Raw genomic sequence first — 44,302 nt, forward strand, 5'->3', positions numbered from 1 at the left:
CAGGAACCGCAGTGTACGAGTGGTCCATGAGGATTCCGAGCACCGGCCGCGCCCGCCTGGCGGCTGCGCAGTCGTTTTGTTAGCTGCTCTAAGGCGATGCGCTGCGCCGCTCGGGGCGTTTCGTTATGCACGCGTGGCCGCTCGCTCCACCGCTGAGGTCGATGGCGTCGTCGACGGTAGCGTGGCGCGGCGGCATCGGTGGCCGGTGCCGCCGCTGCGGATCTCAGCTCTGCAGGCTGTCGAACACCGGGCGCGTCAGATTTTCAGGGGCATCCTCGGTGCACACCACCTCGTCCTCGATGCGGATGCCGCCATAGGGCTTGAACTGCTCCACGCGCTGCCAGTCGACGCTGGCGGCGTGGCCGTTCTTCTTGACCTCGTCCAGCAGCATGTCGATGAAGTACACGCCCGGTTCGATCGTGACCACCATGCCCGGTTCGAGCACACGGGTCAGGCGCAGGTAGGGGTGCCCGGCCGGGCGCTCGATCCGGCCGCCGCGGTCGCTGGCGGCGAAGCCGGCCACGTCGTGTACCTGCAGGCCGATCAAGTGGCCCAACCCATGCGGGAAGAACGCCGCGCTGACGCCGGTGGCCAGGGCCGCTTCGGGGGAGACGGTGATGATGCCGAATGCGCGCAGGATGCCCATCAGCGCCAGGTGCGCCTCCACGTGCAGTTGCTTGTAATCCACGCCGGCGCGCACCGCCTGGCCCAGGCCGATCTGGGCGGCATCCACCGCCGCGATCAAGGCCTGGAACTCGCTACCGGGATCGGCTGCATAGCTGCGGGTGATGTCGCTGGCATAGCCATGCGCCGAGGCGCCTGCATCGATCAGGAAGCTGCGTGGCGGCGCAGGCGGCTGGCGCTCGAGCTCGGTGTAGTGCAGCACGGCGCCGTGGGTGTTGAGCGCAACGATGTTGCCATACGGCAGCTCGTTGGCATCCTGGCCGACTGCGCTGCAGTACGCCATGTGGATGTCGAACTCGCTCTGGCCAGCGCGGAACGCTGCTTCGGCGGCGCGATGCCCGCGCACGGCGGCCTGCTGCGCCTGGCGCATCAATGCCAGTTCGTACGGCGTCTTGAAGGCGCGGTGGTAGTCCAGATAGTCCAGCACCGCTTGCGGATTGTTGGGGACATACGCGCCCAGAGCGCTGCCGGCTTCGCCCAGGATCGCGCAACGCGCGCTCTGCTGGGGCAATAACGCCAGCGCCTCTTCGGGCGTGCGGATGATCTGGATGTCGCACTGGTCGACCCACCAGCCATTGGGCGCGGCGGGCACCACGTGCCAGTAATCGCGCGGTTGGTGGAAGATCACCTTGGGCCGCTGCCCAGGGGTGTAGATCAGCCAGCTGTGCGGCACCCGTGTCAGCGGCAGCCAGGCCTTGAACTGCGGATTGACCGCATACGGGTAGTCGCGGTCGTCGAACACCTGGTAGTGCAGGCTGCCGCTGGGGACGACCAGATGGTCGAAACCACCGCGCTGCAAGGCCTGGTCGGCGCGCGCGGACAGGCTGCGCAGGTGATCGGCATAGAGCGTGGACAGGGAAGGCTGGGACATGCGGGACTCGTCGGCGGCGCAAGGCAATCGCCGATTTTGCCGCAATCGTCGTGCTGCTGTCCCTTCAGCCGACCAGATGCTCGTCGCCTATCCAGGCGCGCAGGCGCTGCCGATGCGGCTCTGAGAGGGTCAGGAACCGGAATCCGGCCCAGGACTGCCCAGGCGCATGCGCCGGTTCGCACCACAGCAAATGCACGCCGACGTCGATCTCGCTGGCGCGGCCGATACGTTCGGGCAGGGTGAAGCGCAACTGATAGAGCGCATCGGCCTGCAGGGGCGCCGACGCCAACAGCAGCAGGCCGGTTTCCGAGATGTTGCCGAGCCGGCCGATCTGCGTTTCGGCGATCAGGTCGGTGACCGGCACCGGGTCGGTGGGTTGGCGCCGCGGCGCACGACGGGTGTCCTGGATCATGCTTGCTCCTGCGCGTGATGGCCGGCCAGCGAGCGCAAGGTCCGCACGGTGGCGTGCCAGGCGCGATCGATCAGCCGGGTCTTCTCTTCCACCAGCAGCCGGGCCTGGCCGCTGGCCATCAGCCGCGCCAGCGCATCCAGCGACTGTTCGCCAACCTTCTGCCCGCGTTGATTGACGAACAGCGCATGGTCGGTGACCGGGCTATACCAGGACAGCCGCTGGCGGCGGACGTCGCCCTGCTGGTTCACCACGAACTCGAACCAACTGCCGAACGGCAGGCTGCGCAGTTGCTGGTAGCAGGCCTCTTCGTCGGCACTGCGCGGTGCGATGCTGTGCTTGTGCGGTGCTGATTCGCTCGCATCGCCCTGGTCTCCCAGCCGTGCGCGTGCTTTCAGCCGGGCCGCCAACTCGGTGCGCGAGGTCACCGCATCCTCGCCACCCGGGGTGGACAGGCGCCGGGCGATGGCGGCGGCCTCGTCGCCGTGGTAGCCCACCTGCAACAGCGCCGTCTCCACCTCGCTGGCCAATTCCACATCGGCGGGCTGGTCCTTGGCGCGGCAGGTGGTCTCGGCGATGCGCGCAGTCAGCGCCTGGCGTTCGCTCCATTCCGACGATTGCCCGCCCTGCCGCAGCAGGGTCAGCGTCAACACATCCGACCAGGCCTGGCGCAGCAGCGACTGCACGAACCGCGGTGGCTCGGTCTCGCTGCAGACCTGCTCGATCCGGGTGGCAGCCTGCTGCTTGGCCATCTCCAGGCGCTCGCGGCCGCGCGCTGCGTCCACCTGGCGTCGCTCGGCGACCTCGGCCTTGCGCGCCTGGGTGCGCAGCTGCGCCTGCACTTCTTCGTTGGCGCGTACGAACACCGCATCGTCGCCCTGGTAGTCGCGCACGATCCGCTCGACGTTGCGGCCCAGCGTTTGCAGCAGTTGGGCGTCGACGTCGTCTTCGCCCAGCCAGGTCGCGCCGGACTCGGCCACGGTATTGAGCAGCTCGCGGACCGGGTGCTGGTCGCGGACGAAGAACTGCGGGTCGTTCAACGCCGCGCGCAGCACCGGGACCTGCAGCTTGGCCAGCAGATCCTGCGCTGGCGCCTGCCTGCGCACGTCGCGTTGCATCTGTGCGTACAGCAGACCAAGCAGGTCGAACGTATCGTTGTCCTGTGGCGATAGGCTGGCGTGCGGCCCGTGTTGTTGCTGCAGCGCGGCCAACAGTTGCCGCTGCACCGCGGCGATGCCCGTGGGCGCTGAAGGAGTGGGTGTCGGCACGCTGCTTTGCAGGCTGGCCAGCACGTCCTGCACCGCAGCCTGCGGGACGGGCGGTGTCAGCGCGGCGACCAGTTGCGCTGGCGACCCGGCGATTCCCGGCGTGGTGTCGGGGCCGGCGTTGCGGACGACAGGCGCGTGGCCCTGCAGGCGGGCGGTGCGCGCCGAGGTCAACAGCGCCTCCAGCATGCCGGTGGCCTCGGCCAGGCCCCCTGGGGCGGCCGTGGTATCGGACGGGGGGGCGCCAGTCGCGAGCGCCATCCCGCTGCGATCGTCCATCAGGGCCCGTTGCCAGGCCGTCAGTTGGACAGGCGACGGCGATTGGCCAGCGGAAGGCTTTCCGGTCGCTGAAGAGTGCCCGCCATCGCCAGCCTCGGCGGTTCGCCGACGCGCCTGCGCGTGGGTGGGCTTGGCCAGATAGGGGTGGTAGATCAGCCCGGGCAGGATGCCCTCGTGCGCGAGCAGGCCGTTGACGCGTTCGTACAGATCGGCGAGCCGGTCGGCCACCTGGCGCTCGAACACGCGATACAGGGTGATCTGGCTGTCCAGTCCCAGCTGCAAGGTCTCGCCCAGCGTGCGCACGATCCGGCACAGGCCGTAGGGGCCGAGCGGCAGCAGTTCCAGATCGAATTCCGGTACCGCGCCGACCACTGCCAGCCGCTGCGCCAGCAGATGCAGCAGGTTGCTGTGGCGGGATGTCTCGCGGCGGGCGATCTCGCTCAGCACGATGTCGCGGTCGATGTCGTTGTCTTCCACCAGCGTCAGCGTCTGTGCATGCTGGCGTTGCGGGGCTGGCGTCGGTTCCGCCAGCGGCTTGCCCAGATCGGCCAGCTGCTGCGCCACCTGCTGCAGAAATGCGTCCGGGAAGCCTTCGACGTGGTCGCGCAGGCCGCGCGTTTGCGTGTAGATCTCCGCCTGCAGCTGGCTGCTGGGAGCGTGTTCGGCCTGGTAGAGCAACTCGCGCTCGAGTTCGACGATGGTCATCCGCAGCGAGCCGCCCAGCACCTGTGCGCATTGCGCATGGGCCGCGGCCAGCAGGCGCCGCGCACGGGGCGCGAGCGGTGCGCTGGCGAGCGGAGCGGCCAGCGCGGTCTGCGCGAAGGGGGCGGGCGTGGACATGTAGATCGTCGAGAGCGGGGCAGGCGCGCTATTTAGCACGTTTCTGCACCCATCAGCGACTGTGGGCTGGCGCAAGCGGCATGGGCATTGAGGGAATACAACGCTGCTACCGCGCTGTACCCAGCATGCGCTAGGGCAGGAACAGTGCAACGACGTCGTTGGTGAAGCGCCGGCCAAGTTCGGTGGGGCGCACATGCCCAGCCTCTTCCTGCAACCAGCCCTGTCGATACGCCTGCGCCAGCGGTGCCTGTATCGCGGCAGCCGGCAGCCCGGTCGCGCGCTCGAACGTCTCCAGTCGAAACCCTTCGTGCAGCCGCAGCAGGTTGAGCATGTACTCGAACGGTAGCCGCTCGGCCGCCACCACCTCGTCACCGCCGATCGCCGCCGGGGTGCCGGCGGTGTCCAGGAAGGTCTGCGGATGCTTGTGCTTCCAGCGGCGCAGCACCTGTTGCTCGGCGCCGGAGCTGATCTTGCCATGGGCGCCGGCGCCGATGCCGAGGTAGTCGCCGAAGCGCCAGTAGTTGAGGTTGTGCGCGCACTGGCGGCCGGGCCGGGCATAGGCGCTGACCTCGTACTGCGCATAGCCCGCATCGGCGAGCAGACCCTGGCAGTGCTCCTGCATGTCCCAGGCTGCGTCCTCGTCGGGGATCCCCTGCGGCGGCCGCGCGAAGAACACCGTATTGGGCTCCAGCGTGAGCTGGTAATGCGACAGGTGGGTGGGCTGTAGCGCGAACGCGCGCGCCAGATCGGCTTCGGCCTGTGCCAGGCTCTGCTGCGGCAAGGCATACATCAGATCGATATTGACGTTGTCGTAGCCGGCGTCCTGCGCCAGTTTGATCGCCCGTTCGGCCTCGGCGCTATCGTGGATGCGGCCCAGCCGCTGCAGCGCCGCATCATCGAAGCTCTGCACGCCGAAGCTCAGGCGATTGACCCCGGCGGCATGATAGCGGTCGAAGCGGCCATGTTCGGCGGTCCCCGGGTTGGTTTCCAGGGTGATTTCTAGCTGTGGCGCGAACCGCAGTCGCGCCGCAGCAGCCTGCAGGAAGCGATCGATCGCTTCGGGCGGAAACAGGCTGGGAGTGCCGCCGCCGAAGAACACCGAGTGCACGACCCGTCCCCACACCAGTGGCAAGTCCTGGTCGAGGTCGCGGATCAGCGCATCGACATAGGCCTCGAACGGCAGCGCGCCCTTGGCCGCATGCGAATTGAAATCGCAATACGGGCACTTGCGCACGCACCAAGGCAGGTGCACGTACAGCGCCAGCGGCGGCGGATGCAGCGCCGGCGGCGCGGTGACCGCATGGGTGGCAGTGACGGGTGTAGCGTTCATCGAGGCAAGCAGGCTCAGTACAAGGTGGCCAGCTGCTGTTGCAGTGTCGCTAGCGCCACCGCGCGATGGCTCAGGCGATTCTTCAGCGCAGCATCCATCTCCGCGGCGGTCAGGCCGTAACGCGGATCGAGAAATACCGGGTTGTAGCCGAAGCCGCCATCGCCACGCGGCGCGGTGGTGATCACCCCTTCCCAACTGCCTTCGGCGATCAGCGGTTGCGGATCTTCTGGATGGCGCAGCAGGACGATCACCGCGTAGAAGCGCGCGCTGCGCTGCTCCGCCGGAACCGCGCGCATCGCCTCCAGCAGCTTGGCATTGTTGGCCTGCGCATTGGTCGGGCTGCCGGCGTAGCGTGCGCTGTACAGACCGGGCGCGCCGCCGAGCGCGTCGACGATCAGTCCCGAGTCGTCGGCCAGCGCCGGCAGGCCGGTGACGGCGCTGGCGTGGCGTGCCTTGATCAAGGCGTTCTCGACGAAGGTCAGTCCGGTTTCCGGCACGTCCTCCACCCCGAGCTCGCCCTGCGCGACGATCTGCAAGGGCAGGGCGGCAAGCATGGCGCGCAACTCTTCCAGCTTGCCGGCGTTGCCGCTGGCCAACACCAGCTGTTTCATGGCTTGGGCTCCAACAGATCCCACTGGGTGCCGTACAGGTCGCGGAAGACCGCCACCGTGCCATAGGCCTCCTCGCGGGGAGTTTCGAGAAATTCCACCCCATACGCCAGCATGGCGGCATGATCGCGCCAGAAGTCGTCGGTGTAGAGGAAATGGTCCACGCGCCCGCCGGTCTGGTCGCCGATGCGCGCGCGTTGTGCGGCGTTGGCCGGCTGCGCCAGCAGCAGTGCGGCCTGCTTTGCATCGCCCGGACCGACCACCACCCAGCGCTTGCCCTCGCCCAGTGCGCGGTCTTCCAGCACGCGGAAGCCCAGCGCGCCGGTATACCAGGCAATGGCGGCGTCGTAATCGGCCACCAAGAGCGTGGTCAGGGCAATGCGGCGATTCATCCGGCCAATGCCTGCCGTTGCAATGCGAACAGCTCTTTCATGCCGCCCTCGGCCAGCGCCAACAGCGCATCCAGTTCGTCGCGGCGGAACGCGTGGCCTTCTGCCGTGCCCTGCAGCTCGATGAAGCCGCCGCCGTCGTTCATCACGACGTTCATGTCGGTGTCGCAATCGCTGTCTTCGGCGTAGTCCAGATCCAGTACCGGCACGCCGCGGTACACACCGACCGACACCGCCGCGACCGCGCCGATCAACGGGTGCTTCTTGATCTCGCCGCGCTTCTGCATCCAGTTCACTGCATCGGCCAGTGCGACGTAGGCGCCGGTGATCGCGGCGGTGCGGGTGCCGCCATCGGCCTGCAGTACATCGCAGTCCAGGGTGATGGTGCGCTCGCCGAGTGCATTGCGATCCACACAGGCGCGCAGTGAGCGGCCGATCAGGCGCTGGATTTCCAGCGTCCGTCCGCCCTGCTTGCCGCGTGCGGCTTCGCGATCGGAACGGGTGTGGGTGGAGCGCGGCAGCATGCCGTATTCGGCGGTCACCCAGCCTTCGCCCTTGCCGCGCAAAAAGCCCGGCACGCGGTTCTCCACGCTGGCCGTGCACAGCACGCGGGTGTCGCCGAAGCTGACCAAGACCGAGCCCTCGGCATGACGGGTGAAGGCGCGTTCGATGCGCACCGGGCGCAATTGGTCGGCGGTACGGCCGCTGGGACGGGAAAAGGTCATGCGAGGCAATCCGGAAGTCAGGAGGTGGTCGGGCCAGGTCCGCGTCGGCAGCGCCGGTCGGGACGGCCCGCTAGGGTACCATTCGCGCTTTGACGGCACGGGATTGACGATGATCCGAAGCATGACCGCCTTTGCTGGCGGCGAACGCATCACGCCCTGGGGCACGCTGGCCTGCGAGCTGCGCTCGGTCAACCACCGTTTCCTCGAGATCGGTGTCCGCCTGCCGGAGGAGTTGCGTGCGCTGGAGCCGATCCTGCGCGAACGCGTCGCCGCCAAGAATAGCCGTGGCAAGCTGGACCTGGTGCTGCGCCTGCGTGCGCCGGAGCAGGCGCAGACACTGGCGGTCAACGAATCGCTGCTGCAGGAGCTCGGCGCGCTGGCCACCCGCCTGGATGGCGTGTTCCCGCGCTTGCAGGTCGGCTTCACCGAGCTGCTGCAGGTGCCAGGGGTGCTGCAGGTGCAGGATGTCGACGCACCGGCGTTACAGGCACAGGCGTTGGCGCTGCTGGACGAGGTGGTGGACAGCTTCGTCGCTGCGCGCGAGCGCGAAGGCGGCAAGCTCGCCGCCGCGATCGGCGAGCGGGTGGATGCGATCGAGCGCATCGCCGGCGAGGTGCGGACGCTGATTCCGCTGATCCGTGAAGGACAGCGCACCAAGCTGGCCGCGCGCCTGGCCGATCTGCCGCATCCGGTCGAGCCCGGACGTGCCGAGCAGGAGCTGGTGCTGTGGCTGCAGAAGCTCGACGTCGACGAGGAACTGGACCGCCTGTCCAGCCATATCGCCGAAATCCGCCGCGTGCTGCGTCAACGCGAGCCGGTCGGGCGGCGTCTGGATTTCCTGTTGCAGGAATTCAACCGCGAGGCCAATACACTGGGCTCCAAGTCAGTGGACAGCCGTACCTCGGCCGCCGCAGTGGACCTGAAAGTGCTGATCGACCAGATCCGCGAGCAGGTTCAGAACATCGAATAGCCGGGATGGGCGATGCGCGTCGGGATTGGGCGCGGCGGCCATCGCCGATGTCAGCGGGCTGCGTTCAATCCCGGTAGCATGTCGACCCCGGTGGTACCGGTCCGCAGTCCGTTCGCGAATCCCGACTTCCCAATCCCGACTTCCTGACCTTATGCGCGGCACTCTCTATATCGTTGCGGCTCCCTCCGGTGCCGGCAAAAGCAGCATCGTCAACGCCACCCTGGCGCGCGATCCGAAGATTGCCTTGTCGATCTCGTTCACCTCGCGCGCGCCGCGGCCGGGCGAGCGGCATGCCGAGCACTACCATTTCGTCTCCGCCGACGAGTTCCAGCAGATGATCGATGCGGGCGATTTCTTCGAGTACGCCCTGGTCCATGGCGACTGGAAGGGCACGGCGCGGCAGTCGGTCGAGCCGCAGCTGGCTGCCGGCCACGATGTCTTGCTGGAGATCGATTGGCAGGGCGCACGCCAGGTCCGGCAAAAAGTGCCTGACGCGGTCAGCGTGTTCATCCTGCCGCCGTCGCGACAGGCACTGGACGAGCGCATGCGCAAACGCGGCCAGGACAGCGAGCACGTAATGGCGCAGCGGCTGGCGGCCGCGCGCGAGGAGATGCTGCACTTCGAGGAATTCGACTACGTGATCATCAACGAGACCTTCGATACCGCGGTCTCGGAGATGTGCGCGATCTTCACCGCCAGCCGGCTGCGGCGGCAGGCGCAGCAGCAGCGCCACGCCCAGCTGATCCGCGCCCTGCTGGACTGAACGCGCCGGTCCTGTCGCGCCCGGATCGGCGCACTTTGCGCAAGCCCAGGCTTGGCTGGCTGCGGCCAACTGGCTGATTCCAAAGGAAACTGAACGGTCGCCAGTTGTCTGGCCGACCTGGCGGGCGTACACTTCGCCCCCCTTCCCTCACTCGATGCGCGGCCATTGCAGGTCGCCGGGAGCCCGCATGGCCCGCATTACCGTAGAAGATTGCCTGGAAGTCGTGAACAACCGTTTCGAGCTGGTCATGATGGCCTCCAAGCGCGCTCGCCAGCTCGCCAACGGCGTGCAGCCGCTGATCGACAACGCTGACGCCGGCGACAAGCCCACCGTGATGGCGCTGCGTGAGATCGCCGCGCGCCGGATCGACAATGCCCTGATCGACGAAGTGGAGAAGGCCGAACGCGAGCGCGCCGAGCGCGAAGCGCTGGAATGGGCCGCCGCCGAAGTCGTCGCCGACGAGGACATGTCCAAGAACGACGACTGATCGTCGCTGCATGGCCGACGCGCATCGCGTCGTCGGCAGTCGATCTGCGACCGGCCCGCCCTGTGCGGGCCGGTTGCGTTATGGGGAGCGGGATGCATGCTCGTATGTGTGCGAGTCGCCATGGCACAGGTCGCAGGAATTGTCCCGGCTGCACCGGACGACCGGGCGCATACTCCGTAGACAGCAGTCGTCAGTCGGTGCGCGTCGCCTGCGCCATCTCACTCCGCAGCGAGCGCTCCAGCGCTTGCATGGCGGTGTAGCCGCGACGTTTTGCAGCGTGGAAACCTGCAATGTCTGCCGGCGTCGCTGCGGTGCCGGCGCCCAGTGCGCTCATTGCCGCCATCGCTGCAGGCAGGTCGGGGTACGCACCGCTGGCCACCGCTGCCAGCATCGCGCTGCCCAGCAGGACCGGCTCGGCCGTGGCGGCCACGTCCATCCGGATGCCGCAGGCATCGGCCATCAGTTGCCGTACCAGCCGGCTGTGGCTTGCCCCACCACTCATGATCACGCTGTCGATGCACACGCCTTGCGCGCGCAGCGCATCGAGGATGTCGGCCAGCCCGTAGCCGAGTCCACAGATCCCCGCGATATACAGCGCCTCCAGGCCATCGAGATCATGGTCGATGCCGAGCCCGACGATGACCGCCCGAGCGCTGGGGTCGGCGGCGGGTGAGCGGTTGCCCAGGTAGTCCGGCAACACGTGCAGCCCGTGCGCGCGCAAGGCGGCGTGCGAGGGCGTTCGCGCCTGCGCCAGGATGCGTTGCTCCAGCCACTGCAGGACATCCAGCCCCGCCGCCGTGGCCTGCGCGCTGGCGTCGGCGTAGCCCGGATGCGAGCGCACCAGCGTGTCGATTGCCACGCCGGCGGCGGACTGCCCACCTTCGTTGAGCCACAGCCCCGGCACCAGCGCCGCGTCATACGGCCCCCAGACGCCGGGAGTGAAGCATGCGGCCTGTGTGCTTACCAGCACGCAGGCCGAGGTGCCCAGGATATAGGCCGCGCGAGCGGTGAGCGGCACCGGTTGGCCGTCCTCAGCGGGGCTGGCGAGGGTGCCGACGGCGCCGGCATGTGCATCGATCAAGGCCGCGCCCACCGCGATCCCGGCCTGCAGGCCCAGTTCGTCCGCCACTGTGGGTGTCAGCCCCTGGCCCAGTGCGGTGCCAGGTGCAACGATCCGGCTGCCGATCCGCGCAGCGTGATCACCGAGCAACTCGGCCATGCCGATGCGTTCGAAGAAGGCCGGGCTCCAGCCGCCAGCGTGCTGCACATAGGTCCATTTGCAGGTGACCGTGCACAGCGAGCGGTCGGTGCTGCCGGTGGCGCGCCAGCTCAGCCAGTCGGCCAGGTCGAACAGGTGCGCGGCGCGCGCATAGCTGTCGGGCAGATGCTGTTTGAGCCAGAGCAGCTTGGGGATCTGCATTTCCGGCGAAATCTGCCCGCCGACATAACGCAATACAGGGTCGCCGGTGGCGTTGACGTGGTCGGCCTGGGCGACGGCGCGATGGTCCATCCACACGATGACGTCGCGATCGGCCTGGCCGCAAGGGCTGATGCACACCGGCCCGCCGTCGGCGGCCACCGCCACCAGCGAACAGGTGGCGTCAAAGCCAATCCCGGCCACCCGCGCGGCATCCACGCCGGCGTGCGCCACCGCCGCGCGGATCGCCTGCACGCAGGCCTGCCAGATATCCGCGGACGATTGCTCGACCATATCCCCCGGCAAATACCAGGTCTGGATGGGATGGCGCGCGCTGCCGAGCAAGCCGCCGCGCGCGTCGAACAGCCCGGCGCGTGCACTGCCGGTGCCCACGTCCACACCGATGAACACGGCATCGTTGGTCGAATGCATGGCTTACCAGCAGGTATAGCCGCCGTCGGCCAGCACGATACTGCCGGTCATCAGGCTGGCGGCGGGGGATGCCAGGAACAGTGCGACCGAGGCGATTTCTTCCACTTCGCCCAGTCGCCCCATCGGCGTGCCGCCGATCCAGGCGGCGTACATCGCCGGGTCTTCCTTGACGAAGGCGTTCAAGGGCGTGGCGATATAGGTCGGCGCCACCGCGTTGACGCGCACGCCGCGGTTGCCCCATTCGGCGGCCAGCGATTTGGTCAGGTGGTGCACGGCTGCCTTGGAGGCGTTGTAGTACGCCTGCGCCTGCGGCTTGTTGACGATGAAGCCGGACATCGAACCGACATTGACGATGGCGCCATCGCCGCTGTCCAGCATGTGTTTGCCGAAGGCGCGGCAACACCAGAAGGTGCCATTGAGATTGACGTCGATGACATTGAGCCAGTGCTCGTCGGTGACGGTTTCGGCCGGGGTCTGGCTGCGTGCGATGCCGGCGTTGTTCACCAGGATGTCGACCTTGCCGAATTTGGCATGCAGCTCGTCGGCCACCTGGGTCACGCGCGTCGAATCGGTGACGTCCATCTGTACGATTTCCGCATCCAGGCCCTTGCTGCGCAGGGTAGCCAGACCTTGCTCGGCCACCGCGATGTCGTGATCGGCAATCACCACCTTGGCGCCGGCTTCGGCCAGCGCATCGCAAATGGCCAGGCCGATCGCGCGGCCGCCGCCGGTGACGACCGCCACGCGGCCATCGAGTTTGAACTTGTCCAGATACATCGCGCGTCTCCTGCTGAGTCTTGCACGTGGGGGAGGGAAAGGGTTAACGCTGCAGCGCTCAACGCATGGCTTGCTGGCCGGCATCGAAGCGATGCAGGTGCTGCGGGTCGGGGATCAAGGTGACGCTGTCGCCCACTGCGACGCGCAGGTCGCCGGTGCAGCGCGCATCCACGGTGCCCACACCGGGGATCTGCACATAGACGAAGGTGTCGCTGCCCAGATGTTCGGCCTGGACTACGGTGCCCGGCCAAGCTTCGCCGCCGGCAGTGGCCGTGGCGCTGCCGCGATGCACGGCGATATGTTCCGGACGCACGCCGAGCGTGACCGCGCCATGGCGCGCGGCCACCTCGCCCTGCAGCAGGTTCATGCGCGGGGAACCGATGAAACCCGCTACGAATACATTGGCCGGGCGCTCGTAGAGTTCCAGCGGCGTGCCGACCTGCTCGATGCGCCCGGCCTGCAGCACCACGATCTCGTCGGCCATGGTCATCGCCTCGACCTGATCGTGGGTGACGTAGACCGCGGTGGTCCTGAGTTGTTTCTGCAGGCGGGTGACTTCCAGGCGCATCTGCACGCGCAAGGCGGCGTCCAGGTTGGACAGCGGTTCGTCGAACAGGAAACCCTTGGGCTCGCGCACGATGGCGCGGCCGATCGCTACGCGCTGGCGCTGGCCGCCGGACAACTGGCCGGGCCTGCGGTCCAGATAGTCGGTGAGGTTGAGCACGGTGGCGGCCTGCGCCACCCGCCGCTCGATCTCGGCCTTGGGCACGCGCGCCATCTTCAGCCCGAAGGCAATGTTCTTGCGCACGCTCATGTGCGGATACAGCGCATACGACTGGAATACCATCGACAGTCCGCGCCGAGCCGGCGGCAGCCGGGTGACATCCTCGCCATCGATCAGGATGCGTCCGCCGCTGACGTCTTCCAGTCCGGCGATCAGCCGCAACAAGGTAGTCTTGCCGCAACCGGACGGGCCGACGAAGACCACGAACTTGCCGTCGTCGATCTCCAGGTCGGCACCGTGGATGACCTGCGTGTCGCCGAAGGATTTGTTGACAGCTTGCAGCGTGATGCGTCCCATGAACCACCTGTTGCGTTGAGTGAGTTATTTCACGGCACCGAAGGTCAGACCGCGCACCAGTTGCTTCTGGCAAAACCAGCCCAGCACCAGAATCGGAGCGATCGCCATGGTCGATGCAGCCGACAACTTGGCCCAGAACAGGCCTTCGGGGCTCGAATAGGACGCGATGAAGGCGGTCAACGGCGCGGCCTTGGACGAGGACAGATTCAGCGACCAGAACGCCTCGTTCCAGGCCAGGATCACGTTGAGCAGCAGCGAGGAGGCGATGCCGGGTATCGCCATCGGGGCCAGGATGTAGAGAATCTCCTTGCCGATGGTGGCGCCGTCCATGCGCGCCGCTTCCAGGATGTCCTTGGGGATGTCCTTGAAGTAGTTGAACAACATCCACACCATGATCGGCAGGTTGCCCAGGCACAGCACGATCACCAGACCGAGCTGGGTATCCAGAAGGCCCCAGTCGCGGTACAGCAGGTAGATCGGCACCAGCACCCCCACCGGCGGCAGCATCTTGGTCGACAGCATCCACAGCAGGATGCTGCGGGTGCGCCGCGTCGGGGCGAATGCCATCGACCAGGCCGCGGGGATGGCGATCGCCAGCGCGATCAACGTGGAGCCCAATGCCACCACCACCGAATTCCACGCGTGCGCGAGATAATCGCTGCGTGCCTGTACGGCGGCGTAGTTTTCCAGCGTCCAATGGAAGAGCAGGAAGCTGGGCGGCGTGGAAAATGCGTCGATCTCGCTCTTTAAGCTGGTCAGTAGCATCCACAGGATCGGGAAGAACATCACCCCACCCACCACCCAGGCGGCGATGGTGGTGGCAAGCACTTGCAGCGTGGGGGCACGACGGGCCATCTCAGGTCTCCAGGTTCTTGCCGACGATGCGGACCAGGAAGATCGCCGCCAGATTGGCTAGCACCACCGCGATCAGGCCGCCGGCGGATGCGGCACCGACGTCGTACTGCAACAGCGCCTGCGAATAGATCAGGTAGGCCAGGTTGGTGGTCTGCATGCCCGGGCCGCCGCCGGTGGTGACGTAGATCTCCACGAACACCGTCAGCAGGAAGATCGTTTCGATCAGCACCACGATGGTCAGTGGGCGCGCAAGATGCGGCAGCGTGAGATGGAAAAAGCGGTCGAACACACCAGCACCATCCATCAACGCCGCTTCCTGCTGTTCTTCGTCCAGCGACTGCAGCGCGGTCAACAGGATCAGCACCGAGAACGGCAGCCACTGCCAGGCCACGATCAGGATGATCGACAGCATCGGGTATTGGGTGAACCAGTCGATCGGCGTCAGCCCCAGCGACTGCCATAGCCACGCCAGCAAGCCGGACACCGGGTGCATCAGCAGGTTCTTCCAGATCAGCGCGCTGACCGTGGGCATCACGAAAAAGGGGGCGATCAGCAACAGACGTACGATGCGTCGGCCCACGAACGCCTGGTCGAGCAGCAAGGCGATCGGGACGCCGCAGCCGGCGGTGATCGCCAGCACCGAGCCGACCAGCAGCAAGGTGTTGCCGAGCGAGGACAAAAAGGCAGGGTTGCTCAGGAAGTAGTGGAAGTTGCCTAGCCCGACGAAGGTTTTCTCCGGGTTGAGCAGGTCGTAATGCAATGTGGAAAACCACACTGTCATCGCCAGCGGCACGATCATCCAGGCCAGCAACAGCAGGATCGACGGCGCGATCAGGAAGCGGGCGAGGCGTTGGGTTTGCTGCGTGGCCATTGGAAGGTCCGTTACAGGGACGGCGAGGCGCGCGCGTGACGGTGCGCGACGGACGTTGGAGCGACCTGGCCCGCCGCGCATACGCAGGCGGCAAACAGTCGCTGCGCGACTAGAAGTTCAGGCTGACCTGCAGGCCGAGCAGGGTGGCGTGATCGACATCGCGCCCGCCGGGATGCCGGATGTACTGCACGCTGGGCATGATCTCGATGCCGCGGCTGACGGCAATGTTGTAGTTGAGTTCGATCGGATACTCGTAGCGCTGCACCTCGATCGCGCCCGCGCCGCTCGGCAGGCGTTGGTTGTAGGCGCGCTGGGCGCTGCGCAACCGGTTGCTGAGTGCATTGCGGCCGAATGCCAGGCCGATGCGGTCGTTCGGCCGTGCGGGAAAGACGCCCTTCCAGAATGCGCCGAGCGCCACGACCTGGCCGACCGTGCTGACCTCGTCGTCGGCATCGATGACGCTGGCAAACATGCGCAGGCCGCCACCGTCTCCGTTGCTGGTGAGTTGCTGTTCGACGTTGGCGTAGAACGCGCGATCGGTGTCCTGCAGCGTGGCCGGGCTCGCGCTCAGGCTGGTGGGCAGGCCGATCTGGTTGTAGACCCGGGGTTGATCGTGACTGTTGCGCACCGCACCGATGCGGTAGTCGCCATCCAGACCATTGCCGTAGTCGGGTTTGAATTCCACCTCGGCCACCATCAGCGTGCCGTGGTCGTCACCGGAGGTACGCAGTTTCAGGCCCTGGTCGGTGGAGCGGTTCTGCGGGTTGGCATCGTAGCCGCCGACGCGGAAAAACCAGCGCTTGTCCGGGCTGAAGGAGACCACACCGCCCCAGGCACTGAGCGGATCGCCATACCAGTTGTTGCTGATGTAGTTGGACGAGCCGCCGCTGCAGAAGGTCAGATGCTGGAAGTTGCAGTTCAACGCAAAGAAGTCCGCACTTGGATAGATGCGGCCAGCCTTTAACGACAGGCGGTCGTCGAGCAGGCGCTGGGTCAGCGAGAACTGGGTCAGGCGCGTCACCGGGCCGCGGCCGAAGATCTGCTGCGCCTGCAGCAGGGTGGGAATGCCGGCCTTGGTGTTGATCAGGTCGCCGTTGCGGTTGGTGATCTCCAGCTTGAAGTCGGCGCCGGTCCAGCCCCAAAGCCTGTCCAGGTCGAAGTAGCCGCCAAGAAAGAATTGATCGGCGTAGGCGGTGGTCTTGCGTTCCCCGCCGGAGAGGTTGTGCGCGGTCTGGCTGAAATGGGCCAGCTTGAATTCCACGCCCTGCTCGGCGAGTGCGCTGCGCGCGCCGCCCCAGTCGCCGCCGATATGCTTGCCCGGGTCGAATGCATCGGCGGCCTGCGCGGGGGCGCACAGCAGGCTGGCGGCCAGGGTGGGCAGCGCAGCAAAGGTATGCCTGATCTTCATCGATTGCCTCGCGTGATGAGGCCCGGCGCGCCTGCGCCGAGCATGCAGCGGTCTCCAGGCCGTACGGCGGTGCCGCACGGAAACGTAGGCGTTACTTCTTCGGGTAGCCGGCGCGCAGCATTTCGCGCTCGGTGCTGGCCTGGGCGTTTTTCAGCGCGTCGTCCACGCTGACCGAGCCGGTGAGCGCCGCAGAGAACTGTTGGCCGACCGTGGTGCCGATCGACTGGAATTCCGGGATGGCCGCGTACTGCACGCCGACATAGGGCACCGGCTTGACTGCGGGATGATGGGTATCGGCGCCCTGGATGGCGGCCAGGGTCGGCTTGGCGAACGGCGCGGCCTTTAAATACGCGGGATTGGCATACAGCGACTGACGCGTGCCCGGCGGTACATTGACCCAACCGTCCTTGGCGGCGACCAGCTCGATGTAGTGCTTGCCGGTGGCCCAGGCGATGAAGGTCTGCGCCTTGTCTGCCTTCTTGGAACTGGCCGGAATCGCCAGATTCCAGGCCCATAGCCAGCCGGTGGTCTTGCCCTTGCCGGCATCCGGCGCAGGCGCGAAGCCGACCTTGTCGGCCACCTTGGATTCGCTCGGGTTGCTGATGAACGACGCCGCCACCGTGGCATCCACCCACATGGCGCACTTGCCGGCGTTGAACAGTGCCAGATTCTCGTTGAAACCGTTGGAGGCCGCGCCGGGCGGGCCGGCCTGTTTCATGACATCCACATAGGTCTGAAGTGCGGCTTTCCATTCCGGCTGGTCGAACTGCGGCTTCCACTGCTCATCGAACCAGCGCGCACCGAAGGCATTGCCCATTGCGCTGATCAAGGCCATGTTCTCGCCCCAGCCAGCCTTGCCGCGCAGGCAGATGCCGTACACGCCATTCTGTTTGTCAGTGAGCTTGCGCGCGGCATCGGCCACGAAACTCCACGACGGCTGCGCCGGCATCTGCAGGCCCGCCTTCTGCAGCAGGTCGGTGCGATACATCAGCATCGAGCCTTCGGCGTAGAACGGCGCTGCGTACAGCTTGCCCTTGTCGCTGACCGCATCGCGGATCTGCGGCATCAGGTCTTCCACATCGTAGTCGGCGTCGAAGGTCAGCGGCTTGAGCCAGCCGCGCTCGGCCCAGATCGGCACCTCGTAGGTGCCGATGGTCAGGACGTCGAATTGCCCGCCCTTGGTGGCGATGTCGGTGGTCACGCGCTGGCGCAGCACGTTTTCTTCCAGCGTCACCCACTCCAGTTTGATGTCCGGATGCTGGGCGGTGAAGTCGGCGGTGAGCTTCTGCATGCGGATCATGTCGCCGTTGTTGACGGTGGCTATCACCAGCGTGTCCTGCCTGGCCGCCGCATTGCCATCCTGTCGTCCGCCACCGCCGCAGCCGGCCAGTGCGGTACTCAGTCCCACGCAGATCAGCGTCTTGATCGAAGTGTTCATACCGATGCCTCGGGTCGAGGTTGGTTGAGCAAATGCCCGTGTGGTGTGCATATGCCCACGCTGTGGGCATGCTGTAAAGCACTTTCGATCGTGCAACGCAGCATCGCTGCGCACGCCAGGGCGCCCGCAGCCGGACGAAAAACGTCATGAAAAAACTGTCTTGCGCCGCTGTGCGCGGCCGTGACTCAGCCCGCGAGCAAGGCCTTGGCGGTGTGCTCGTCGGTGATCAGGCCATTGAGGATGCGGCCTTTCAAGGCGGCCTTGATCGGCCCCACCTTGACCGTGCCTGCGGCCACGCCAATGGTCAGGCTGCGCGAAGGCACGCTGTGCGGCATGCTGGTCAGGCGCAGGTTGCTGCCGCCGTCGATGATCTCGCCGTCGGCATTGATGGCCCAGCCGATGACCTCGCCCACGGCGCCAAGGCGGATCAGTTCCAGCAGCTCGGTCCGGCTGATGAAGCCGTCCACATGCAGCGGGGCGGTCTGGTCCAGTTGCCCGACACCGACCAAGCGCAGATCGGCCTTGTCGGCGATGGCTCGCACCTTGCGCACCACTTCGATGCCCAGCAGGCTCTTGCGCTCGGTCTGCGATGACAGGAACACCGGCAGCGGCATCGGGTAATGCTGAGCACCGGTCAGGTCGGCCAGGCGCGCCACCGCATCGAACGGGCTCGCCGAGCCGTCTGGGGAGATATTGCCGACCAGCGACACCAGCTGATGGTTGCGCGTCTGCATCGCCGGGATCCGCTCCACCGCCGCGCGCATCGAGCGGCCGGTGCCGATGCCGATGATGCTCGGGGTGTCGCTGCGCAGGGTGGATTCCAGCAGCGCCGCGGCACGCTCGGCCACGCCGGTGACCAGGCCCGGATCGGCCGGATCGGTGGGCGCCACTTCGCAGTAGCCAATGCCGAAGCGATCCTGCAGCTGCGCGGCCAGATCCATGCAGGCGGCGATCGGGTGTTCCAGACGAAAAGTGATCAGGCGCTGGCTCAGGCACAGCGACACCAGTCGCTGCGCGGTGGCACGCGAGACCTTGAGCTTGCGGGCGATTTCGTCCTGGGTGTTGCCTGCGATGTAGTACAGCCAGCCGGCACGGGCAGCGGCGTCGAGTCGCGTGGTGTCGCTGTCGGAGTTGGCCATCTTTCGCATGTGGACGCTTGGACGTCTCAGCCTAACGCAGTGCCCGGGCGTACGCAGCCGGCGGCATCCAGCGCAGCGGACACGGCCGCCATGCTGTCGAATACGCGCACCGCACCGGCCGTGGTCAGCGCTGCAGCGGCGTCGGCCGTGGCGCCGTGATGGCTGCCACCGGTGAATCCCCAGCCTTGCATGCCGGCCGCGCGGGCCGCCTGCAGACCGCTGGGGCTGTCTTCGATCACCAGGCAGTTTCCGGGCGCAACCTGCATGCCGTCGGCGGCGAACAGGAACAGGTCCGGTGCCGGCTTGCCGTGCGCGACGCGCTCGGCGGTATACACGTGCTGGCCGAAGTAACGCGCCAGCCCGGTGACCTGCAGGCACAGCCGGACCCGTTCCAGATGACTGGACGAGGCCACGCATAGCGGCCGGTCCAGCACCTCCAGCAGTGCCGCCACGCCGGGGACTGGTCGCAGGTCGCTGCGCAGGCGCGCCAGCAGTTCGGTGTTGAGATCGGGCTCGAAGGTGTCGGGCAGCGCGATGCCCAGCGTCTGTGCATGTGCACGTACGCTGGCCAGGCTACGCCCGAGAAAGCGCTGCTTGACCGCAGCGGCGTCCATGTCCAAGTCATGCCGTCGCAGCGTTTGCGCCAGGACCGAGCAGGCCAGCGGCTCGCTGTCGACCAGCACGCCGTCGCAGTCGAAGATGATCAGGCCGGGTGGGGCGTGCATGGATCGGCGTCTCGTCAGGGCAACGGACTCTGGAGTGTAGCAACTGGGCAAATGTTGCTTGGGCTGAGTAATAGTGCAGGGTATGCGGTCCAGGCCTCCACGGGGTCGCCAGACCATCTCTGCCCCCCTTGACATCCTTGCACGTTCACGTGCCGCATTGCCGCAAACCGGTCACTGGCATAGTCTTCTGCCATGAACCCAGGCCCCACCGCCCAGGCGAGCGTCGTGCCGTCCGCGTCCTCCGACCCGGACATCCCCGACTATGTCCTGCAATTCGAACGCGCCGCCAGCTATCTGCCCAAGGAGCAGTTGCCGATCCTGCGTCGCGCCTGGGAAGTGGGAGCCACCGCGCATGCCGGCCAGACCCGCAAGTCCGGCGAGCCCTATATCACCCATCCGGTGGCCGTGGCCGGGGTGCTGGCCGAGCTCGGCCTGGACATGGAATCGCTGATCGCCGCGATCCTGCATGACACCATCGAAGACACGCCGCTGACCCGTGAGGAATTGGCTGCCGAGTTCGGCGAGGCGGTGGCCGAACTGGTCGATGGCGTCACCAAGCTGGACAAGCTCAAATTCCGTGATCGGCAGGAGGCGGCGGCCGAAAGCTTCCGCAAGATGCTGCTGGCGATGTCGCGCGATCTGCGGGTGATCATGATCAAGCTCGCCGATCGGCTGCACAACATGCGCACGCTGGGCGCGCAGAGCACCGAGGCGCGCAGCCGCATCGCCCGCGAGACGCTGGAGATCTACGCGCCGATCGCCCAGCGCCTGGGCATGAGCCTGATCAAGTCCGAACTGCAGAACCTCGGCTTCCGTGCGCTGTATCCGTGGCGCCACGCCATCCTCGAAAAGCACATTCGCAGCCAGCCGGTGGTGCGCCGCGAATCGATGGCGCAGGTGGAGGTGCAGCTGAGCCAGCGCCTGGCCAAGGAAGGGCTGGAGCATCGTCTGGTCAGCCGCATCAAGACGCCCTGGAGCATCTACAACAAGATGCACGAGGAGAACAAATCCTTCGACCAGGTGATGGACGTATTCGGCTTCCGGCTGGTGGTGCGCTCGGTGGCCGATTGCTACCACGCGCTGGGCGCAGTGCATGCGACGTTCAAACCGCTGGACGGACGCTTCCGCGACTTCATCGCGATCCCCAAGGCCAACGGCTACCAGTCGCTGCATACCGTGCTGTTCGGTCCCTACGGCTCGCCGATCGAAGTGCAGATCCGCACCGAGGAAATGGATCTGATCGCCGAGCGCGGCGTCGCCGCGCACTGGACCTATAAGGTCGGCTCGGCCGCGCCCAACAGCGCGCAGAGTCGGGCGCACGACTGGATCGTGGAGTTGATCGATTCGCAGCGCGCGGCCGGCTCGTCGCTGGAATTTCTCGACAACGTCAAGGTCGATCTGTTCCCCGACGAGGTCTACCTGTTCACGCCCAAGGGCAAGATCCTGGCCTTGCCGCGTAATTCCACTGCGCTGGACTTCGCCTACGCAGTGCATACCGACGTCGGCAACCGCGCGGTCGCCTCGCGGGTGGACAAGAAGCTGGTGCCGCTGCGTACCAAGCTGGTCAGCGGCCAGGCGGTGGAGATCATCACCGCGCGCTCGGCCACGCCCAAGCCGCAGTGGTTGGAGTTCGTGGTCAGCAGCAAGGCGCGCACCGCCATTCGCCACCAGCTCAAGCAGCTCGAGCACGAAGATGCCGTGCAGTTGGGTCACCGCATGCTCGATCGCGCGCTGGAAGCGATGGATTCCTCGCTCGAACGCCTGCCCAAGGGCCGCCTGGACGCCTTCCTCAACGAGCATCGCTATCCACGCCTGGAGGCGCTGCTGGCCGATGTGGCGCTGGGCAACTGGATGCCGACGCAGGCCGCGCAGGCGTTGATGGCCTATGCCGAACTGCGCGGTGGCGGCCATTCCAAGCATTCGCACGAAAAGATCCTGATCGACGGCAGTGAGCGCGGCGTGATCAGTTTCGCCAACTGCTGCCAGCCGATTCCCGGCGACGAGATCATGGGGTATCACACGGCCGGCAAGGGCATCGTGGTGCACCGCCTGGATTGCCCGAACTTGGCCGAGTTGCGCAAGTCGCCCGAGCGCTGGGTACCGATCGATTGGGATTCCAACGTCAGCGGCGACTACGACACCGCGTTGATCGTGGAGGTGGAGAACCGCACCGGCGTGCTGGCGCAGCTGGCGGCGGCGATCGCGCAGAGTCAATCCAACATCGAACGCGTCGATTATCTCGATCGCGACTTCAATGCTGCGGTGTTGCGCTTCAACATCCAGGTACGCGATCGCCGCCACCTGGCCGAGGTGATGCGTCGGCTGCGCCGCTTGCACGTGGTGCAGAGCGTCGGTCGCCAATAGCGCGTCTCACCACGTCGCCTGTGGGGGACGCGCCGGCGGAGCAGGCCACAGACGCCCCGCGGTGTCCTCAATTGCTGGCGCCCAAGCTTGTGCCTGGAAGGTCCGCAGATACGGGAACTCAGTATTGTCTGTTTCGCTGGCTGGCGCGATCTCGATCGGTTGGGCGGGCGCGCGGTTTGGCGCAGCGAGCTGTGGCTGCTGTTTGCGCAACCGCCATGGCCGCTGCCGGGCGCCTCCACAGCAGCGGTCGGCGGACAGGGCCGCACCGGTATCCGACGCGACGGCGGGTACCTCGTCGCTTCGCGCTTGGTCGCCCGCCCACGGCGCGCACCGATACAATGCGCGCTCGTTTTCAGTGCTGATGGAGTTTGCATGTCCCAGATCATCCACACCGACCAGGCGCCGGCTGCCATCGGCCCTTACTCGCAGGCCGTGCGGGCAGGCAATACCGTGTACTTCTCCGGGCAGATCCCGCTCGATCCGGCCACCGGCGAGATCGTGCCGGGCGATATCGGCGCGCAGGCGCGGCGGGCGTTCGACAATCTCAAGGCCGTTGCCGAGGCTGCCGGCGGTTCGCTGGACAAGATCGTGCGCCTGGGCCTGTACCTGACCGACCTGGGCCAGTTCGCCGCCGTCAACGCGGTGATGCAGGACTACTTCCAGGCCCCGTTTCCTGCACGCTCGACCATCGAGGTGTCCGGCCTGCCCAAGGGGGCCGGCTTCGAAGTCGATGCGGTGATGGTGCTCGAGTAAGTCGCACACGCCCCTGTGCCGCGCGCGCGTCTCGCTACCGTTCCACTGGCCGCTGCCGGGCAGGCGCCGCTTGCCAGCCTGCCCGGCGTCGGCCCCAAGGCGGCCGACAAGTTCGCTGCGCGCGGCATCCTCACGGTGCAGGACCTGTGGCTGCACCTGCCGTTACGTTATGAAGACCGCACCCGGCTGACCCCGATCGCGCGCCTGCAAGGCGGCGTCCCGGCGCAGATCGAGGGCCGGGTGGAAGCGGTCGAACGCGGTTTTCGCTACCGACCGGTGCTGCGGGTGGCCGTGTCCGATGGCTCCGGCGGCACCTTGGTGCTGCGGTTCTTCCATTTTCGCGCGGCCCAGGTGGCGCAGTTCGCGCCGGGTGCGCGGCTGCGCGCCTTCGGCACCCCCAAGCCGGGGCAGCACGGCTGGGAGATCGTGCATCCCAGTTATCGCATTCTGGGCGACGGCGAAGATCCCGGGCTGGGCGAGTGCCTGGACCCGGTGTATCCGGTGCTGGAAGGGGTCGGACCGGCCACCGTTCGCAAGCTGATCGGCCAGGCGCTGGAGCGCTTGCCGGAGGGTGACGCGCTGGAACTGCTGCCCACGCACTGGTTGCAGGACGCGTGCCTGCCGCCGCTGCGTGAGGCCTTGCTGACCTTGCACCGGCCGCCGGCGCAGATCGACCCGCAGCAGCTGTTGGCCGGGCAGCATCCGGCGCAGCAGCGATTGGCGATCGAAGAGTTGCTTGCCCACCAGCTGAGCCTGCGTCGGCAGCGGATCGCCTTGCAGCGCTTTCGTGCGCCGGTGCTGGCCGGCGGCGGTGGCTTGGTCGAGCGCCTGCGCGCAGCGCTGCCGTTCCGGCTGACCGCCGCGCAGCAGCGTGTCTTTGCGCAGATCGCCCATGACCTGGCCCGACCATCGCCGATGTTGCGGCTGGTCCAGGGCGACGTTGGCAGCGGCAAGACGGTGGTGGCCGCGCTGGCGGCGATGCTGGCGGTCGAGCAGGGCAAGCAGGTCGCGCTGGCGGCGCCGACCGAATTGCTGGCCGAGCAGCACCTGACCAATCTGCGCGGTTGGCTGGAGCCGCTGGGCGTGCGCGTGGTCTGGTTGGCCGGCAAGGTCACTGGCAAGGCGCGCGCCGCCGCCCTGGCCGAGGTCGCCTCCGGCCAGGCGCAGGTGGTCGTCGGCACCCATGCCCTGATGCAGGAAGCAGTGGTCTTCCATGACCTGGCGCTGGCCATCATCGACGAGCAGCATCGCTTTGGCGTGCACCAGCGACTGGCGCTGCGCGACAAGGGCGCAGCGGCCGGTACGGTGCCGCATCAACTGGTGATGACCGCGACTCCGATCCCGCGCACGCTGGCGATGTCGGCATATGCGGATCTGGATGTCTCGGCAATCGACGAGCTGCCACCGGGGCGCACGCCGGTGCAGACGCTGGTGCTCAGCGCCGAGCGCCGGCCCGAACTGGTCGAGCGCATCCGTGCCGCCTGCGCCGAGGGGCGCCAGGTCTATTGGGTGTGCACCCTCATCGAAGAGAGCGAAGAGGGCGACAAGCCGGCGCAGGGCGGGCCGCCGCGGATCGAGGCGCAGGCGGCGGAGGTCACGTTCGAGGCGCTGACCGCGCAACTGCCGGGGGTGCGCGTGGCACTGGTGCATGGGCGCATGAAACCGGTCGAGAAACAGCGTGCGATGCTGGCATTCAAGCAGGCTCAAAGCGATCTGCTGGTGGCCACCACGGTGATCGAGGTCGGCGTGGACGTGCCCAACGCCTCGCTGATGATCATCGAGAACGCCGAGCGCCTGGGGCTGGCGCAGTTGCACCAGTTGCGCGGGCGCGTCGGCCGCGGCGCCACCGCGTCCAGTTGCGTGCTTCTGTATCAACCGCCGTTGTCGTTGATGGCACGGCAGCGGCTGGAAACCATGCGCCAGACCAACGATGGCTTTGTGATCGCCGAGAAGGACCTCGAACTGCGCGGACCGGGTGAGTTGCTGGGAACCCGTCAGACCGGGTTGGCCAGTTTCCGGATTGCCGATCTGGCGCGCGATGCTGGCTTGCTGCCGCGCGTGCAGGTGCTGGCCGACCAGTTGCTCGCGCAGTCGCCGCAGATCGCCGATCAACTGGTCGCGCGCTGGATCGGCGGGGCCGTGCGCTATGCCGCTGCGTGAGGCGTGGATGTGGACGCCGGGAAGCGGGATTGGGACTGCGTGAGCGCGGAGGCTGGTCGCGTGGCGGGTGCACGGCGATTCGCGTGATCGGCGGATCCTTGCGAAGATGGCCGATCACATCCCGAATGTTTGCCCAATTCCGAGCCCATGACTGACAAGATTCCGCTGTTGATCGATACCGACCCGGGCGTGGACGACGCGCTGGCATTGCTGATGGCCTTCAACGACCCGCGTCACCAGGTGGTGGGACTGACCATCGCCGCCGGCAACGTCGGGCTGGAGTACACCGTGCGCAATGCCTTGAAGGTCTGTGAGATCGTCGGTCGCGCGGATGTGCCGGTGCATGCGGGATGTCCGCAACCCTTGTTGCATCCCTCGGTCGACGCGGCGCATGTGCACGGCATCGATGGCTTCGGCGACGTCGGCCTGCCGCCGGCGGCGCATGGCGTGGATGCCGAGCATGCCGCGCTGGCGATCCTGCGGCTGTCGCATGCCCACGCCGGCCGCCTGCTGCTGGTCGCGCTCGGGCCGCTCACCAACCTCGCCCTGGCGCTGACCCTGGACCCGACGCTGCCGCAGCGTGTGGCTCGGCTGGTGGTGATGGGCGGCGCGCTGACCGGTCACGGCAACATCACCCCGGCAGCCGAGTTCAATATCGGCTTCGACCCGGAGGCCGCGCATATCGTCTTCCGGTCATTCCCGCAGTTCGATGTGGCCGATTGGGAAGCCACGGTCGCGCATGGCCTGCCGCACCGCGACGTCGAGCGCTGGCTGGCCGCCGATTCGCCGCGTGCGCGCTTCTACGAGGAGATTTCCCGCAAGACCCGGCTGTGGTCGGAGGACAGTCGCGGCGAATACTGGTATGCCGCCGATGCCCTGGCGATGGCATTCGCGCTGCAGCCGGAAGGCGCACTGCGGCTGGAGCAGCGGCCGGTCCAGGTAGAGCTGGCCGGGACCCATACCCGTGGCATGACGGTGGTGGACTGGAACCGCCAGGGCGGCGCCCCCGACAATACCCGCCTGCTGCTGGAGTACGACCGCCAGCGCTTCTTCGGCCTGGTGGCTGAGGCGTTGGCCGCCGGCTGAGCAGGTCCGGGGCCGGCTTGCGCCTGGATCGGTAGGGGGGCTATAATTCCCTGCTTATCCAGGCAGCCCGGCGCCGAAAGCCATGAAAGAGAATACCCATCCCAGCTACAACAACGTCGTTTTCCACGACGTGACCTCCGATTTCAAGTTCCTGACCCGTTCCACCATGAGCTCGAAAGAGACCGTGAAGTGGGAAGATGGCCAGGAGTATCCGGTCATCAAGGTGGAAATCTCGTCCGCCTCGCACCCGCACTACACCGGCAAGCACAAGGTGATCGACACCGGCGGCCGGATCGACAAGTTCCAGAAGCGCTACGCGCGCTGATCTTGTAGGACGGGCTGTACCGACAACGGCCGCGCACTGCGCGGCCGTTGTCGTTTCGACGGTGCGCTGATCGCACTGGTTCGTGTCGGGCGCCATCGTCTACGACTTCCGTCCAAGCGACGGGCAAAATGCTGCTGTGCGATAATGGAGAAATCCCGGGCGACCCCCTGGACTTCCATCACGTGCCTGCTTGTCATGGGCGGGCGCCTTCCACTGAAGGAGCGTACACAGTGTCCGATCTTGATCAGGTCACGCTCAACGCCGGCGACAAGTCGGTCGTTCTGCCGGTTCTTAAGCCCACGTTGGGCAATGACTGCGTCGACATTTCCAAGCTGACCAAGGAAACCGGTCTCTTTACCTACGACTCGGGCTTCACCGCCACTGCCAGCTGCAAGTCGGCCATCACCTATATCGATGGCGACAACGGCGTGCTGTTGTATCGCGGTTACCCGATCGAGCAACTGGCGGAAAAGTCCAGCTTCCTGGAAGTGGCCTACCTGCTGATGAACGGCGAATTGCCGACGCAGGACGAATTCAGCAAGTTCGACCACGAGGTCACGCATCACACGATGATGCATGAGTCGCTGAAGAACTTCCTTGGCGGCTTCCGTCACGATGCACATCCGATGGCCATGCTGGCCGGCTCGGTCGCCTCGCTGTCGGCGTTCTACCACGACACCCTGGACCTCAACGATCCGGAGCAGCGCCGCCAGGCCGCGATCCGTCTTATCGCCAAGGTGCCGACGCTGGCTGCAGCCGCGTACCGCTACTCGATCGGCTGGCCGATCCGCTATCCGCGCAACAACCTCAACTACGTCGATCGCTTCCTGCACATGATGTTCGAGGTGCCGAGCGAGCCGCTGGAGATGAATCCGGTGGTGGCCAAGGCGCTGGACTTGCTGTTCATCCTGCACGCAGACCACGAGCAGAACGCCTCGACCTCGACCGTGCGTCTGGTCGGTTCGACCGGCGCCAATCCGTATGCGTCCGTTGCCGCCGGCATCACCGCGTTGTGGGGCCCGGCACATGGCGGCGCCAACGAAGCGGTGCTGAAGATGCTCGAGGAAATCGGCACCGCCGACAACGTCGAGTCGGCCGTGGCCAAGGCCAAGGACAAGAACTCCTCGTTCCGCCTGATGGGCTTCGGTCACCGCGTCTACAAGAACTTCGACCCGCGCGCCAAGATCATCCGCGAGATGACCCACAAGGTGCTGGGCGAGCTGGGCGTCAACGATCCGCTGCTGGAAGTGGCGTTGAAGCTGGAAGAGGCTGCGCTGAAGGACGACTACTTCGTGCAGCGCAAGCTCTACCCCAACGTCGACTTCTACTCGGGCATCATCTACAAGGCGCTCAACATCCCGGTGGAGATGTTCACCGTCATGTTCGCCATCGCCCGTACCGCCGGCTGGGTGTCGCACTGGCTGGAGCAGCAGGTCGACCCGGAAATGAAGATCGGCCGTCCGCGCCAGATCTACACCGGCTACGACAAGCGCGATTACAAGGATGCCGGCAAGCGCTGAGCCGCACCGCCGTCGGCTTGCAGAAACGCCCCGCCTAGCGGGGCGTTTTTGATTACCGGCCGCAAACGCGCCTCAGCGTTGCAGATAGCCGTGGATCTCATCGTCGACCAACAGCTGCCGTAGTTGCGCGGCCGACGCGCGCGCCATCGGTCGTTCGTCCACCGGCGACAGCGGCGCCTGGCGCAGCGCATCGTACGGCAGCACTGTGAGATCGAAACTGAGTTCTTCGGCGCTGAACAGCCAGACCGGGAAATCCCCGCTGCGATCGCGATCCAGCCGAAGTCGCCGCATCCGCGATTCGGCCGGGATGCCGTGCTCTTCCAGGAAACGCTGTACCGCATCGGCGTCGTCGCTGTGCAGGTGCAGGTGGACCGGCGCGTTGGCATCGGCGGTCCCCTCAAGCACGGCGCCGGTCAGGCGTGGCTGAAAAGGATTGAGGAAATCCAGCGCGCGCAGCGCCGCTTCGCGTCGTTGACGCAGTTGGGCGAGATGGTCGGGCCCGGCGAACAGTCGCTGGTACTCGCGCAAGGCGTCCTCGATTTCGCGGTTGCGCGGCAACGAGGCGTCATCATGGATGCCCAGTCGGCTGGCAGCCTTGAGCTTGGCTTGATGAAAGTCGCGGATGCCGCCTTCGGCCATCAAGCGTGCGGCCTCGTGGGCGAGGCGATGCCGGCGTTCCCGGGTGCGCGTATCGGCGTGTTGGCGTGCGTGATGCATGACCGGGCTCCCCTGATGAACCTGGCCTCGACTCTACAACAGCCACATGAAGACATGGCGAAGCATCGAGCGTTTCTCGGCAGCGCGATCACACGGCGCGATGGCTGGCCTCATCGATACGACGGCTTGCGAGGCGAGCGCCACCCGGATGCACATGGAGGGGCGTCTGGGCGAGAGCAGGGATGAGGCGGCGTATCGGCTCGGGATGCTGCCCGCCCCAACAGATCGATTTCGGGCCGAACGCGACTCGACGCATTCGTGTCGCAAAGCAGTCGGGAGTCTGGGCAGCCAGGCTGCCCAGACTCCCGATGACCCGGTCCAGTGGCTAGAAGATATCGAATGCCTTCTCGTCCTGCTGCTCCTGCAGGCCGTAGTCGTAATCCTGCAGACGATCGAGGTCCTCGTTCTTGACCCATTCCACCGCGCCATTGAGGGTGGCCTGGGTCATGCCGTCCGGTGGATCGTTGGTGGCGATCGGCTTGTCCTTCAGCGCAACGCGCATGTAGTCGATCCAGATCGGCAGCGCCGCCTTGCCGCCATACTCGCGATAGCCGAGCGAGCGGAAGTCGTCGCGCCCGACCCACACGGTCGTGACGTAGGGGCCGCCGAAGCCTGAGAACCAGGCGTCGCGGTGGTCGTTGGTGGAGCCGGTCTTGCCGCCGACGTCCTCGCGGCCCAACACCTTGGCCGCGGTGCCGGTACCGCGCTGGACCACGTCGCGCATCATCGAGACCAGCTGATAGGCCGTGCGCTCATCGATGGCGCGCGGCGCGATCTTGGTCTGGGCGGGATCCGCCGGTGCAGCCGCCGTCGCGGCCGGTGCCGCGCCCGCAGGCGCCTCGGCGGGCTTGGCCGGGGCCGGCGCGCCGAAATTGAAGCCGTCGACGACTTGGCTCACCGGCGCCACGTTGCCACCCTGCAAGGCGCAGGTCCGGCAGGCGACCGCCGGCACTTCCTTGAACAGGATCTTGCCGTCGCGATCCTTGACCTCGTCGATGATCCAGGTATCCACCCGCGAGCCGCCGTTGGCGAACACCGCGTAGCCGCGCGCAACCGACAGCGGGGTCAGCGAGGCGGTTCCCAGCGACATCGACAGATTGGGCGGCAGCTCGGCCTCCTGGAAGCCGAACTGGCTAATGTACTTGCGGGCGAAGTCCACGCCGATGGCGTCGAGCAGGCGCACGGACACCAGGTTGCGCGATTGCACCAGCGCTTCGCGCAGCCGCATCGGACCGCGGAAGCCGCCGCCATCGTTCTGTGGCGACCAGGTCTTGCCCCGGCGGTCGCGGAACACCACTGGAGCATCGAGCACGATCGAGGCGGGATTGAACCCCTTCTCGAAGGCGGCGGCATAGACGAAGGGCTTGAAGCTGGAGCCCGGTTGGCGGCGCGCCTGGGTCGCGCGGTTGAACTTGTTGCCGGCGAAGCTGAAGCCGCCGACCATCGCCCGCAAGGCACCGCTGTTGGCATCCAGCGAGACCAGCGCCGCCTGGCCCTGCGGCAACTGATCGATCAGCCACTCGCCATCCTTTTCGCCGGGGCGGATACGCACCAGGTCGCCCCGGGTCAGCAGCTTTGCTGGAGTCTTGTTGGTCCAGCGGCTGGCGCTGGCGGACAACGTGAGCTCGGTCTTGTCGGCCTGCACCACGGTGACACCGCCGTCCGGGTTGCTGCGCGCCACGATCACCGGCCGCATCCCGCCCTGGCTGAAGGCACCGCGCAGGTGTTTGGCCAGTGCGGCGGCATCGTCGTCGGCGCCGACCTCGAAGTGTTGTTCCACGCCATGCCAGCCGTGGCGGTGGTCGTACAATCGCAGGCCTTCGTTGATGGCCGCATCGGCGCCGGTCTGTAGGGTGGCATCGATGGTGGTGGTGACGTGGTAGCCCTTGTTGAGCACGTCGCCCCCGTACTTGGCGATCATTTCCTGCCGGACCAGCTCGGCCACATAGGGGGCGTACACCTCCACCGGTGGCTCGTGCGGCTTGGCGTGCATGGGCACCGCCTTGGCCGCGTCGGCCTCGGCCTGGCTGATGAAGCCCAGGTCGGCCATGCGTTGCAGGACATAGTAGTCACGCCGCTCGCGGGCCCGCTCGGGATTGCTGATCGGATTGCCGCTGGAGGGGAACTTGGGGATGCCGGACAAAGAAGCCATCTCGTCCAGGCTCAATTCGTTCAACTTTTTGCCGTAATAGTATTCGGCGGCCGCGGCCACGCCATAGGCGCGATTGCCGAAGAAACTTTTATTGAGGTAAAGCTCGAAGATTTCGTCCTTGCTCAGCTCGCTCTCGATCTTGCGTGCCAGCAGGATCTCGGCCAGCTTGCGGGTGTAACTGTATTCGGAACTGAGGAAGAACTGGCGGGCGACCTGCTGGGTGATGGTCGAGCCGCCGGGGACGCGTTTGGCGTCGGTGGTGGCCAGCAACCAGACTGCGCGGGCGATGCCCTTGTAGTCCACCCCGCCATGCTCGTAGAAGCGTGCATCCTCAGTGGCCAGGAAGGCTTGTTTGAGACGTGCGGGGACGTCCTTCATCTGCACCGGGTAGCGCCGGGTCTCGCCGTAGACGGCCATCAGGCGGCCGTCGCTGGCGTAGACGTACATCGGCTCCTGCAGTTCCACCTGCTTGAGCGACTGCACGTCTGGCAGCTTGGAGGAAACGGCGTAGTACAACCCGCCGGCAGCGATGGCACCAAGCAGGGCGAGCACAACGAGCGTGGCCAGGATCCAGCCCAGCCAACGGCGAATACGAGGCATGTAAGAGAGATTCCGATTGCAGATTTCTTGGTCACAGAGTATAGATGACGCCGAGTTCGGCTGGGGCCGTACTCATGGGGAGCACAGGGGACACCACTGGGGTCACGTCATGAGGCCATTGCCGCGTGCGTGAAGGGGTTGTCAACTGTTAAAATTTGATTATTAATGCGAGGACGCAGTAGTCGCGTCCAAGTGCCCGTCGGCAGGGGAGTTTCCGTGGGGCTTTTACCCAAGAGTCAGTCGTCACTGATCGGTGTCGACATCAGTTCTACTGCGGTCAAGCTGTTGCAGCTTTCCCGTAGCGGCAATCGTTTCCGCGTGGAACACTACGCTGTGGAACCGTTGCCGCCGAATGCGGTGGTCGAAAAGAACATCGTCGAGGTCGAAGCGGTCGGCGAAGCGATTCGTCGGGCGATCAACCGTTCCGGCAGCAAGGCCAAGAACGCGGCCGCGGCCGTGGCCGGGTCGGCGGTCATCACCAAGCTGATCCCGATGCCGGCCGACCTGGACGAGAACGACATGGAAGCCCAGGTCGAACTCGAGGCGACCAACTACATCCCCTATCCGATCGAGGAAGTGAACCTCGATTTCGAGGTGCTGGGCCCGCTGCCCAATAGCCCGGACATGGTCCAGGTGCTGTTGGCGGCCTCGCGTTCGGAGAACGTCGAGCTGCGCCAATCGGCGCTGGAGCTCGGTGGGCTGACCGCCAAGGTGATGGACGTGGAGGCCTTTGCGGTCGAAAACGCCTTCGCGCTGGTCGCCAGCGAGCTGCCGGTCGCCGCCGATGCGGTGGTGGCATTGGTGGACATCGGCGCCACCATGACCACGCTGAGCGTGTTGCGCTCCGGTCGCAGTCTCTACAGCCGCGAGCAGGTCTTCGGCGGCAAGCAGCTCACCGATGAGGTGATGCGCCGCTACGGACTGACCTACGAGGAAGCCGGCTTGGCCAAGCGTCAGGGCGGCCTTCCCGAAAGCTATGAGGTCGAGGTGCTGGAGCCGTTCAAGGAAGCCACGGTGCAGCAGATCAGCCGCCTGTTGCAGTTCTTCTATGCGGGCAGCGAATTCAATCGGGTCGACTGCATCGTGCTGGCCGGCGGCTGCGCGGCGCTGCCGCGACTGCCGGAAATGGTCGAGGAGCAGTTGGGGGTGACCACCGTGCTGGCGAACCCGCTGGCGCAGATGACATTGGGGCCCAAGGTTCAGGCCCATGCCCTGGCGCAGGATGCTCCCGCGTTGATGATCGCCACCGGCCTGGCCCTGAGGAGCTTTGACTGATGGCAAGAATCAACCTATTGCCCTGGCGCGCCGAGCGCCGCAAGGCCCGTGAGCGCGAGTTCTATTCGATGCTCGGCTTCGCCGCGCTGGGCGGGCTGCTGTTGTCGGCGTTGATCTGGTTCTACTACGACGCCCAGATCAGCGGGCAGAACGAGCGCAACGCCTTCCTGACCGCCGAGATCGACAAGGTCAAGGCGCAGAACGAAGAGATCAAGGAACTCGACAAGAAGAAGGACCGCCTGCTGGCGCGCAAGAAGGTCATCGAGGAACTGCAGGCCAACCGTTCGCAGATGGTGCATCTGTTCGACTCGCTGGTGCGCACCATCCCCGATGGCGTGGTGTTGACCAACGTCAAGCAGGACGGCGACATCCTCACGCTTGAAGGTCGTTCGCAATCCAACGCGCGCGTCAGTACCTACATGCGCAACCTCGAAGGCTCGGGCTGGATGACCAATCCGGACCTGTCGATCATCGAAGCCAAGGCGCAGGACAAGGCCGGACAGCCTGCATCGCAATTGGCAGGCAACAAGGCACTGCCCTATGTGTTCACGCTGAAGGTCCGGCTGGCCAATCCGAACCAGGCAGACAAGCAGGCGGCGGCCGCTGGCGGCCAGGCACCGGCGGCAGCGCCGGGCGCACCGGCACCGGCACCGGCAGCACAGCCAGCGGCGGCTCCGGCGAATCCGGCGGCACCAGCGGCAGCACCAGCGGCGAGTCCGACCGCACCGGCGTCCAACCCGGCGCCCGCGCCCGCCACTCGGCCGCAGGAGGGGGCGGCGTCATGAGCAAGAAATCGTTCAAACTCAGCGATCTGGATTTCAACAACATCGGCGGCTGGCCGCAGCAGGCGCGGATCGTGTTCTGCATCATCGTCAGTCTGTTCATCATGGTGCTGGCGTGGTTCCTGCTGATCAGCGGCAAGCGCGACGAACTGGAAGGGCTGGAAAGCACCGAGTCCCAGTTGCGTAGCGAGTTCGAGACCCAGCAGGGACGAGCCGCGAATCTGGAACCGCTCAAGCAGCAATTGGCGCAGATGGAGCAGGTGCTGCAGCAGATGCTGCGGCAGTTGCCCAGCAAGACCGAAATGCCGGATCTGATCATCGACATCTCGCAGACGGCACTGTCCAGCGGGCTGTCCAACGAGTTGTTCCAGCCCGGTCCGGAGTCGCCCAAGGAGTTCTACGCCGAAAAGCCGATCGCCCTGCGCATGGTGGGCAGCTACCACCAGTTCGGTGCCTTCGTCAGCGGTGTGGCCTCGCTGCCGCGCGTGGTGATCCTGACCATGCACGACATCAACCTGAAGCCCAGGGACCCGAAGGCCGGCATCACCCAGCGCGGCGCGCTGGAGCTGTCCGGTACCGTCAAGACCTACCGTTATCTGGACGATGAGGAAATGGCCGAGCAGGAAAAGGCAGCCGCCGCTGCAAAGAAGGCCGGCCAATGAGTACGAAACTGATCAAACTGCTGTCCTGCATCGCCCTGGTGGCGCTGCTGCCGGCCTGCGGTCGCAGCGTGACCAGCACGCCGGGCGATGCGCCGAACCTGCAGGCCTGGGTGGCCGAGGTGCGTGCACGGCCGGCTCCGCCGCTGGAGCCGCTGCCGGTCATGCAGCAATTCGAGACCTTCGAATATGCGGCGCAATCGCTGCGCGATCCGTTCACCGATGCCTGGGCCGTCGCCGAAGGCGGTAACGGCACGCGGCCGGATCCGAACCGGCGCAAGGAGCCCTTGGAGGCCTATCCGCTCGACGCACTCGACATGGTGGGGACCATCGGTGGCGGGTCGGGATTGGTTGCTCTGGTGATGGCGCCTGACAAGGTGACTTACCGGGTCCGTCCGGGGATGTATCTGGGGCAGAGCGATGGCCGGGTGACCGGGGTCTACGAAGACCGCATCGAGCTGATTGAACTTGTGCCGGACGGTGCAGGCGGATGGCTGGAACGGCCGGCCGCGCTGTCGCTGGATGATCAATAAGAGTGATAGGGGATAGCACGATGACTTTTTCCAATGCCCAGCGTCCGCGTCCGGTTCGGCGCCACGCGATCCTCCGGGCTTGCGCGCTGGGGTTCGCGCTGGCACTGGCAAGCGGCAGTTCGTTTGCCGCCGCCGCCGTGGCACAGACCGCCGGGCAGGATCCGGCCAAGTCGGTTCCGGCCAGCCTGGCGGTGTCCAAGATCGACTTCAAGCGCGGCGATGACGGCGCTGGTCGCCTGATTCTGCAGTTCGACGGTCAGGGCGCCAGCCCCGACCTGCGGACCCAGGGCGACAACGTCGTGGTGGACATCAGCAACGCCAAGCTACCGGCCGACCTGCAGCGTCCGCTCAACGTGACCGATTTCGCCACGCCGGTGCAGCGTGTGGACGCCAAGCCGTCCGGCGGCGGCGCGCAGCTGGTGCTGTCGACCAAGGGACCGTTCGAGTCGCTGGCCTACCAGACTGGCAACGAGTACGTCGTGGAAATCACCCCGCGCAAGGGTCAACCGGCCATGGGGGGCGTCACGCCTGCCGCCGTGACCCAGGCTGCTGCGCAGATCGCCGCCCGCGGTTATAGCGGTCGCCCGGTGACGTTCAACTTCCAGGACGTGCCGGTGCGCACGGTGCTGCAGCTGATCGCCGAGGAGTCCAACCTCAATATCGTCGCTTCCGACACTGTGCAGGGCAACGTCACCCTGCGACTGATGAACGTGCCGTGGGACCAGGCGCTGGACATCGTGCTGCGCGCCAAGGGCCTGGACAAGCGGCGCGACGGCGGCGTGGTGTGGGTCGCGCCGCAGCCGGAGCTGGCCAAGTTCGAGCAGGACAAGGAAGACGCCCGCATTGCGATCGAGAATCGCGAGGACCTGATCACCGATTACGTCCAGATCAACTACCACACGGCGTCGGCGATCTTCAAGGCGCTGACCGAAGCCAAGGGTATTGGTGGACAAGGCGGTGGTGGTCCGGGCGGTGCTGGACAGAACGACAACGGCTTCCTGTCGCCGCGTGGTCGTCTGGTCGCCGACGAGCGCACCAACACCTTGATGATCAGCGATATCCCGAAGAAGGTCGCGCAGATGCGCGAGTTGATCTCGCATATCGATCGTCCGGTCGACCAGGTGCTGATCGAAAGCCGCATCGTCATCGCGACCGACACCTTTGCGCGCGACCTCGGCGCACGTTTCGGTATTTCGGGGGCGACCGGCCGTGGAATTTTGAGCGGTTCGCTGGACAGCAACGTGAACTACCAGAATACGTCGGCGCAGCGTGCCAACGAACTGGCCAATACCGCGACGGCAACCACGCCCGGAACCAGCAACACCATTCCGCAATTCCTGTACCCGTCCGGCTTGAACGTCGATCTGGGGGCGAGTGGATTCACGACGAGTCGGGCTGCGGGTCTGGCCTATACGCTTCTTGGCTCCCACTTCAACCTCGATATCGAACTGTCTGCGATGCAGGAAGAAGGGCGTGGCGAAGTGGTGTCCAATCCCCGCATCGTCACCGCCAACCAGCGCGAAGGTGTGATCAAGCAGGGTCGCGAGATCGGCTACGTCACCATCAGTGGCAGCGGCGCGGGCGGTGGTTCGCAAGCCAACGTGCAGTTCAAGGAAGTCCTGCTCGAATTGAAGGTCACGCCGACCATTACCAACGACAATCGGGTTTTCTTGAACATGAATGTCAAGAAGGACGAGGTCGCGCGCTTCATCAATCTGCCGTTGTACGGTACCGTCCCCGAAATCAACCGCCGCGAAATCAATACCGCGGTACTGGTTGGCGATGGCGAGACAGTGGTGATCGGTGGTGTCTACGAATTCACCGATCGCGAAAGCGTCTCCAAGGTTCCCTTCCTGGGCGACATCCCCTTCCTGGGCAATCTGTTCAAGAAGCGTGGGCGCAGCAAGGAGAAGGCTGAGTTGCTGGTCTTCGTGACGCCGAAGGTGTTGCGCGTGGCCAGTTCGGCGCACTGATCTCGTGCACTGATCGTTTTGCAGAAAAGGCCGCTCACGCGGCCTTTTCTTTGTTGCGCGTCCGAGCCGGCAATCCGTTTTTCGATGGCCAGCGAACGCAAGCGGGAGCTGCGGTTTACGCACGGCGTGCAAACGAGGCGGCGATAGGCCAGACAATGAGGGCTGTCCTGCTCGCAGGCCGGATGCATCGCCCTCCAAGCCATGCTGTTCCAGGATGCGGCGTTGGGTGTCGCACTGACGCGGCGGAGGCGCGCATCGCCTGGCAACGGCGCGGCCTATGCTCCAACGGTCTGCATGGCTGCCCTTGGTTCGCTACCGCGTCGGCGGAAACCAGTGGCGCTGGGGTGCGGCCGCGCCACGCAGCTTGTGCGCCATCGCGCCGATCGCGGCCAACGCGCTGCGTCGTGGCACAGTGGTCGCAGCCAGGTCCCCGCCGTCGCGCAAGTCCGGCGACCTCCCACTTGCGGATTGCCCGAGACGGCCGCGTCGAAGCGCCCGTGAGAAGGTCAGTCCGTCAGGCCTCGCTGCTGGCGATCGTCCGCGAACGCGACGCAGTTCACTCACTGAACAGTAGACCGCCAGGCAGTGAACCAATCGCGCCCGGATCGGTCACACTGAGCCTATGAACGCGCCGCCGCTCCTCCCCCCCGAAGCCGCTGCCGTGCCCGCCGAGGACCGGTTGCATCGTCAATTCACCCAATTGCGCACAGCGTTGAGCGAACGCATCGTCGGCCAGGCAGCGTTGGTCGAGCGCCTGCTGATCGCCTTGTTGGCCGATGGCCATCTGCTGGTCGAAGGCGCGCCGGGCCTGGCCAAGACGACCGCCATCCGTGCCCTGGCCTCGCATCTGGAAGCGGACTTCGCGCGGGTGCAGTTCACGCCGGACTTGTTGCCAGCCGACCTGACCGGGACCGAGATCTGGCGTCCGCAGGAAGGACGCTTTGAATTCATGCCGGGGCCGATCTTCCATCCGATCCTGCTTGCCGACGAGATCAACCGCGCACCGGCGAAGGTGCAGTCGGCATTGTTGGAGGCGATGGGCGAGCGTCAGGTGACGGTGGGGCGGCACACCTATGCGTTGCCTCCGCTGTTCCTGGTGATGGCTACGCAAAACCCGATCGAGCAGGAGGGGACGTTTCCGCTGCCGGAGGCGCAGCTGGATCGCTTTTTGATGCATGTGCGGATCGGCTATCCGCAAGCCGAGGCCGAGACCGAGATCCTGCGGCTGGCACGCGATGCCGCCCGGCAATCTCAGCAGGTGCAAGCACCGCCGCTGGAGCGCATTCCGCTGGAAGACGTCTTCGCGGCGCGTCGGGCGGTGCTGGATATCCACCTGGTGCCGCAGCTGGAGCGCTACTTGGTCGAGATCGTGCTGGCCTCGCGCGATGCGCAGCGCTACGACGCGACGCTGGCGCGACGCATCGCCTGGGGCGCGAGTCCGCGCGGCTCGATCGCCCTGGAGCGTTGCGCGCGTGCGCGCGCCTGGCTGGCCGGCCGCGATTACGTGACCCCGGACGATATTCGCGCGATTGCTCCGGATGTGCTGCGTCACCGGGTCCTGCCCAGCTACGAGGCCACCGCCGAAGGCTGGGACGGCGAGCGCCTGGTCGCCGAGTTGTTGGACAAGATTCCGCTGCCCTGAGCGGCCGCGCCTGCCGCGCAAGAGCGCTTCCCGTCGATCGATGTCCGCCAAGCCCACCAATGCTGTTGCCGCCAGCGCGCTGTCCTCCGGGGACGGCACGCGGCCCACGCTGGCCGAACTGGTCGCGCTGCGTGGCGCTGCGCACGTCCGTGGCCAGCGCGGGCGTGGGCGACACGGCATCATCGGTCCGGTGCCGGCCGCCACGCGGGGGCGCGGCATGGAGTACGCCGAGTCGCGTGATTACGTGGCCGGCGACGACGCGCGGCATATCGACTGGCGGGTCACCGCCCGCACCGGCCGCGCACATACCAAGCTGTTTCAGGCCGAGCGCGAGCGGCTGAGTTTGATCGTGGCCGACACGGCGCCGTCGCTGTATTTCGGGACGCGGCTGCGCTACAAGTCGGTGCAGGCCGCGCGTGTCGGCGCCGTTGCCGCCTGGTTGGCCCAGCGCCAAGGCGACCGTATTGGCGCGTTGCGGGGGACCGCCAGCGAGGCGCCGGTGCCGCCGCGTGCCGGCCAACACGGAGTGTTGCCGGTGCTCGATGCCCTGACCCGCTGGTACGCCCAGCCCCCGATCGACGACGCCGGACTGGAGGTCGCACTGGACCATGCCGCGCGCCTGTTGCGGCCGGGAGCGCGGCTGACGGTGCTGGCCGATGCACGCAGTGCTGCCGGGATCTCGGCCACGCGCTGGTCGGGATTGGCGCTGCACCACGAGGTAGTGGTGATCGTGCTGCTGGATCCGCTGGAGCTGACGCCACCACCACGCGCCCTGGCGTTCGAAGCCGGTGGCGAGCGCATCACCGTCGATCTGTCCAGCGCCGCCGGGCGGGCGCGCTGGCAGGCAGAGTTCGTCGCCCCTCTCGAACAATTGTCGGCCACCTTGCTGGCACGGCGCATTCGCCTGCAGCGGTTGTCCACCACCGATCCAAGCGATGCCTGGTTGGGCGCCGCCACGAGCGCTGGAGCCTGACGTCGATGGCGCCGGGCAAGCTACCGCTGCGCGATGTGCATCTGCCGCCGACGCCGTCCTGGTGGCCGCTGGCACCGGGATGGTGGGGTGTGCTGGCGGTGGTGGCACTGGTGGGCGGCCTGCTGGTCTATCTGCGCTGGCGGCGATATCGGCGCGAGCGGGCGTGGCTGGCGTTGTTCGATGCCGAGCTGGCGGTGGCTGGTTCTGTGGCGCAGCGGCTGGTGGTGCTGTCGGGGTTGCTGCGGCGTGCGGCGCGGCGCTGCGATCCGCGAGCCGATCGGCTGCAGGGCGAGGACTGGCTACGTTTCCTCGATGGACACAAGGGGCAGGCATTCTCGCAAGGACCGGGGCGCGTGCTGCTCGACGGTGGCTTCCAGCGTGCGCCGCTGGTGGCCGATCCAGAGGCGCTGCAGGAATTGGCGCGTGTGCGCTTCCTGGCCTTGATGCGAGGCCGTCGATGAACTGGCTGGATTGGTCGCAGTGGCAGGAGGCGCTGTCGCACTGCGCGTGGCCATGGGCATGGTGGCTGTTGCCACTGCCGTTGCTGATGTGGTTCTGGCCGCAGCGACGTGCCGATGCCGCTGCGTTGCGCGTGCCCTATGGTGAGCAACTGCACGCCATTGCCCAGGCGCAGGGCCGACCAGCGTTACGGGCACCGCGCTGGCTGGCCTGGCTGGGCTGGATCCTGTTGTGCGCGGCGCTGGCGCGTCCGCAGCAAGTAGGCGAGGTGATACAGCCGCCGCACGAGGCGCGGCAGATGATGTTGGCGGTGGATCTGTCCGGCAGCATGAGCGAGCCGGACATGGTGCTGGGCGGCAGCGTGGTCGACCGTCTTACCGCCGCCAAGGCGGTGTTGTCCGATTTCCTCGACCGTCGCGACGGCGATCGTGTCGGCCTGCTGGTCTTCGGTCAGCGCGCCTACGCACTGACGCCGCTGACTGCCGATCTCACCTCGGTGCGCGAGCAACTGGCCGACAGTGTGGTCGGCCTGGCCGGGCGGGAGACCGCGATCGGCGATGCGATCGCGTTGTCGGTCAAGCGTCTGCGCGAACAGCCGAAGGGTCAGCGGGTGGTGATCCTGCTCACCGATGGAGTCAACACCGCTGGCGTGCTCAGCCCGCAAAAGGCCGCCGAACTGGCCAAGGCCGAAGGCGTGCGTGTACACACCATCGCCTTCGGTGGCAGCGGCGGCTATGCCCTGTTCGGGGTGCCGTTGCCGGGCGGCGGGGATGACGATATCGACGAGGAAGGCTTGCGCAAGATCGCCGAACAAACCGGTGGGCGCTTCTTCCGTGCCCGCGATACCGGCGAGCTGGCCGGGATCTACGCCGAACTCGATCGCCTGGAGCCGGTCAAGGCGGCCGGGCCATCGGTGCAGCCGCGCGAAGAGCGGTATTACTGGCCGCTGGGCGCCGCGGTGGTGGTCGCGCTGCTGGCCTTTGTGCTGCCAAGGCGGTGGCGATGAACGTCATGAGCACGCCGCTGGGATCCTTGCATCTGCTGCGCCCGGAATGGTTGTGGGCGCTGCTGGCGCTGGTGCCGGCGGCAGTGCTGTGGCAGTTGCGCCGGCGGACCAGCGACGGCTGGCGGCAGACGGTCGATGCGCATCTATTGCCGCATCTGCTGGTCACCGGCGGACGCCGCGGGTGGGGCGGCTGCGCATTGGCCGGCCTGGTCTATCTGCTGGCGATCCTGGCATTGGCCGGGCCCAGTTGGCGCCAGGCCGAGCGGCCGGTATTCACGCCCAACCGGCCGCTGGTGATCGCCCTGGACTTGTCCTCCAGCAGCCAGGCGACCGATCTGCCGCCATCGCGCTTGCTGCAGATGCGCGCCAAGCTGGCGACCTTGCTGCGGCAACGGGCTGGCGGCGATGTGGCGCTGTTGGCGTATGCCGGCGACAGTTTCACCGTCGCTCCACTGACCGGGGATGTGGCCAACGTCGCATTGTTCCTGGATGCGTTGTCGCCGTCGGTGATGCCGGTGGACGGCAAGCGGGCCGACACAGCGATCGATGCGGGCGTGCAGTTGCTCAAGCAGGCCGGCTTCTCCCAGGGCGATATCCTGGTGGTCAGCGATCGTGCCGATGGTGCCGCGCAGGGCGCCGCCGGACTGGCGCACGCGCACGGGTTCACGGTGTCGGCGCTGGGCGTGGGCAGCGAGCGTGGCGCCGCCTATCGCACCGGCAGTGGCGAGATCGCGCAGGCACGGCTGGACGAAGACAGCTTGCGGGCCTTGGTGGCCCGCGGTGGCGGTCGCTATGCCCGCCTGAGCGCCGATGGGAGCGACCTGCGTGCACTCGGCGTGCTGGATCCGGCGCGACAGACCACCGGCGACCAGGCCGCCAATGTGCAAGGCGGCAAGATGTGGCTGGATGATGGGTATTGGTTGTTGCTGCCGGTGATGGCCCTGGCCTTGCTGGCCTTCCGCCGCCGCGCCGATCTGAGCGTGCTTGTGCTGGTCTGCCTGTTGCCACTGGCAGCACCGGCGCGCGCGGCCGATGGCACCGCGTGGCGCCGCGCCGACCAGATTCAGCAACAACGTCTGGAAGCCGGGGTGCAGGCCTATCGCAAGGGCGACTTCGCCGCCGCGCAGCAGGCCTTTGCCGGGGTCGCGACCGATCAAGGCTTGTACAACCTGGGCAATGCACTGGCCCGTCAGGGACAGTACGACGCCGCCATCGCGGCCTACGACCGCGCCTTGCAGCAGCACCCCGGCATGCAGGACGCCATCGCCAACCGGGCGGCGGTGGAGGCGGCACGCAAGCGCAAGCAGCAGGGCGGCGGTCAACAGCAAGGCCAGCAGGGCAAGCAAGGGCAGAACCAGCAGGGTCAGAACCAATCCGGGCAGGGCCAGTCGTCCGCGCAGCAGGGAAATAGCGGCGGTCAAGGACAACCGCCGCCGACGTCGAACCCTTCTGCGGGTGCTCCCGGGCAAGATGCGTCGGCGTCTGCCACACCGCAACGTGGTCAGTCGTCCGCTTCCGATCCACAGTCCGGATCGCAGGCGCAGCCACCGCCAGCGGCGGCCGACGCTCAAGCGCAGCAGCAGGCGGATGCGGCGCAGCGCCAGCGCATGCAACAGGCCATCGCCAACGCCACGCAGGACGGCAAGCAGAGGGCGGGACAAGCGCCAGCGGAAGCCGCGCTTACGCCGCAGCAACGCGAGCAGCAGCAAGCGGTGGAGGCATGGATCCGGCGCGTGCCGGACGACCCAGGCAGCCTGCTGCGCGCCAAATTCAAGCTCGAGTACGAGCGCAGGCAACGGGAAGGACGATGATCGGCAACAGGCATTGGTGCCGCAGGGCAATGGGCATGCTGGTCTGCGTGGCGGTCTGCGTGACCGCCGTTCCTGCCGCTGCCGTCACGCGGGCGTGGCTGGATCGCGACAGCATCGACGCGGGCGATTCGGTGACCTTGAACGTCGAGACCGATCAGCGTGGCGTCCAGCCGGATTTTGTACCGTTGCGTGCCGATTTCGCGCTCGGTGCGACCAATGCCAGCCAGCAGATGCAGGTCAGCAATGGCGGCGTCACCACACGCGCACTGTTTGGGGTGGTGCTGACGCCGCGCAAGAGTGGCGCGCTGATCGTGCCGGCCGTGCGGGTCGGGCGCGAGCGCACCGAGCCGCTGCCGCTGCAGGTCAATGCTGCCGTCGCCGCTGCTGCCGCGGCTCCCGCCTCCGGTAGCGCCGCGAGCGTGGCACAGGGCAACGAGGAAGCCTTCGTCGACACCCTGGTAGACGATCGCCAGCCCTACGTGCAGCAGAGCGTAGGCGTGGTGGTACGCCTGCATTACGCCACGCAACTGACCTCTGGTGAGCTCGATTTGCCTGCGCCCGATGGCGCGTCGCTGCAGCGCGTCGGCGACGATGTCAGCTCGACCGAGATGGTCGATGGACGACGCTACAACGTCGTCGAGCGTCGCTTCCTGTTGGTACCCGAGCGCAGCGGGCCATTGGTGTTGCCGCCGGCCCGTTTCAACGGCCGTAGCGTGGGCGGTTTCTTTGACGACTACTTCGGTCGTGGCAATGGCGAGCTGAGTGCGCGCAGCGCGAGCATTTCGATGCAGGTGCGGGCGCAGCCGGTGAATGCACCGCAACCTTGGTTGCCGCTGCGCAGTTTGCAGCTGCGCTATACCGCCACCCCGCAGCGCGCCACCGCCGGCGAGGCGGCGCAGATCGTGGTCGAGGCCAGCGCGCGGGGTGCGACCCAGGCGCAATTCCCGGAATTGCCGACGCCGGCCGTGCCCGATGCCCAGGTGTTTGCCGAACCGGCGCAATTCGACGAACGCTTCGTCGATGGTTCGCCGCAGTTGCGGGTAACCCGGCGCTATTCGGTGGTCCCCAACCGCGCTGGCACCCTGGTGGTGCCTGGTCTGCAAATGGGGTGGTGGGATGTCGGTGCCGCGGCGGCACGCATGGCCTCGTTGCCGGATCTCACGCTGGAGGTCGCGCCGGGCAGTGGCGCCTTCGCTGCAACGACCACCGCGCCGGCGACGAGTGCAGCTCCGGCGGGTGCGGCGTCAGTCCCGGCAGGTGCCGCATTGCAATTGCAAGCGCCGGCACCACCCGCGCGGCCGTGGGGATGGATGGCGGCAGCGCTGGTGTTTGCATTGCTGTGGCTGGCGACGCTGGGCTGGGGATGGCGCCGTCGGCGGCAGCGGCAGCAGCCCAGCGCGGCAGTGATGCCGCCGGCCGCCGGCACGGCCGGCCGGCGCGCCACCCATAGCCTGGCGGACCTGCGTCGCGCACTGGATGCCGGCGGGCTGGACGAAGTCGCCGTCGCGCTCTGCGGCATGGCGGGCGTGGACGACATCGATAGCGTGCTGGCGGCGCTCGACGACCCGGCCCAGCGCGCCGCAGTGGTACGCATGCAGCGCGCGCGCTGGGGCGGCGAGGGCGACGTCGCGGGTGCGCGTGCCGCGCTGCGCGACGCCTTCGCCCAAGCACCGCGCTGGCGTAGCGCGCTCGCTCCCGCGCCGGCAGTCGTGCCGCCGTTATATCCGCCGGGCTGAGTCAACGGCCGCC

General features: G+C 66.7%; 38 protein-coding genes. 20 read left to right on the forward strand and 18 right to left on the reverse strand.

All coding sequences use genetic code 11. The features are described from left to right. Positions 1-223: 223 nt before the first annotated feature. From pepQ to rph, 7 genes are all read right to left on the reverse strand, one after another. Entirely contained in the window at positions 224-1,555 is a 1,332-nt protein-coding gene (gene pepQ / locus CKY51_RS20585) for a Xaa-Pro dipeptidase (RefSeq protein WP_022972893.1), read from the reverse strand. 64 nt (positions 1,556-1,619) lie between these two features. Continuing rightward, on the reverse strand, positions 1,620-1,967 hold the full coding sequence (locus CKY51_RS20590; protein ID WP_022972892.1) for a PilZ domain-containing protein: 348 nt from the start codon (positions 1,965-1,967) through the stop codon (positions 1,620-1,622). Beyond that, on the reverse strand, positions 1,964-4,348 hold the full coding sequence (locus tag CKY51_RS20595) for a DUF1631 domain-containing protein (RefSeq protein WP_022972891.1): 2,385 nt from the start codon (positions 4,346-4,348) through the stop codon (positions 1,964-1,966). The genes CKY51_RS20590 and CKY51_RS20595 overlap by 4 nt, the downstream gene beginning before the upstream one ends. Positions 4,349-4,478: 130 nt before the next feature. Then, a complete protein-coding gene (gene hemW / locus CKY51_RS20600) occupies positions 4,479-5,678 on the reverse strand; it encodes a radical SAM family heme chaperone HemW (RefSeq protein WP_022972890.1) in 1,200 nt (399 codons plus the stop codon). A gap of 14 nt (positions 5,679-5,692) precedes the next feature. After that, the gene (gene rdgB, locus CKY51_RS20605; RefSeq protein WP_022972889.1) at positions 5,693-6,289 is read right to left on the reverse strand and encodes an RdgB/HAM1 family non-canonical purine NTP pyrophosphatase; all 597 of its coding nucleotides are present in this window, start codon (positions 6,287-6,289) and stop codon (positions 5,693-5,695) included. Then, positions 6,286-6,678, reverse strand: a complete 393-nt coding sequence (locus CKY51_RS20610) for a VOC family protein (RefSeq protein WP_022972888.1) — start codon at positions 6,676-6,678, stop codon at positions 6,286-6,288. The genes rdgB and CKY51_RS20610 overlap by 4 nt, the downstream gene beginning before the upstream one ends. Further along, a complete protein-coding gene (rph, locus tag CKY51_RS20615) occupies positions 6,675-7,400 on the reverse strand; it encodes a ribonuclease PH (protein WP_022972887.1) in 726 nt (241 codons plus the stop codon). The genes CKY51_RS20610 and rph overlap by 4 nt, the downstream gene beginning before the upstream one ends. 109 nt (positions 7,401-7,509) lie before the next feature. Here rph and CKY51_RS20620 point away from each other — a divergent pair, with 109 nt between their 5' ends. From CKY51_RS20620 to rpoZ, 3 genes are all read left to right on the forward strand, one after another. Continuing rightward, positions 7,510-8,370 carry a YicC/YloC family endoribonuclease gene (locus tag CKY51_RS20620; protein ID WP_022972886.1) on the forward strand — a complete coding sequence of 287 codons (861 nt, stop codon included), beginning with the start codon at positions 7,510-7,512 and terminating at the stop codon, positions 8,368-8,370. 151 nt (positions 8,371-8,521) lie between these two features. Continuing rightward, positions 8,522-9,133: a guanylate kinase gene (gmk, locus tag CKY51_RS20625; RefSeq protein ID WP_022972885.1), complete on the forward strand. Its 612-nt coding sequence runs from the start codon at positions 8,522-8,524 to the stop codon at positions 9,131-9,133. Positions 9,134-9,320: 187 nt separating this feature from the next. Further along, positions 9,321-9,620, forward strand: a complete 300-nt coding sequence (rpoZ, locus tag CKY51_RS20630; RefSeq protein ID WP_022972884.1) for a DNA-directed RNA polymerase subunit omega — start codon at positions 9,321-9,323, stop codon at positions 9,618-9,620. A 190-nt stretch (positions 9,621-9,810) separates the two neighbouring features. On the opposite strand, the gene CKY51_RS20635 is transcribed toward rpoZ, so the two are convergent. The 9 genes from CKY51_RS20635 to CKY51_RS20675 form a co-directional block, all read right to left on the reverse strand. Beyond that, positions 9,811-11,469 carry an FGGY-family carbohydrate kinase gene (locus CKY51_RS20635; RefSeq protein ID WP_022972883.1) on the reverse strand — a complete coding sequence of 553 codons (1,659 nt, stop codon included), beginning with the start codon at positions 11,467-11,469 and terminating at the stop codon, positions 9,811-9,813. Positions 11,470-11,472: 3 nt separating this feature from the next. Further along, positions 11,473-12,246, reverse strand: a complete 774-nt coding sequence (locus CKY51_RS20640) for an SDR family NAD(P)-dependent oxidoreductase (protein WP_022972882.1) — start codon at positions 12,244-12,246, stop codon at positions 11,473-11,475. 58 nt (positions 12,247-12,304) lie between these two features. After that, complete coding sequence (locus CKY51_RS20645; RefSeq protein WP_022972881.1) at positions 12,305-13,327, reverse strand: ABC transporter ATP-binding protein; 1,023 nt, start codon at positions 13,325-13,327, stop codon at positions 12,305-12,307. A gap of 24 nt (positions 13,328-13,351) precedes the next feature. Further along, positions 13,352-14,182, reverse strand: coding sequence for a carbohydrate ABC transporter permease (locus CKY51_RS20650; RefSeq protein ID WP_152249828.1), 831 nt, complete (start codon positions 14,180-14,182; stop codon positions 13,352-13,354). A 1-nt stretch (position 14,183) separates the two neighbouring features. Further along, positions 14,184-15,053 (reverse strand): carbohydrate ABC transporter permease, encoded by an 870-nt coding sequence (locus CKY51_RS20655; RefSeq protein WP_022972878.1) that lies wholly within the window; start codon positions 15,051-15,053, stop codon positions 14,184-14,186. 109 nt (positions 15,054-15,162) lie between these two features. Continuing rightward, a complete protein-coding gene (locus CKY51_RS20660) occupies positions 15,163-16,461 on the reverse strand; it encodes a carbohydrate porin (protein WP_022972877.1) in 1,299 nt (432 codons plus the stop codon). Positions 16,462-16,552: 91 nt separating this feature from the next. Then, entirely contained in the window at positions 16,553-17,899 is a 1,347-nt protein-coding gene (locus CKY51_RS20665) for an ABC transporter substrate-binding protein (RefSeq protein ID WP_022972876.1), read from the reverse strand. 185 nt (positions 17,900-18,084) lie between these two features. Continuing rightward, a complete protein-coding gene (locus tag CKY51_RS20670) occupies positions 18,085-19,038 on the reverse strand; it encodes a sugar-binding transcriptional regulator (protein ID WP_022972875.1) in 954 nt (317 codons plus the stop codon). Between the two features lie 26 nt (positions 19,039-19,064). Beyond that, on the reverse strand, positions 19,065-19,763 hold the full coding sequence (locus tag CKY51_RS20675) for an HAD family hydrolase (protein WP_022972874.1): 699 nt from the start codon (positions 19,761-19,763) through the stop codon (positions 19,065-19,067). Positions 19,764-19,955: 192 nt separating this feature from the next. Between CKY51_RS20675 and CKY51_RS20680 the strand changes: the two genes are divergently transcribed. The 6 genes from CKY51_RS20680 to CKY51_RS20705 all read left to right on the forward strand — a co-directional run bounded on the left by CKY51_RS20680 (position 19,956) and on the right by CKY51_RS20705 (position 27,971). Continuing rightward, positions 19,956-22,127 carry a RelA/SpoT family protein gene (locus tag CKY51_RS20680; protein ID WP_022972873.1) on the forward strand — a complete coding sequence of 724 codons (2,172 nt, stop codon included), beginning with the start codon at positions 19,956-19,958 and terminating at the stop codon, positions 22,125-22,127. A gap of 372 nt (positions 22,128-22,499) precedes the next feature. After that, positions 22,500-22,880 (forward strand): RidA family protein, encoded by a 381-nt coding sequence (locus CKY51_RS20685; protein WP_022972872.1) that lies wholly within the window; start codon positions 22,500-22,502, stop codon positions 22,878-22,880. Between the two features lie 15 nt (positions 22,881-22,895). Beyond that, positions 22,896-25,040 (forward strand): ATP-dependent DNA helicase RecG, encoded by a 2,145-nt coding sequence (gene recG, locus CKY51_RS20690; RefSeq protein WP_022972871.1) that lies wholly within the window; start codon positions 22,896-22,898, stop codon positions 25,038-25,040. A gap of 147 nt (positions 25,041-25,187) precedes the next feature. Beyond that, positions 25,188-26,126, forward strand: a complete 939-nt coding sequence (locus tag CKY51_RS20695; protein WP_022972870.1) for a nucleoside hydrolase — start codon at positions 25,188-25,190, stop codon at positions 26,124-26,126. An 82-nt stretch (positions 26,127-26,208) separates the two neighbouring features. Further along, the gene (locus tag CKY51_RS20700) at positions 26,209-26,451 is read left to right on the forward strand and encodes a type B 50S ribosomal protein L31 (protein ID WP_152249830.1); all 243 of its coding nucleotides are present in this window, start codon (positions 26,209-26,211) and stop codon (positions 26,449-26,451) included. Positions 26,452-26,681: 230 nt separating this feature from the next. Further along, a complete protein-coding gene (locus CKY51_RS20705; protein ID WP_152249832.1) occupies positions 26,682-27,971 on the forward strand; it encodes a citrate synthase in 1,290 nt (429 codons plus the stop codon). Positions 27,972-28,043: 72 nt separating this feature from the next. Here CKY51_RS20705 and CKY51_RS20710 read toward each other — a convergent pair whose 3' ends face one another. Both CKY51_RS20710 and CKY51_RS20715 read right to left on the reverse strand, forming a co-directional pair. Next, positions 28,044-28,688 carry a hypothetical protein gene (locus tag CKY51_RS20710; RefSeq protein WP_022972867.1) on the reverse strand — a complete coding sequence of 215 codons (645 nt, stop codon included), beginning with the start codon at positions 28,686-28,688 and terminating at the stop codon, positions 28,044-28,046. A gap of 325 nt (positions 28,689-29,013) precedes the next feature. Continuing rightward, complete coding sequence (locus CKY51_RS20715) at positions 29,014-31,440, reverse strand: penicillin-binding protein 1A (RefSeq protein ID WP_152249834.1); 2,427 nt, start codon at positions 31,438-31,440, stop codon at positions 29,014-29,016. A 216-nt stretch (positions 31,441-31,656) separates the two neighbouring features. Between CKY51_RS20715 and CKY51_RS20720 the strand changes: the two genes are divergently transcribed. The 11 genes from CKY51_RS20720 (at position 31,657) to CKY51_RS20770 (ending at position 44,289) form a co-directional block, all read left to right on the forward strand. Then, positions 31,657-32,715 carry a pilus assembly protein PilM gene (locus tag CKY51_RS20720; protein ID WP_152249836.1) on the forward strand — a complete coding sequence of 353 codons (1,059 nt, stop codon included), beginning with the start codon at positions 31,657-31,659 and terminating at the stop codon, positions 32,713-32,715. Then, on the forward strand, positions 32,715-33,500 hold the full coding sequence (locus CKY51_RS20725; protein WP_152249838.1) for a PilN domain-containing protein: 786 nt from the start codon (positions 32,715-32,717) through the stop codon (positions 33,498-33,500). The genes CKY51_RS20720 and CKY51_RS20725 overlap by 1 nt, the downstream gene beginning before the upstream one ends. Next, the gene (locus CKY51_RS20730) at positions 33,497-34,159 is read left to right on the forward strand and encodes a type IV pilus inner membrane component PilO (RefSeq protein WP_031340407.1); all 663 of its coding nucleotides are present in this window, start codon (positions 33,497-33,499) and stop codon (positions 34,157-34,159) included. Before CKY51_RS20725 ends, CKY51_RS20730 begins: the two co-directional genes overlap by 4 nt. Next, positions 34,156-34,689, forward strand: a complete 534-nt coding sequence (locus CKY51_RS20735; RefSeq protein WP_022973523.1) for a pilus assembly protein PilP — start codon at positions 34,156-34,158, stop codon at positions 34,687-34,689. Before CKY51_RS20730 ends, CKY51_RS20735 begins: the two co-directional genes overlap by 4 nt. 20 nt (positions 34,690-34,709) lie before the next feature. Further along, a complete protein-coding gene (locus CKY51_RS20740) occupies positions 34,710-36,662 on the forward strand; it encodes a type IV pilus secretin PilQ (RefSeq protein ID WP_152249840.1) in 1,953 nt (650 codons plus the stop codon). 622 nt (positions 36,663-37,284) lie between these two features. Then, positions 37,285-38,304, forward strand: a complete 1,020-nt coding sequence (locus CKY51_RS20745; RefSeq protein ID WP_022973520.1) for an AAA family ATPase — start codon at positions 37,285-37,287, stop codon at positions 38,302-38,304. 40 nt (positions 38,305-38,344) lie between these two features. Next, complete coding sequence (locus CKY51_RS20750) at positions 38,345-39,277, forward strand: DUF58 domain-containing protein (protein WP_022973519.1); 933 nt, start codon at positions 38,345-38,347, stop codon at positions 39,275-39,277. Positions 39,278-39,282: 5 nt separating this feature from the next. Next, positions 39,283-39,738 carry a DUF4381 domain-containing protein gene (locus CKY51_RS20755; protein WP_022973518.1) on the forward strand — a complete coding sequence of 152 codons (456 nt, stop codon included), beginning with the start codon at positions 39,283-39,285 and terminating at the stop codon, positions 39,736-39,738. Next, a complete protein-coding gene (locus CKY51_RS20760; protein WP_022973517.1) occupies positions 39,735-40,742 on the forward strand; it encodes a vWA domain-containing protein in 1,008 nt (335 codons plus the stop codon). The genes CKY51_RS20755 and CKY51_RS20760 overlap by 4 nt, the downstream gene beginning before the upstream one ends. Continuing rightward, positions 40,739-42,553: a VWA domain-containing protein gene (locus CKY51_RS20765; RefSeq protein WP_022973516.1), complete on the forward strand. Its 1,815-nt coding sequence runs from the start codon at positions 40,739-40,741 to the stop codon at positions 42,551-42,553. The genes CKY51_RS20760 and CKY51_RS20765 overlap by 4 nt, the downstream gene beginning before the upstream one ends. Continuing rightward, complete coding sequence (locus CKY51_RS20770; RefSeq protein WP_152249842.1) at positions 42,550-44,289, forward strand: BatD family protein; 1,740 nt, start codon at positions 42,550-42,552, stop codon at positions 44,287-44,289. Before CKY51_RS20765 ends, CKY51_RS20770 begins: the two co-directional genes overlap by 4 nt. Positions 44,290-44,302: the final 13 nt, after the last annotated feature.

This window comes from Xanthomonas maliensis, assembly GCF_009192945.1.
GTDB lineage: Bacteria > Pseudomonadota > Gammaproteobacteria > Xanthomonadales > Xanthomonadaceae > Xanthomonas > Xanthomonas maliensis.

Excerpts from the sequence above, each read along its gene's own strand:
- CKY51_RS20735 (WP_022973523.1), top strand. The coding sequence starts at position 34,156 with ATGAGTACGAAACTGATCAAACTGCTGTCCTGCATCGCCCTGGTGGCG.
- CKY51_RS20665 (WP_022972876.1), bottom strand. The coding sequence starts at position 17,899 with ATGAACACTTCGATCAAGACGCTGATCTGCGTGGGACTGAGTACCGCA.
- CKY51_RS20675 (WP_022972874.1), bottom strand. The coding sequence starts at position 19,763 with ATGCACGCCCCACCCGGCCTGATCATCTTCGACTGCGACGGCGTGCTG.
- CKY51_RS20730 (WP_031340407.1), top strand. The coding sequence starts at position 33,497 with ATGAGCAAGAAATCGTTCAAACTCAGCGATCTGGATTTCAACAACATC.
- CKY51_RS20695 (WP_022972870.1), top strand. The coding sequence starts at position 25,188 with ATGACTGACAAGATTCCGCTGTTGATCGATACCGACCCGGGCGTGGAC.
- CKY51_RS20760 (WP_022973517.1), top strand. The coding sequence starts at position 39,735 with ATGAACTGGCTGGATTGGTCGCAGTGGCAGGAGGCGCTGTCGCACTGC.
- CKY51_RS20680 (WP_022972873.1), top strand. The coding sequence starts at position 19,956 with ATGAACCCAGGCCCCACCGCCCAGGCGAGCGTCGTGCCGTCCGCGTCC.
- CKY51_RS20635 (WP_022972883.1), bottom strand. The coding sequence starts at position 11,469 with ATGCATTCGACCAACGATGCCGTGTTCATCGGTGTGGACGTGGGCACC.
- CKY51_RS20650 (WP_152249828.1), bottom strand. The coding sequence starts at position 14,182 with ATGGCCCGTCGTGCCCCCACGCTGCAAGTGCTTGCCACCACCATCGCC.
- rph (WP_022972887.1), bottom strand. The coding sequence starts at position 7,400 with ATGACCTTTTCCCGTCCCAGCGGCCGTACCGCCGACCAATTGCGCCCG.
- rpoZ (WP_022972884.1), top strand. The coding sequence starts at position 9,321 with ATGGCCCGCATTACCGTAGAAGATTGCCTGGAAGTCGTGAACAACCGT.
- CKY51_RS20715 (WP_152249834.1), bottom strand. The coding sequence starts at position 31,440 with ATGCCTCGTATTCGCCGTTGGCTGGGCTGGATCCTGGCCACGCTCGTT.
- CKY51_RS20740 (WP_152249840.1), top strand. The coding sequence starts at position 34,710 with ATGACTTTTTCCAATGCCCAGCGTCCGCGTCCGGTTCGGCGCCACGCG.
- CKY51_RS20725 (WP_152249838.1), top strand. The coding sequence starts at position 32,715 with ATGGCAAGAATCAACCTATTGCCCTGGCGCGCCGAGCGCCGCAAGGCC.
- hemW (WP_022972890.1), bottom strand. The coding sequence starts at position 5,678 with ATGAACGCTACACCCGTCACTGCCACCCATGCGGTCACCGCGCCGCCG.
- CKY51_RS20745 (WP_022973520.1), top strand. The coding sequence starts at position 37,285 with ATGAACGCGCCGCCGCTCCTCCCCCCCGAAGCCGCTGCCGTGCCCGCC.
- CKY51_RS20655 (WP_022972878.1), bottom strand. The coding sequence starts at position 15,053 with ATGGCCACGCAGCAAACCCAACGCCTCGCCCGCTTCCTGATCGCGCCG.
- CKY51_RS20610 (WP_022972888.1), bottom strand. The coding sequence starts at position 6,678 with ATGAATCGCCGCATTGCCCTGACCACGCTCTTGGTGGCCGATTACGAC.
- CKY51_RS20765 (WP_022973516.1), top strand. The coding sequence starts at position 40,739 with ATGAACGTCATGAGCACGCCGCTGGGATCCTTGCATCTGCTGCGCCCG.
- CKY51_RS20770 (WP_152249842.1), top strand. The coding sequence starts at position 42,550 with ATGATCGGCAACAGGCATTGGTGCCGCAGGGCAATGGGCATGCTGGTC.
- CKY51_RS20620 (WP_022972886.1), top strand. The coding sequence starts at position 7,510 with ATGATCCGAAGCATGACCGCCTTTGCTGGCGGCGAACGCATCACGCCC.
- CKY51_RS20755 (WP_022973518.1), top strand. The coding sequence starts at position 39,283 with ATGGCGCCGGGCAAGCTACCGCTGCGCGATGTGCATCTGCCGCCGACG.
- gmk (WP_022972885.1), top strand. The coding sequence starts at position 8,522 with ATGCGCGGCACTCTCTATATCGTTGCGGCTCCCTCCGGTGCCGGCAAA.
- CKY51_RS20590 (WP_022972892.1), bottom strand. The coding sequence starts at position 1,967 with ATGATCCAGGACACCCGTCGTGCGCCGCGGCGCCAACCCACCGACCCG.
- CKY51_RS20640 (WP_022972882.1), bottom strand. The coding sequence starts at position 12,246 with ATGTATCTGGACAAGTTCAAACTCGATGGCCGCGTGGCGGTCGTCACC.
- CKY51_RS20645 (WP_022972881.1), bottom strand. The coding sequence starts at position 13,327 with ATGGGACGCATCACGCTGCAAGCTGTCAACAAATCCTTCGGCGACACG.
- CKY51_RS20595 (WP_022972891.1), bottom strand. The coding sequence starts at position 4,348 with ATGTCCACGCCCGCCCCCTTCGCGCAGACCGCGCTGGCCGCTCCGCTC.
- CKY51_RS20700 (WP_152249830.1), top strand. The coding sequence starts at position 26,209 with ATGAAAGAGAATACCCATCCCAGCTACAACAACGTCGTTTTCCACGAC.
- CKY51_RS20750 (WP_022973519.1), top strand. The coding sequence starts at position 38,345 with ATGTCCGCCAAGCCCACCAATGCTGTTGCCGCCAGCGCGCTGTCCTCC.
- rdgB (WP_022972889.1), bottom strand. The coding sequence starts at position 6,289 with ATGAAACAGCTGGTGTTGGCCAGCGGCAACGCCGGCAAGCTGGAAGAG.
- CKY51_RS20660 (WP_022972877.1), bottom strand. The coding sequence starts at position 16,461 with ATGAAGATCAGGCATACCTTTGCTGCGCTGCCCACCCTGGCCGCCAGC.
- CKY51_RS20670 (WP_022972875.1), bottom strand. The coding sequence starts at position 19,038 with ATGGCCAACTCCGACAGCGACACCACGCGACTCGACGCCGCTGCCCGT.
- CKY51_RS20710 (WP_022972867.1), bottom strand. The coding sequence starts at position 28,688 with ATGCATCACGCACGCCAACACGCCGATACGCGCACCCGGGAACGCCGG.
- CKY51_RS20685 (WP_022972872.1), top strand. The coding sequence starts at position 22,500 with ATGTCCCAGATCATCCACACCGACCAGGCGCCGGCTGCCATCGGCCCT.
- pepQ (WP_022972893.1), bottom strand. The coding sequence starts at position 1,555 with ATGTCCCAGCCTTCCCTGTCCACGCTCTATGCCGATCACCTGCGCAGC.